Raw genomic sequence first — 57,671 nt, 5'->3', positions numbered from 1 at the left:
ACACACAGAACACACAGAACACACAGAACGCACGGACCAGTGCGAGGACCGAGGGCACGGAGACGCAGGTGGTGCGCCCTTTTGGCGCAAGCTCTTCGGGCGCTGACGCGGGCATGTTCGGCGCCGCGCCAAGCGCCGACGCGGGCGCCACGATGACGATGGGCGTGGCGGGCACCGTGCCGATGAGTCAGGGCATGACGCGCGTGTTCGGCGCACCCGGCGCGTCCGACGCGCGCGTGCTGTCCGGCACGTCCGACGCGCCCACGCTGGCCAGTCCGCGCACGCTGTGGGGCATTCCCCCGGTGCCGGAGGTCCCGCCCACGCCGCCGCTGCCCGACGAACTCTCCGCCGAACTGCCGGCGATCGTGCCCTCGGCCGCGGCGCATCAGCCGGACGCCGCGCAAGATGCCGCACAGAACACCACACAGAACGCCGCGCAGGATCCCGCGCGGAACGCGGACCCGATGCGGCGCGAATCGCGGTCGGACCTCATCGTGGGCATCGTGGTGGGCGCGTGCATCCTCGCGGCCGTGATCGCCGCGTGCCTTGGGATGTAGCGCGCGACCGCCGCACGCCTCGGAACGCAGGCGCTTCGGCCCGTAGCGGACCATCACATCCCGTTCAGACTGTCCCGGTAGACTGGGCCGCGTTTGACCGGGAAGGAATCACATGGCAAAGGCAAAGAAGAACAGGCCCTCCGCCCAGCAATCGTGGGAGCAGCCGCAGCAGCAGCCCCAGCAGCGCCAGAAGCCGCGCACGCGCGCGGAGCGTCAGGCCGCGGAGGCCGCACAGGCCCAGGCACGCGCGGAGCAGGCGGCGCGCGAACGCCGTCAGCAGACCATCCTCGGCGCCACGGTGGTGGCCGTGATCGTGGTGATCGTGGCCGTGGTGGCCGGCGTGATCTGGTGGAGGACCCGTCCGGTGGACACCGCCGCGCTCAGGAGCGACGTGGAGAAGGTGGCCGTGAAGCCCGCCAGCGCCACGGACGACTACGGATTCCTGATCTCCAAGGACGGCATCAACAAGCCCGTGGAGGGCGTGCCCACCGTGGAGTTCTACATGGACTTCATCTGCCCCGGCTGCGGCAACATGGAACGCAGCACCGGCTCCACCACCACGCAGCTGGTGCAGTCCGGGCAGATCAACCTCGAGGTGCACCCGCTCTCCTTCATGGACCGCTACTCCACGGACAACTACTCCACGCGCGCGGCCGGCGCCGTGATCAACGTGGCCGAGCAGGACCCGGAGCATCTGCTCGCCTTCATCTCCAACCTGTACGCCGAGGACTTCCAGCCGCAGGAGGGCTCCTCCTACGTGGCCACGTCCGACGAGCAGATCCAGCAGCAGGCCATCAAGGCCGGCGTGAGCGAGGAGCTGGCCAGGACGATCAGCGACGGCAAGTACAACGACTGGCTCGCCGCGGAGACGCAGGTGACCATCAACCGCCAGGATCTGGAGAACGTCTCCGGCTCGCTCAAGGGCAAGGTGTCCACGCCGATCGTCACGATCAACGGCACGTTCTGGGACTGGAACTCGATGGACAGCTCCACCACGCTGGCGCAGGGCCTGCTCAAGGCGATCGGTCTGGAGGAGTCGCAGGTGGGCACGTCCACGCTGCCCTCGATCGGCGCCGACGGCAAGGCGCTGTACCCGGCGTCCTGAGCTCCGCGCCTCTGATCTTTCGCGATACGCCTCCGCGCGACGCTTCGGAACGACCTCGGATCGGCCTCGATCGGCCTTGGATTCCCGATTGGATTCCCGACGCGACGCGCGGGGGTATATCGTTTTCAGCCAAAGCGCGCATAATGGCATCGGACTTCGGTCCGGGACCGATCAGGGAGGCGGTCGATTAGCGGATTTCCGGCCATCGGGATATGCTAGTCACTCGTTCGGCGTTCGACGCCGGCAAGCCTCCTTAGCTCAGATGGCCAGAGCGGCCGCCTTGTAAGCGGCAGGTCGTCGGTTCGATCCCGACAGGAGGCTCGGACGCGAAACGGCGCCATGTGGCGGACGCATGCGGATACATGCCGCCGCTACACTATAAATGAACACTTCTCTTGAGTAAGTTACCCAGGAGCCTTCCCCCCCAACTACGGCTTCTGGTTTGAGGCAGGGCGTTCCCCCAACCACCCCTGCCATAGGGGGCGGGACCATCCCCTTCTCTCCCGCCCCCTTTTTCTTTATCCTTCTTCGCCCTTGCCCCGCGATCCCGCTCCGCGCATCCTGCCTCGCGTATCCTGCTCCGTGCATCCTGCCCCGTGATTCTGCTCCGTGCATCCCGCTCCCGCGCCGCGCACCTCAGTAAAGCACGCCCTGTGTGCATATCTGCCGATCCTTGGCACGCGAATCGCGAGAGTTGGCAGAATTACGTTCATAGAGGCCTCTACGGCCCTCTGAAAGCGCATATCTGCCGATCCTTGCGATTGGCGTGCCAAGGATCGGCAGAATGGACGTGGCGATCACGGATGATGACGCATGAAGGCGAACGACGCACGGTAGCGCACGACGCACAGCGCACAACGACGCACAACGGCGCACGAGGGCGGACGACGCACGACGGACAGCGCACGAGGGCGCATGACGGCGCACGACGCACGACGCACGGCAGCACGCGAACCGCGCGAATTGTGGGAGTTGGTGGCATAAAGCACCGGGCCGGGACGCCGCAGGCGGACCCGTCGTTACAATCGGGCGCAGTACAGCAGTCAGGAGGGTTCATGGCACGTCGTTGGACACCGCAGCGGTTCGTGATGCGCCGCAGGATGCGCGTGGCCGCATGCGTCGCCGCGGTGATGGCGTCGAGCGTGCTGGGGTTCGGCGTGGGCGCGCGCAAGGCCGTGGCGCTGGACGTGAACGGCAACGTCACCACCGTCACCACCTACGCGATGAGCGTGGACCGTCTGCTCGCAGAGCAGGGCGTGGACGTGAAGACCCACGATCTGGTGCAGTCCGTCTCCGGCACGGACGCGCTGATGAACAACGACGTGGTGACCGTGCGCTCGGCGTTCCAGACGACGATCGTGATCGACGGCACCGAGGTGCCGTTCTGGACGGTGGCCACCAGCGCGGACCAGCTGCTCGGCTTCTTCGAGAGCAGCGAGGCGGACGCGGCCAAGGTGACCGTGGACATCAAGAACGTGTACAACCAGCTGACCGGCGGATTCGTGATCAACCAGTCCGGCCCGGTCACGGTGATCGCCGACGGCAGGACCACCGTGGCCCCGGACGGCAAGCTGCCCGCGGCGTCGATCCTCGATTCGCAGGGCATCACGCTCGGCAAGGAGGACCGCGTCAGCGTCGAAAGGAACGGCGACGAGACGATCCTGCGCGTCAAACGCGTCACGCACGGCCAGACCACCAAGACCTCCGCCATCCCCCACGGCACGCAGACCGTGATCGACAGCAATCTGGCGCCCGGACAGACCGAGGTGCGGCAGGTCGGCGAGGACGGCGAACAGCTGGAGACGTACGACGCGACGTTCGTGGACGGCGTGGTGGAGAGCGAGACGCTCGTCTCGACCACCGTCACCAAGCTGTCCATCGACACGGTGATCGCGGTGGGGCCGGACGCGCCCGCATCCGACGGCGACACGTCGAACGACGGCGGCAGCGCGGCCAACGGCGACGGCAACGCGACCGACGGTGGCGCGGCCAACGGCGGATCGAACGCCTCGAACGGCACGAACGGCGGCGCGACATCGAACACGCCATCGAACACCCCGTCCACGCAGACGCCCACGCAGGACGCCACCACGCCGGCACCGTCGAACGCCCCCTCGAACACCCCGAACACGCAGACGAGCAAGCCCACGGACAACGCCACCACGCCGAGCGATACGCCCACCACGCAGAAGCCCAGCACGCAGCCGTCCACGCCCACCAGCAAGCCGACGAACAACAACTCGGGCAACTCGAACAACTCGGGATCGAACAACTCGAACAGCGGCAGCGGCTCGAACAGCGGCAACAACAACTCCTCCGACTCGGACACCCCGCCCAGCGGCCTCTCGCGCGAGGAACTGGAGAACTGGTGGGAGCAGCACAACCGCATCCCGCAGTCGGACGCGCGCCTGTGGCACCCCACCGTGGCGCAGGCCAAGGCGTACGCGCGCGGCGCGGCGGCGCAGCGCGGATGGACCGGCGCCGAATGGGACGCGCTGGAGACGATGTGGACCAAGGAATCCGGCTGGAGATGGTCCGCGGACAACCCGTCGTCGTCCGCGTACGGCATCCCGCAGTCGCTGCCCGGCCAGAAGATGGGCTACGGCTGGCAGGACGACGGCGCGGTGCAGATCGACTGGGGCCTCAAGTACATCGCGCAGCGCTACGGCTCGCCCACCAAGGCGTGGGCCATCTGGCAGAAGCAGGGCTGGTACTGATGCCCGGGCACCCCGACGCGCACGCGAGCGCGCACGCACACACGACGCACACCACTCAGACGCACACCACGGAGAACAGCATGGAAGCAACCGCAGCCGCCGACCCGGCAACCGCAGGCCGTCTGCTCGGCGCGGCCGACATCCGCCGCATCGCCGCCGCAGCCGGCGTGAGCCCCACCAAGAAGTTCGGGCAGAACTTCGTCATCGACCCCGGTACGGTACGCCGCATCGTGCGCGAGGCGGGCATCGGCGCCGACTCCCGCGTGCTCGAGGTGGGTCCGGGCCTCGGCTCGCTCACGCTGGCGATCCTGGAGACCGGCGCCTCGATGACCGCCGTGGAGATCGACCCGCCGCTGGCCGAGCGCCTGCCGGACACCATCGCCGAATTCATGCCCGAGGCCGCCACGCCCGAGCGCTTCGGCGTGGTGCTGCACGACGCACTGACCGTCACGCCCGCGGATCTGCCGCGCTTCGCCGACGGCCGCCCGTTCCGTCTGGTGGCGAACCTGCCGTACAACGTGGCCACACCGATCGTGCTCACCCTGCTGGAGCGCTTCGCGAACCTGGACGGCTTCCTGGTGATGGTGCAGAAGGAGGTGGCCGACCGCCTCTCCGCCACGCCCGGCTCCAAGATCTACGGCGCGCCCAGCGTGAAGCTCGCCTGGTACGGCGACGCCGAGCGCGCGGGCGTGATCGGACGCAACGTGTTCTGGCCGGCGCCCAACGTGGACTCCGCGCTGGTGCGCTTCACGCGGCGCGACCGGTTCGACCCGGCGCTGCGCGAGGAGACGTTCCGCCTGATCGACGCGGCGTTCGGGCAGCGGCGCAAGACCCTGCACGCGGCGCTGAAGAAGCTCGCGACGCCCGAGGCGTTCGCGGCGGCCGGCATCGACCCCACGCGCCGCGGCGAGACGCTGGTCATCGACGACTTCGTGGCGCTGGCGCGGGCGACGCGGTTCTCGCGCGACGCGGATGCGGATGGCTCCGCCGACGCGCACCCCACTACCGACTCCGAGGCGATCGCATGACGCCCGCAACGGCCGCGGCCGTCACCGTGGACGTGCCCGCCAAGACCAACCTCGTGCTGCGCGTGGGCCGCACGCACCCCGAATGGGGTGGCCGGCACGCGCTGGACACCATCTACTGCGGCGTGGGCGTGACCGACACCGTCACCGTGACGCGCAAGACGCCCGGCGCCGGGTTCTCGTTGGACATGGCCGGCCGACATCTGGGCGACCTGGCCACCGGGTCCGCCGGCGCCGCCGACATGCGCCGCAACCACGCCGTGCGCGCCCTGTACGCGCTCGCCGAGGCCAGCGGCAACGAGCCGGACGTGGCCATCACGCTGAGCAAGCGCATCCCCGTGGGCGCGGGACTGGGCGGCGGCTCGGCCGACGCGGCCGGCACGCTGCTGGCGCTCAACGAGCTGTGGGGCCTGCGCTGGCCGATCGAACGGCTGGAGCCCGTGGCGGCTGGTCTCGGCGCGGACATGCCGTTCTGTCTGCGCGGCGGGTTCGCGCACGGCTCGGGATTCGGGCAGATCATCGAACCGTTGGACGCCGACGACGAGCAGATCGCGCGGCTGCGGGCGCGCGGCCTCACCGGGCGCATGCTCATCGGCGCCTACGCGGACGAGCTGCACACGCCGGACGTGTACCGTCGCTTCGACGAGCTGGGCGCGGACCCGGAGCACGTCAACGATCTGCAGCGCGCCGCGCTGGACCTGCATCCGCGATCCGCGCTGGCCATCGAGACCGCGCTCGCCGCGGGCGCCACGATGGCGTTCGTCTCCGGTTCCGGCCCGTCCGTGGTGGCGTGCGCGCCCGGCGACGAGGTCCGCCGCACGATCGAGCGGGACTGGCGCCAGACCGGCGCCGTGGATCGCGTCATCGCCGCCGACGCCCCCGCGCGCCCCGCGATGCGCGTCATCAGCGTCACCGGGGCCGCCGGCGTCCGCGCGATGGACGGGCGGCGGACGGCGTCGCCCTCGAGGACGACGTCCCCGGTCAGCTTGAACCGATAGAGTATGGAGAGCATAGGCGGAAGGCGGAACCATGACGATCCCCCAGGGTTATGACGAGCGAGAGGCGCGCAGGACCTTTGTGCGCAACCGGCAGAAGCTCGTGTTCTCGATCGCGATCACCACGCTGGTGGTGGCCACGGTGCTCTCGCTGCTCACGTTCTACGGCGTGATCGGATGGTCCAAGCGCAACGTCAAGTCCCTGCCGAACTACGGCGTGACCGCGCCCTGCCTGCCCGCGCAGTACAACGGCGCGGACTACGACGGCACCCGCATCGACGCCTCGCAGATCAGCGTGCGCGTGCTCAACGGCACCAACCAGCGCGGACTCGCCGGCGCCGTGCGCGACGAGCTGAAGATCCGCAAGTACAACACGGCCACGGTGGACAACCTGGGCCGCAGCATCGAGCGCACCACCATCTACTTCGGCAAGGACGCCATCCCGGAGGCCTACACGCTCGGCTCGCTGTTCACCGACGCGATCCTGCAGATGGACGCGCGCGGCAACGACGGCAGCGGCAACAAGAGCATCGACGTGGTGATCGGCTCCACGTTCAAGAACCTCAAGGACAGAGACGACCCCTCCACCACCGCGGATTCGAAGCTCGCGAACATCGAGGGCTGCGTGGCGGCCGACCAGATGACCGACGTCCCCGCCACGCTGGAGCTCACCAAGGCCTCGGACGAGCAGTCCGGCGACGGCGACGCGGCCTCCACCGCGCAGCCCAGCTCCTCCGCCCAGTAGCGCCGGCGAGGTGGCGGCTAGGCCTGCTGCTCGGCGTACCAGCGCTTGAGCTCGGCCACGGCCACGTCGTGCTCCACCGGGCCGTTATCGAGACGGTATTCGAGCATGTGCTTGTAGGCGCGGCCGACCTCGGGGCCGGGCGCGATGCCCAGCAGCTCCATGATCTCGTTGCCGTCCACGTCCGGGCGGATCGCGTCGAAGTCCTCCTTCTCCTTGAGGTCCTTGACGCGCTGCTCCATCTCATCCATGGCGGCGGCGAAGATGTGCGCCTTGCGCTTGTTCTGCGTGGTCGCGTCGGCGCGTGTGAGCCGGTTGAGACGCTCGTAGAGGTGGCCGGAGTCCTTGACGTAGCGGCGCACGGCGGAGTCGGTCCACGGCTCGTCCACGTAGCCGTGGAAGCGCAGGTGCAGGTTCACGAGCTCGCTGACGTCGTCCACGATGTGATGGTCGAAGCGCAGCGCCTTGAGCCGCTTGCGCGTGAGCTTGGCGCCCACGGCGTCGTGATGGTGGAAGCTGACCTTGCCGCCCGCCTCGAAGCGACGGGTCCTGGGCTTGCCGATGTCGTGCATGAGCGCGGCCAAGCGCAGCGTGAGGTCGGGGGCGGGCACCGGGCCGTCGGGGCCGGTCTCCAGCGCGACGGCGCGGTCGAGCACGATCATCGTGTGCTCGAAGACGTCCTTGTGGCGGTGATGCTCGTCCAGCTCCAGCTGCAGCGCGGGGATCTCGGGGAAGACGCGGTCGGCGAGACCGGACTCCACGAGCGCCTCCACGCCGGCGCGCGGACGGTCGGACAGCAGCATCTTGGTGATCTCGTCGCGCACGCGCTCGGCGGAGACGATGTCGATGCGGTCGGCCATGCGCGTGATCGCCTCGGCGGTCTCCGGCTCGATGCGGAATCCGAGCTGCGCCACGAAGCGCACGGCGCGCATCATGCGCAGCGGATCGTCGTCGAACGACTGCTCGGGGCTCACCGGCGTGCGCAGCACGCCCTTGGCGAGGTCCGACGCGCCGCCGAACGGGTCCACGAAGTCGAGCTGCGGCACGCGCAGGGCCATCGCGTTGACGGTGAAGTCACGGCGCGACAGGTCGCCTTCGAGGCTGTCGCCGTAGTTGACCTCGGGCTTGCGCGAGTCCGGCGTGTACGAATCGGAGCGGTAGGTGGTGACCTCCACCTTGACCTCGGTGCCGTCCGGGCGGCGGCGCATGGCGCCCAGCGTGCCGAACTTGCGGCCCATGTCCCAGAAGCCGTCGTGCCCCCAGCGGCGCAGGATCGGCTCGAACTGCTCGGGACGCGCGGACGAGCAGAAATCCAGATCATGGGACGCGCGGCGCAGCAGCAGATCGCGCACCGGCCCGCCCACCAAGGCGAGCTCGTACCCCTGTTCGGCGAACATTCGTCCCAATTCGATGGCCTCAGGCCAGACTTCGAAATCCACGCGCACCCTTTCACGGCCGTTTTTCTGTGCGCATACCAGCATACCGTTACCCCACCTGCACACAGGATTGAGTAAGGTGGAAGGCATGATTACGCCCGCGGACCTCGCGCGCATGATGTCGCGCGCCAACAATGCCGCGGGCAACCGTACCCAAAACCCGCTGGCCGCGCGGGCCCGCACGCATCAGGAACCGGACCGTCTGCTGTACAGCTCCAGCTCCCCGAGCCTCGCGCACGGCACGCGCGACGGCGGCGCGGGAGCGTCGGGCGACGACGGGCGCGGCGAGGACGCGGACGACGCGGCGGCGCGCGCGGACGACGGCGCATCCTTCGTCCAGCGCATCGGCGACCATTTCGCGCTCCCCGACGTCCTCGTCGACGTCGTGCGCGGCGAGGACGAGGTGGAGGACGGCGACGCGAACGCGTCCTCCGCGCAGGGATTCGTCGCCCCGGGATTCCCCACGCCGGCCATGATGCCGCCGCGCCGCTCGCAGGACACCCCCTCCACGTTCGCCTCGCTGGACGCGCAGGAGCTGCCGGTGGTGCGCGAGTATTCGGCCGGCGGCCTGATCTTCGACGAGCGCGGGCGCGTGGCGATCATCGCGCGGCATTCGCGTTCCGGACATCTGGAGTGGTGCCTGCCCAAGGGGCACATCGAGAAGGGCGAGACGCCGGAGCAGACCGCCGTGCGCGAGGTGCACGAGGAGACCGGCATCCTGGGCGAGGTGATCGAGTCGATCGCGACGATCGACTACTGGTTCACCGGCACCAGCCAGCGCGTGCACAAGCTCGTGCACCACTATGCGCTGCGGCGCGTGAGCGGGGACCTCACGGTGGACGGGGATCCGGACCACGAGGCCGAGGACGCCATCTGGGTGAACTTCGCCGATCTGGACGACGTGCTGAGCTACCCGAACGAACGCAAGATCGCATGGCTGTACGCCAGGAAAACCAAGAAACGGACATGACATTGAGACGCCCCAACCACAACCGCGGCACGCGCAGCGCCGCCCTGGCCTCGCTGCTGCGCCGCGCCGGACGCATCGGCGCCGCGTGCGCCGCGATGATCTGCACGCTGGCCGCCCCGTCCGTCGCGTTCGGCGCGTCGTCCTCGCCCGCGGTGTCCTCCTCGGCGTCGCAGAGCGGTTCGGCCTCCGCGTCGGCATCGAACACCTCGAACACCGACGCCACGGCGGGTCCCGACGCGGACTCCGCAACGGACGACGACGCGTCCGCCGGCACCGCCTGCACGAACGCCGTGTGCATCACCGCGGACGACCTCACCCCGGTCGTCACCTCCACGTCCGGCTACCACGTCACCGTCACCGTCACCAACGCCACGGCGGACGCGATCGACCCCTCCACGCTCAACGTCTCCACGAACCCGCTGTACACGTTCACCTCGCGCGTGGACATGCAGGGCTGGGCGGAAGGCGAGGCGTCCATCCCCACGCGCACCGTGCTCGGCAGCGCGCAGGTGGAGGCGCTCGCCCCCGGCGCCACCGCGCAGGCGCAGGTGGACGTGACCGCGGACAACGCCGGCCTGACCGCCATCACCACGTGGGGCCCCAAGCCGCTGCGCATCAGCCTGAGCGCCGGCACGCGCGCCGCCACGGCCACGCTCAACACCTTCCTCACGCGTTCCACGGACGGCGTCCGCAGCGCGGACACCCCGCCGCTCAACATCACCGTGGCCATGCCGCTCACCGCGGGCACGTGGCAGACCGACGACAACCTCGTCACCACGCTCACCACCACGTCCAAGGACGTGGACCCGCAGGCCGCGGCCGTGACCGACAGCCAGCAGCGCGTGGCGCAGACCGCGCTGATCACGCGGCACCCGATGCTGCAGGCCGTGGCCGACCCGCTCTACCTGAGCACGTTCGACACCGCGCCGCGCACCGCCGCCGTCATGCAGCCCGGCTACTTCGACATCACCGCGGCCGCCACGCAGCAGCAGTCCGCGCTGGAGGACGCGGGCATCGCCAGCACCGACTGGAGCGCCGCGAGCGCCGCCGGCACGGACGGCGGCGACGCGATCGCCTGGCAGGGCCAGGGCGCGTGGACCAAGGAGGCGCTCACCGCCGCCGCGCGGCAGGGCTACCGCACGGTGATCGCCGGACCGGACTTCGAGGCGTCCTCCACCGCCATCGCGCACACCGGCTCGTACGCCGTCTCCACCGACGCGGGCGACGTGACCGTGCTGGCCCCGCAGACCGCGCTCACGCGCCTCGCGCAGAACCAGGCCACGTCCGACGCCGCGCGCGCCGAGGCCACCGAGGCCGGGCAGATGGCCCGGTTCATCGCGCAGAGCGCCTTCTACCAGATGGAGCAGCCGTACGCCGACCGCGTGCTGCTGGTCACGTTCACCGCCGACGCCAGCCTGCAGCGCGTGGACCAGATGATGACCGCCATGGAGGAGGCCTCCTGGATCACGCTCACCGACCTGGACGCGATGCGCGCCGCCACGGTCTACCGCACCGGCGACGCCGCGGCCAAGGCGCTGCCGAGCGAATCCGGCGTCTCCGCGGCGGCGTCCGCGGCCTTCGCGAGGTCGCTCGACGTGGCGAGTTCCGCGCGCCGGTCCGCGCAGCGCTTCGCCGACAACGTGCTGGAGACCTCCGGCGTCCCCGCCGCCTCGGCGCAGTCCGCGCAGCGGTGGATGGAGCGCGTCGGCGCCGTGCAGCACGCCCTGATCGTGCGCGCGCTCGACGGCGCCGGCGGCAACCTCGTTCTGGCGGACAGGACGCTCGAGCTCGCCGACGCGCTCTTCGACGGCGTGCGCATATCGCCCTCCGATTCGATCAACGTGGTGAGCGAGACCGCGCAGATGCCGGTCACGGTGAGCAACAACCACGACTTCCCCGTGCGCGTGCGCGTGGATTCCAAGACCGACTCCATGCAGATCGTCACCTCGCGCGAGGTGGAGACCGTGGTGCCCGCGCACGGCGAGGCGCAGGTCACGTTCACGATCCGCGTGCTCACCTCCGGGCACGCCACCGCGCATCTGACGCTGCTCGACGCCGACGGCGAACGCTTCGGCGACGACCATCAGACGCACATCTCCAGCAAGCTGCAGATCTCCGACATGAGCGGCACCGTGATCATCGCGCTCGCCGTGGCGCTGGGCGTGCTCGGACTGTGGCGCCAGTTCCATCGCAAGAAGGATCCCGACGAATGAGTTCCATCGGACGCAACTCGATGATCATGGCCGCGGGCACGTTCGCCTCGCGCATCACCGGGCAGATCCGCCAGATCCTGCTCGCCGCGGCCGTGGGCACCACCGGCATCGCGGCCATGGCCTACCAGACCGGATCGCAGATCCCGCAGGTGGTGTTCAACCTCATCTCCGGCGGCATCTTCAACGCCGTGCTCGTGCCGCAGATCGTGCGCGCCCTCAAGCAGGAGGACGCCAAGGAGCGGCTGGACAAGCTCATCACCGCCGCCATCACGCTGCTCATCGCCGTGACGGGCGTCATGATGCTGCTCACGCCGTGGATCACGCAGCTGTACATCAACTCGAGCTGGGACGACGAGCAGCGCGCGCTGGCCAACGCGTTCACGCTGTGGTGCATGCCGCAGATCTTCTTCTACGGCCTGTACACGGTGCTGGGGCAGATCCTGGCCGCCAAGGAGCGCTTCGGCATGTACGCGTGGAGCTCGGTGGGCGCGAACGTGATCAGCTGCGCGGGCTTCGCGCTGTTCATCTGGGAGTTCGGCAACGCGGCGCGGCAGCCGGTGAGCTGGTGGACCGCGGACCGGATCGCGCTGACGGCCGGCACGTGGACGGCGGGCGTGGCGTTCCAGGCGGTGATCCTGTTCCTGCCGCTCACGCGCATCGGCCTGCACTACCGCCCGCGCTTCGGCCTGCGCGGCATCGGCCTGCGTTCCATGGGCCGCGTGGCGATGTGGAGCATGGCGCTCGTGGTGCTCAACCTGCTCATGGGCATGGTCAGCTCGCAGGTGCTCACCGGCGCCCCGGCGCGCGCCGGAGACATGCACGGCGTGGCCGGCAACGCCTCGTACCAGTACGCGTACACGCTGCAGATGCTGCCGTATTCGCTGTTCGCGGTGTCCATCGCCACGGCCATGTTCCCCAAGCTGTCGCGCGCGATCAGCGACCGCGACATCGCCGCCGCGCGCCGCGACCTGAGCTCGTCGCTGCGCTCCACCAGCCTGGTCATGATGTTCTTCACCGTGGTGCTCCTGCTGCTGCCGGCGCCGGTGACGATCGCGCTCGTGCCCACCATCAGCTACGACGAGGCGCAGCTCATCGCCGGCCCCATGGTGCCGATGGCGCTGAACCTGGTGCTCACCAGCGTGGTGCTGCTGCTGCAGCGCAGCTTCTACGCGTTCGAGGACGGCCGCAGCCCGTTCCTGTTCGCCGTGGTGCAGAACGTGGTGCAGCTGGTGCTGCTGCTCGCCGCGGTGTTCGCGTTCCCGGCGCAGTGGTGGGCCACGCTGGTGGCGTGGGCGATCACGCTGTCCAACGCGATCACGATGCCGCTCATGGTGCGCATGGCACGACGGCGCTTCGACGGGCATCTTGACGGCAGGCGCGTGATGCTGCTGCTCGTCAAGGCGGGCATCGCCGCGCTGGCGGCCTTCGGCGCCGGGTTCCTGACGCGCATGCCGCTCGACCGCCTGATGCCGCTCGACGCGCAGGGCATGGGCGGCGCGCGCCGCTGGGTGCTCGCGGTGATCACGTGCGCGGTGGTCACGGTGGTGGCGACCGCGGTGTTCGGCGGCGTGCTGTGGGCGCTGCGCTGCGAGGAGCTCACCTCCGTGACGCGCCAGCTGAGCCGCCGGCTGCCGATTCCCGGACGTCGCGCGGGGCGCGACGGCGGAAGCGGGGACGGCGATGCGCAGGGCGACGGCACGCGAGGATCCGCGCCGCGTGCGCCGCGATCGGCGCGATCGGGATCGCACTCCGAGACACCTTCCACGGCCACACCGGCCGATACAATGACACCAGCACAGCAGCGGGCCGAATCCAACGCTGCCGGGGATAGGAAAGATCAGTCATGATGACGCCATTGCCGGGCGATACGCTCATCAACCGCTATGAACTTGTCGAACTGCTGCGCCGCGAGCCTGGACTCGAGGCCTGGCGCGCCACGGACCACGCCCTGGTGCGCGACTGCCAGCTGTTCATCGTCACCGACCCGCACGCCGCCGTGGTCTCCAACACGATGGCGTCCGCGCTGGCGCTGTCCAAGAACCCGCGCTTCACCCCGGTGCTGCAGATGCACACGGTGGACGACGTGATGGTGCTCATCACCGCGCTCGACGACGGCATCTCGCTGAGCGACTACCTGCACGGCCCCGCCTCGGGCACGCTGAGCTTCGAGGCGATGCGCGTCATCGTGGGCGAAAGCGCGCTCGCGCTGCAGGACCTGCTCCATCAGGGGCTCGCCGACCGCGCCGTCTCCACCGACGTGATCCGTCTGAACCGCAAGAGCATCACCATCGCCGACGCCCCGGTCAGCCCCGCGCTGACCACGCCGCTGCTGCACGGCAGCGCCACCGCGGACGCCGCCTCCCGTTCCTACGACGACACCGACGAGCCGCTCGCCGTGCGTCAGCTCGCGGGCGTGCTCTACGGCATGCTCACGCGCACATCGTACGCCGACGACCGCGAGTTCTCCGAGCAGCGTCTGATCGACGTGGCGGACAAGCCGCACGACTTCTGGGTGATCTGCCAGCGCGGTCTCGGCTTCCCCAACCCGGACGGCTCCCCCGCCACCCCCATCAGCACGCTGGACGAGCTCATCGCGCTGCTCGGCTACTGGAAGCCGATCGACCAGCTCACCGGCGCGGACATCGTCTGGCCCTCGGTGCCCGGCGACGCCTCGATCATCCGCGCGCAGGTGGCGCCCGTGGTGCCGGACGCGCTGCTCGAACTGCCGGACAACGTGGTCAAGCACCGTCCCGACCCGAACGCCGCGGCCAAGAACCAGCCCGACTGGGGCGCGAACCTGCTGCTGTTCCCCGAGCCTACGGAGGTGGAGCTGGTGCGTCCCACCAGCAGCGCGGGCGACGATCTGCTGGCGCCGCTGCACGACGACTTCGTGGTGCCGAAGCACATGACCAACGCCACGGTTCCGGTGGACGTGTCCGCCGTGCGTCATTCGAACGCCGGCTCGCCGTCGCTCCCCCACTTCACCGCGTCGCCCGACGCCACCGACTCCGCACAGTTCCTCGATCCCGCGGACACGCATGCGCTCGGCAACCCGAGCGATATCCTCGCGGCCGGCGCGCACGGCGTCCAGCATGCGCAGGACGGCGTGGAGGGTCTCGCCGGACGCGAGGGCGCGCACACCGCCGCATCCGTGGCCGCGGCTACCGCGGCACGCGCCGAGGCCGCAGCCGGAGCCGCCGCGGGCGCCGCGGCAAAGGCGGCCGAGATCGGCACCGGAGCCGGAGCCGGGACTCTGGGCGACGTTTCCGCGCAGGCGGCCGCCGAGGCCGGTTCCAAGGCGTCGCCGTCGCTGGAGCGTCTGGTCAGCGCCGTGGAGAACCGTCAGGAGGAAGAGGCCGAGGCCCGCGGCATGCTGCACGTGGACAGCGCCCCGCCGAGCTTCATCCCCGGCGAGCGCGCCGCCAACGGACCGCGCGGCGCCGTCGACGACGCGGACGGCGGATACGGCGGATACAACGCGCAGCCGAACGCACTGGACGCGGCCGACGACGTGGTCTTCGGCCGGTTCACCACGCGTTCCGTGGTGATCGCCGTGGGCGCCGTGCTGCTGGTGGTGGCGCTGGTGCTGGCCATGGTGAACCTGTTCGGCAAGTCCGCCATCGGCATCGGCTCGTCCAGCACCCCGGGCGCATGGCCAAGCGCCACCAACGTGCCGTTCCCCGGACGCGAGACGCCCACGGCCACCACGACGTCCGCCACGGAGACGGCGGCGTCCGGTTCCGCGAGCGCATCCGCGTCCGACACCGCATCCGCATCCGGCTCGGCGTCGGCCAGCGTCACCGACGCCGTCGACCATTCCGATCGCGACGTCGAGGCCGTGCCCACGCCCGCCCCCAAGCCCACGCCGACCAACACCACGGCCTACCCGATCACCGAGCGCGGCTTCCTCAGCCGCCCGAACGGTCTGGACGGCTACGGCTGGTACATCAAGCTCGATGCGCCGCACGACGTGTGGAAGGTGGAGATCAAGCTCAAGCAGAACAACGGCCACGGCAGCGTGTACGTCAACTCCAACCGCTCGAACCCGCAGAACGGCGCCTCGATGGGCGAATGGAGCGTCGACGCCTCCGGGCAGGCCACCGTGGAGTTCGCGCAGCCGGTCAACACGCAGGAGATCGTCATCTGGGTGCCGTCCGACGGTCTGCCCACCGGCGGCCGCATCACGTTCAACGGCGTCAACGCGTACTAATCCTCTACAGCGTCGGCTACGCCGACCCTGTTTTCTTGGCTCCCCTCCCTGAGGGGAGCTGTCCGCGAAGCGGACTGAGGGGAGCACCAAGCCCCACCTGCCAGTCTCCTCATTCATATACCGCAAGCTGGTATCTACTCCCCTCAGCCGGCTATCGCCGGCAGCTCCCCTCACAGAGGGGAGCCAAACCTACTCAACCCCAAGCTCCTCTCTCTGAGGGGAGCTGTCGGCGCAGCCGACTGAGGGGAGCTTCAAGCCCCACCTCACATGTTTCACGTGAAACATCGTCCTTCCATTGTGCTCCCCTCCCTCCAGCACTAGGCTGGAAGCAAACGACGCATATCGGCGATCGGGGGATGCGATGCAATACTTCTGGACGGATCTCGACTGGATCACGCCGCCGAAGCGATTCGAGTTCCGCGACCAGCAGGGCGTTCCCCGCGTCCTCGCGGTGCGCCACGGCAACAGCCGACCGCGCTACACGCTGAACGACGACAGCCGGTCGACGATCGCGCACATTCGGCAGGGGTCGCCGATGCACTTCGAGCATTTCTACGTGGACCTGCCGGGCGACGGCATCTCGTTCGCCGTGGCCAAGCGGGCGTTCCACATCGGCGAATATCTCATCGAGGATCTGCCGTGGCTGGTGCGCTACACCCGCGATGCCCCGGCGTTCGTTCATGACTTCCAGATCACAGACACCAACGCCGTGCCGGTCGCGCATCTGCGGTTCGATCCCGCCTACCAGACGTGGGTGCTGGACATCGCCGACGAGCGCACGCGCGCGGCCGTGTTCGCCGTCGCCGTCTGCCTGGTGCGCTTCCTGCACGATGACGCGTACAACGCCGGCGTGGACTGACCGGAGGCCGAGCGATGCCGGTCATCCGGCAGTCCATTCTCTGCTCCCCTCAGTCGGCTACGCCGACAGCTCCCCTCACAGAGGGGAGCCGAGGTTTATAAGGTAGGGCTCCCCTCTGCGAGGGGAGCTGTCCGCGGAACGCGGACTGAGGGGAGCCGAGGTTCTTTCAGCCGCACACCCTCGACCCCGACAAAGCTGCCTGCGCCGCAGACGCAGTCCTTCAGGCTCCCCTCTCTGAGGGGAGCTGTCAGCGAAGCTGACTGAGGGGAGATCCACGTCCTAGCCGATGTTTCACGTGAAACATCGAATGGCATGCGTCGTACCGGAGCATTATTCCGTGAACGATATCTGCGCCCGCTTGTCAGTGCGGCACGGCTAAGCTGGGGGCATGACAGACCAGCAGACAGACCAGCAACTTCATGACGTCATCATCATCGGCTCCGGCCCGGCGGGCTACACGGCGGCCATCTACCTCGGGCGCGCGGGACATCATCCGCTCGTCGTCACCGGCGCGCTCGCCCCGGGCGGCCAGCTCGTCAACACCACCGAGGTGGAGAACTTCCCCGGCTTCCCGGACGGCGTCCTCGGCCCCGAGCTCATGGACCGCATGCGCGAGCAGGCCGAGCGGTTCGGCGCCGAGCTGCTGGCCGACGACGTGGTCAGCGTGATCGAGGCTTCCGGCGACAACACCGACAACACCGACGGCACCAACGGCACGAACGCCGAGCGTCGCTACGAGATCGAGCTGAGCAGCGGCGAATCGCTGCAGGCGCGTGCGGTGATCATCGCCACCGGATCGTCGTACCGCAAGCTGGGCGTGCCCGGCGAGCAGGAGTTCTACGGCCGCGGCGTCTCATACTGCGCCACCTGTGACGGCTTCTTCTTCCGCGACAAGCCGATCATCGTGGTCGGCGGCGGCGACTCCGCGATGGAGGAGGCGCTGTTCCTCACGCGCTTCGGCTCGTCCGTCACGCTGATCCATCGCCGTGACGCGTTCCGTGCCTCGTCCATCATGGTCGATCGCGTCAAGGCCGATCCGAAGATCACGGTGCTCACCAACACCATCGTCACCGAGATCCACGGCGAGGACGCGGACGATGCGCAGAACGCCGGCGCGCAGGCCGACGCGATCGCCACCCCCTCCCCCACCGCAGACGCCGCGCCCGCCGCTGCCGCGCCCGCCGGTGGTCTGAAGCTCTCGATCCCCGGACTGTCGTCCAACGCGCTGTCCGGTCTGACGAACGCGCTGTCGCTCTCGGCGAGTGCCCCGAAGGAGGCGCACGTCGGTTCCGTGTCGATCAGGAACACGGTGACGGGCGAGACGGGCACGCTGCCGGTGGCCGGCCTGTTCGTGGCCATCGGGCACACGCCGGCCACGGAGTTCGCCACGGACTGCGTGCGGCGCGACGACGACGGCTACATCCTGGTCGACGGCGCCTCGACGCGCACGTCCGCGCCCGGCGTCTTCGCTGCCGGCGACTGCGTGGACCGCACGTACCGTCAGGCCATCTCCGCCGCCGGCATGGGCTGCCGCGCCGCCCTCGACGCCCAGGCCTATCTCGCCGAATAGATCTTCAGGCATCAACCCTCCAAGGCGCCCCACGAAGACCGCATGCACTTCGTGGGGCGCCTTTTCGTCTTGACATGCTGTGTCAGCCCCGCGGCGGAATTTGCCCCGGTTCCCCTGAATGTCCGAACCTTCGACGCGAGCGACTCGACATGGACCGGTGGTGTCCATCATCGGTTCCCCCGTCCATTGGACTGCCGATGATGACGACGATCGTATTGCGGGAATATACTCAAAACAGCCCCTATCTCTTGCGAGATTCTGGATTGGAGGTGCGGCATGCCGGAGCTGAGTCGGTTTTTCGGGATCATCATTCGCATGATGTATCCGGACGTCCGTTCGACCGCATCAAGCCGCTTTCGTGAGGATTCGTAAAGAAAGGAGCTTGTCATGTTTGAGATGAGTGGCATCCTATACGCGGATGAGCCCGCTCGGGAGTTGGAAGTCCGGTCGGCACGCGTCACCGACGACCACATCATGCTGGTGACGTTCTCCACGGGTGAGACGCGGCTGTGCGATTTCACCGAAATGTACGACGATGTCCCCGCCTTCGCCCCGTTGCGGGACGAGAAGACGTTCGAGGACTTCCGCATCGACCGCGGGATTCTGACGTGGTGCGGCGGTGATATCGACATTGCTCCCGCGTATTTGTACGAGCACTCATACGAATACGCCGCCCACGGCGAATTGGTTTCGGCATGATGTCGTAGTGACATCGTCTGGCCGCCTTCCAGCATGAACCGGTCGTCGTAGCGGTCCGGGTTCCAGCGACGCACGATCACGTCAGTACGGCGCCGTTCGTCAGGCAAGCCGAGATAGATGCTTTCACCATGCTCAGGCACGGCGGCAGGTTCCGCGACATTCTTTGTCGATCCCCTGTTCCTGCGGCTATTGGCTATATGGCGTCGGGTTCCCGGGTTTGATCCGGGAACCCGACGCGATGAACCTCGTGGCGATGATCGGGCGTGATGCACTCCCCCGGTCACGCGCAGGCGCAGCTCAACGCACAGGTTGCAGCTCACACCCAGCAGCCGGTCACACCCAACCGTCGTCGGCGGTGGAGGAGTCAGAGGCGTGGTCGGGATTGAGCATCGCCAGGATGCGGTCCATGTCCTCCGGCGAGGAGAACGTGATCTCGATGCGGCCGTGCTTCTTGGTGCCCTTGATGGCCACCTTGGTCTCGAAGCGGTTCTCCAAGCTCTGCTGGATGGCCGATCCGCTCCACACGTTGGCGCGGCGCTTCGCGGCGGGCTTGGCCTTCTGGCGCTCGTCCATCGTCATCATCGCCACGATCTCCTCGGTGGAGCGCACGGACAGCCCCTCGCTCACGATGCGCACGGCGAGCTTGTCCATGTCCTCCTCGGAGTCGAGGCCGAGCAGCGCGCGCGCATGGCCCGCGGACAGCACACCGGCGGCGACCTTCTTCTGCACCGACGGCGGCAGCTGCAGCAGGCGCAGCGTGTTGGCGATCTGCGGACGCGACTTCGAGACGCTCTTCGAGAGCTGCTCCTGCGTCAGACCGAATTCCTTGATCATCTGCTGGTAGGCCGCGGCCTCTTCGAGCGGATTCAGCGCCACGCGATGCAGGTTCTCCAACAGGGCGTCGCGCAGCATGTCGTCGTCGGCCGTGGTCTTGACGATCGCAGGGATCGTGGTCAGACCGGCCAGCTGCGTCGCGCGCCAACGCCGCTCGCCCATGATGAGCTCGTACGGGCTGTCCATGCGCCCGGCGAAGGGATTCGACGTCTTCTGTTCCTCGGACTGCGCGGCCGATGTTTCACGTGAAACATCGATCTGATGCTTCGGACGACGACGCACCACGATCGGCTGCAGCACGCCGACCTCCTTGATGGAGTCGGACAGCTCCATCAGATCGTCCTCGTCGAAGATGGCACGCGGCTGATGCAGGTTCGGGCCGATGTCGCTGACGTTGAGTTCGGCCAGATAGCCGCCCACGACGGGCTTCAGCTGCTCCTGAGCGGCCTTTTCGGACGTCTCGGCGTCGTCATGCGCGGATTCGCCCGCGGCGGTCGTCCCGGCGACGTTCCGCGCGTCCTGCGCATCATGCGACGCGGACGCGGCGTCGGCAGACGATTCGCCGTCCGCCTGCTCCCCCGCCACCACGGCGCGCAGCGACTTCGGCGACGGCTTGAGCAGATCGTCCAGCGTCATGTCGAACGCCGACTTGATCTCCCGGTCGTGCTTCGACGGCGATGCTCCGGAGGAAGGCACGGCGTCGGCGGCACCGGAGGCATCGGAGCCGAAGAACATGTCGCTGGGGTGCGTCAGATCGCCGAGCGCGGGCACGCTCGCACGCGCACGCTTCGCCGAAGCACGCTGATGGCGCTTCGCCGAGGCCTCGGATCCGCCCGCACGCTCCCCGGTGGGTTCTCCGGCGGACGCGGATGTTTCACGTGAAACATCGTGCGTGGAACCCGTCGCCGCTGCAGCCGGCGACGCTGCGGCCGCGGTTCCGTCGACCGGACGGACGACGTCCTTCGGCTTCTCCTGCTGTTCCTGTTCGCCGGGCAGGCTCGGGAACAGCGCTCCCAGTCCCTTGCCCAGCCGTGGACGCGTAGCCATCTCAGCCCTCGTTTCTCGTGTCTTCGATCTGCTGCAGCACGCTCGCGGAACGCTCCGCCATCTCCAGCGCGGCCTCGCGGTACGCCACGGCGCCGGCGCCGTGGGGATCGTAGGCAATCACCGTCTGGTTGAAGCTGGGCGCCTCGGAGATGCGCACCGAACGCGGGATCGTGGTGTTCAGCACCAGCGCCGGATAGTGGCGCTTGACCTCGTCGTACACTTCCTTGCTCAGCAGCGTACGACGGTCGTACATCGTGATGAGGATCGTGGAAATGATGAGGTTGCGGTTGAGCGTCGACTGCGCCAGACCGATGGTATGGACCAGCTGCCCCAGTCCCTCGAGCGCGTAGTACTCGGCCTGGATGGGGATGAACACCTCATGCGCCGCGCACAGCGCGTTGAGCACCAGCAGACCCAGGCTCGGCGCGCAGTCGAAGAACACGTAGTCGTAGTGCGTGCCGCTCTGCGACAGGAACGTCTGCAGCGCCTGCTTGAGCACGGTGTTGCGGTTCTGCATGTCGGCGAGCTCGAGCTCGGCGCCGCTGAGGTCGATGGACGACGGCACGACGTGCAGCGTGGGGAAATCGGGGCACTGCACCATGATGTCCGCGATGCCGGAGCGCCCCTCGATCACGTCGTAGACCGACGGCTGCCCGGAACCGTGCGGGATGCCCAGCGCCGTGGAGGCGTTGCCCTGCGGATCCATGTCGATCACCAGCACGTGTGAGCCGGCCTTGGCCAGCGCCGCCGCGATGTTGACCGTGGACGTGGTCTTGCCCACGCCGCCCTTCTGGTTCGCCACCGCGATGAACCTGGTGCGCGCGGGGCGCGGCACGGGCTTGGCGTCCAGCGCCTTCGATCGTTCCGCGGTCGAGGCCATCTGCGCGCCCAGAGACGACTCGCCGTCGCCGAAGATGCGCCTGATGACGTCGTCGGCCGACTCGAATTCATCGTCCCCCGATGGCATTGCTGTTTGCTCCGTTGACAACGATTCCTCCTTGTTCACAATACAGTCCAGTTTCATGGGGTCACTGGACAAGCGCGGGCGTTTTCACAGTTGTGCACACAGTTGTGCATAACTGTGGATAAGTGTGGACAAATATGCTTATCCACAGCGGTCGACGACGATTGTCCACCGATGAAAAGCCTTGAAATTCAAGGTAAACCACAACAATCCACAGCGTTGTGGAAAACCTTGTGAATAACTTTTCCCATCGTGCACCACAGTGGATAACTCGCACCACATGCGCTTATCCACACCGCCGGCCATACGTCCCGACCTGCGGGTTGTCCACCGTGGATTACTGGCGTTCGGACGCCATCGCATGCGGCACGCATCGCGACAACGCAACCGCCCTCTCGCATCCTTGCTGCCAACCTCGCCACGTTTCCGCCGCCTTCAGGCATCGTGCGGGGGCATTCCACTCCCCCGCACCACCGATGCGGGCGTCGCACGGCATTCTTGCCCGGCAGCGCCCGATTGCACCGTGTCGCCTGCGTGCCGCTCCACGCCGCCCGCGGCACAAACGACGTTTCACGTGAAACATCGCCCCGCGCCGACGTCTTCGATGCAGCCGCGCCTCCGTGAGACTCCGCGGACTACCGCTTGCCGACGATCACCACATGCGTGGGCTCGAGCCCGGGCCCCACGGCCGCCTCCACCACGCGGGGATGCACTCCCCCGTACTGCCGGATGACCTTGTCCGCCTTCTCGATCTCCGCCTGCGCGCTGCGCCCCTTCAGCGCCACCAGACGCCCGCCCGGGGCCAGCAGCGGCAGCGTCCAGCCGCTGAGCTTGGTCATGGGCGCCACGGCCCGGCAGGTCACCACGCCGAACCTCTCGGCATGTCCGCCGGCATTCGCCCCACCGTGCTGAGAACCATTATCATTACGCCGAGCGCCGGAACCCCTGCGTCCGCCGCCGTTCCCCTTCCGCGGCGCCGGCATGAGCTCCTCCGCACGCGCACGGCGCACGCGCACGTTGCGCAGATCCATCTCGCGCACGCACTCCTCGAGCCATGTCACGCGGCGCTCCATCGGCTCCACGAGCGTCACCTTGCAGTCGGGCATGCACGCCGCCACCACGATCCCCGGGAAGCCGCCGCCGGAACCGATGTCGGCGATGGTGTTGCGGCCGCAGGCGCGGACCGCGTCGCGCACGAACGGCACGATGGCCGCCGAATTGAGGATGTGGCGCTCCCAGACGATCGGCACGTCGCGCGGGCCGATCAGACCGCGGGGCTCGCCCTCGGCCATGAGCTTGGCATGGAACACGGCGAGACGGTCGTAGGCCTCGCCCAGCACCTCGCGCACCACCGGGGAACCGTCCAGCAGGTCCGTCACCGGCTCCTGCGGCCGCGTCTCCGCGGGCTTGGAAACACCTGCGGCAGGCTCCGCGGCATCGCCGGCGGGCACGCGCGCGGCGGCATCGTCCATCGTCATGCGAATCGTCCGGAGGTCACTCGTCGGACTCGGCGGCGCCGCGATCGGCAGACGCGTCGTCCGCGTCTTCGGCATCGTCCGCGTCGTCGTCCACGGCGGACGCCTTCATGGAGATGGTCACGTAGCGGTGCGGCTCCTCGCCGTGGGAGCGCGACTTGAAGCCCTCCTCGCGGACCACGTCGTGCACGATCTTGCGCTCGAAGGAGTTCATCGGGTCCAGATCCACGCTCTCGCCGGTCTCGCGCACCTCGTCCATGGCGTCGAGCGCGATGTCGCGCAGATGCTGGCGCTTGCGCTTGAGGAAGCCGTCCACGTCCACGATCAGATGGGAACGCTCGCCGGTCTTCTGCTGCACGGCCAGACGGGTGAGCTGCTGCAGCGCGTCCACCACCTCGCCGTTGCGGCCGATGAGATGCTTGATGTCCGTGTCGTCGTCCGCGACGATCTGCACCACCGGACGGGCGTTGCGCACGCCCATCTCGATGTCGCCCTCGTAGTCGACGATGTCGAGCAGACCCTCGAGATAATCGGCTGCGATGTCGGCCTCTTCGTTGAGCTGGTCGATCGTCTTCGCGTCGTCCTGTGCCATCAGTGTCTCCTTACCCAAGCTGGTAACAGTATTTCAGTCTAGGCCGACTACGTTGCCGTGCGGCGTGGCGAAGCCGGCCCGACGAAACACCTGCGCGGATGAAGCGCCTACTTCCTCTTCTTCCTGCGGTTCGGCTGCTGGCGCTGGAAGCCGGTCTCGGCCTTGCGCTCGGCCTCCTCCTTGGCCTTGACCAGGGCCTCCTCCTCGAGCGAGGCCTGACCGGCCTTGGCACGGCGGGCGTTCTCGCGCTTGTGGTCGCGGATCTCCTTCTCCTCCGCGGCCGGGGAGCCCGGGGTGGGGATCTCGTAGATCTGGTACATGGAGCGCACCAGGTTGCACACGTTGTTGGTGATCCAGTACACCAGCACGGCGAACGGGAACGCGATGCCGGAGAAGATGTACATGACCGGGAAGCCGAACGCCATGGCCTTCTGCATGGTGTACATGGAGCCCTGCATGGAGGCCTTGGGCAGGTTCTTGCGCATGTTGTTGAACTGCAGGAAGAACAGCGTGAGGCACATGAGGGCGATGAAGACGCCCATGACGATCTTGCCGTGCGTGTCCGATTCGAGGAAGCGCTGCGACAGGCTCACGCCGAACGCCATGGAGCCGGCGAAGTCCTGCGCCACGTTCTGCGTGAACGCGCCGAGCGGCTCGCGCACGCCGGTGGCGATGTACGACACGGCGGACAGCGTGTACCACACGGACATGAAGGCGGGGCCCTGCACGATCGCGATGCCGCAGGAGCCCATGGGGTTGGCGCCGTTGTCCTGATAGAGCTTCATCGTCTCGCGGCTCATGGCCTCGCGGCTGGCCGGATCGGTCTTGCCCTTGTACTTGCGCTGGATCTTCATCAGCTCGGGCTGGATGGCCTGCGTCTTGCGCATGGACTTCATCGAGTGCCACCACACCGGCAGGATGATGGCGTGCACCACGAGCACCAGGAACACGATGGAGAGCACCCACGCGATGCCCGGGCCGTCCTGGAATCCGATGAGCACCAGCAGGTCGTGGAAGATCTTCATGATCCACGTCTGCAGCCATTCGATCGGGCGCAGGATGGTGTAGAAGAATCCGAAGATGCCGCTGTCAAGCGTGAAATTATTGGGATCGTACATAGGAAATGAGCCTTACTCCTTGGACTCCGGGGAATCCCACGCCGCCGGGGTCACACGAGGCTCCTCGTGGGCCTTCGACCACGTAAATCGGTAGAACAGTGAGAACCGGCGGGGGACGTCGTCGATGCCGCCGGGGTTCCACGGCCAGCACCGGGCGATGCGCAGCGCGGCCAGAACGCCGCCCCTGAGCGCGCCGAAGCGCCGGATGGCGGTGACGGCGTAGGCGGAGCAGGTGGGATAGTACCGGCATCGGGGCGGCGACAGCGGGGAGATCCACCGCTGGTATCCGCGGATGGCCGCGGTCATGATCCTGCCGGGCAGCGACGTCATCGCACGATCATCCGTCTCGTCCGTCCGCATCGGTCGTGCCGCGTCAGTCGCCGACGGGACGCGCGGCCGCCGATGCGGATGCGGCGCGGGACGTCTCGGCGCCCTCGCGCGACTGCGCGCCGATCCTGAGGAACATACGGCTGACGTCCTCCTCCAGACGCGCGTAGTCGGCATGCGCCGCGGACGGCTTGGCCCGCAGCACCACGTCGCACGAATCCGGCAGTTGGTCCTCGTAACGGGCGGCCAACTGTCGGAACCGACGCTTCACCTTGTTGCGCACGACGGCCTTGCCGACCGCCTTGGAGACCGCCAGGCCCAAACGCCGGCACGGCTCGCCATCGGCAGAGGACGGGATGCGGTAATGCGCGACGATGTCCCGGGACCCCACCTTGCGGTTGCGGTGCCGCAGCACCTCAACGAACTCCTGATGGCTCTTGAGCCGTTCCACGTTCGGTCGGACAGATTCGCGCGGATCAGGCGGACAGGGACTTGCGGCCCTTGGCGCGACGACGGTTGATGAGCGCGCGGCCGGAGCGGGTGCGCATGCGCACGCGGAAGCCGTGCTTCATGTGACGACGGCGGTTGTTCGGCTGGAATGTCCTCTTCATAGTTTGTACTCCCGGGTCTGTTTGAGCCATGCTTGAGCACGGCTTCTCTTGAAGTCAAGCTATATCAAAGTACACGCAGCGCGGGACCGAGTCAAAACGGACGGCGCCGATGCGCGGTTATCCACAGCGTTCTTCACAATCGCCGGACGCCCGGCGTGTCGTCAATCGTTGCAACGGCGCGGTTTTGCGGCTCCGAGTTATCCACAAATTACACCCATGTTATTCACAATCGAGCCGCCGCAACACGCGAGCCTGTGGATAACTGAATGTTTTCGGTGTAAACATGTCCTACTGTTTGACCGAACAGCACTCGCGCGCGCGACGCCACCGCCGACCGCGCGGGCGACACCGCGTACGCAGCGCACCGACCGAGAGGAGGGCCCATGGGCCAGGCCATGCCCGATGCGGATATGAAGCGCCTGTGGGACGTGGTCCTCCAGCTGCTCAAGCACAATGACGACCTGACCGCGAGGGACAAGGGCTGGCTCGAGGACATCCACCCCGAGGCGATGTTCGACACGACGATCATCCTGCGCGTGACGAGCAAGGCCACGCAGCGCGCCGTGATGGACGTGCTCAACGGGCCGCTGGTCGAGGCGCTCAACATGGTCACGGGCAAGGACATGTTCCCCGCCGTCAAGGTGGTGCCGCCCAGCAAGGCGCAGGCCGCGCAGGCCTCCCAGGGCGCGCAGGCGCCGCGCGCCTCCAGAGGCTCCCGCCAGACCAGGCCGGCCGCGCCCTCCGCACCCGCATCCGCCGCGCCCGAGACGCCCATGCCGTCGGACGTCGTGCCCCGCCGCGGCAGGCAGGAACGCGACCGCGCCGCCGATCCGTACGCCGTCCCGGCGAACGGCGCCCCCACGCAGCCGAGCATCGACGAACTGTCCGACTCCTACGCGAACGGCCCGATGGTCCAGCCCACGTTCGACACGCCGCCCTACCCGGGCAACGGGCGCAAGGTGGAGCGCGATCCGGGCACGCACCTCAACAAGAACGCCACGTTCGAGACCTTCGTCCCCGGCGAGTCCAACCGCTTCGCGCGCACCGTCGCGCTGGCCGTGGCGGAGGGCTCCGGCCGCGACTACAACCCGCTGTGCATCTACGGCGGCTCCGGTCTGGGCAAGACGCACCTGCTCAACGCGATCGGCAACTACGCGCTGGTCAAGGACCCGGGCCTGAAGGTCCTGTACGTCACCAGCGAGGAGTTCACCAACGAGTTCATCTCCGCGCTGCAGAACTCCGCGCGCTCGCAGGGCCAGATCGCCGAGTTCAACCGCCGCTACCGCGAGGTGGACGTGCTGCTCATCGACGACATCCAGTTCCTGAGCGGCAAGACCGAGACGATGGAGCAGTTCTTCCATACGTTCAACACGCTGTACCAGGCCAACAAGCGCATCGTCATCGCGTCCGACGTGCCGCCCAAGAACCTCAAGGGCTTCGAGGCGCGCCTGATCTCCCGCTTCGACTCGGGACTGACGGTGGACGTGCGCCCGCCGGACCTGGAGACGCGCATCGCGATCCTGCGCATGATCGCCACCCGCAACAACGTCACCGTCCCCGGCGACGTGCTCGACCTCATCGCCGAGCGCTTCACCGAGAACATCCGCGAGCTCGAGGGCGCCCTGACGCGCGTGACGGCCGTGGCGAGCCTGAACAACCAGCCCGTCAGCCGCGCGCTGGCCGAGCAGACGCTGCAGGACTTCTTCACCACGGACGTGGAGATCAAGCCCACGGACATCATCACGCAGGTGGCCAAGTACTTCCGGCTCACGTTCGACGACCTCGTGGGGCGCTCGCGCACCAAGAACATCGCCAACGCGCGCCAGATCGCCATGTATCTGGCCCGAGAGATGACCAGCATGTCGCTGTTCGACATCGGCCAGGTCTTCGGCGGACGCGACCACACCACCGTGCTGCACGCCTGCACGCGCATCAGCGACGAGATGCAGGAGAAGCGCGAGATCTACAACTACGTGATGGAGCTGACCATCCGGCTCAAGCAGCATCCGAACAACTGACGCGGGCGTCCGCGCGGCACTGCGCGGTTGTGCACCGCGCGCGTGCGCAACGCGTCTTTCCCGTGTCCGCGACGGCGTCGGCATGTCCACCGTGGACAAGTGCGACGTGCGCGGAGAGGCCCGGGCATCGAAAAAGTTATCCACAGAGTTGTGCACGAATGTGGGTAAACCCGGGGCATAACCCGTTGAAAACGCCGAAACGCCGCGTTGACGAGTTGTGCACATGCGAGGCCGTTTTGTGGACAAACGAAAGGGGCTTCGACGCCTGTGGATAACCCGGCGAGTTGTCCACATGAGCGTCCTCGCGTTGTCCACAGTGGATGCGGGTGTTGATAACCGGGATTCCAAGGAAAATCCGGGTTATCCACCATATCCACCGCTCTTATGATGACGATGAATTACTTCTTGGAAACTCATAGCCATCATCGTCACCGCCTCGGAGGCCACGGGCCGCAGGGCCGTGCGCCGGCTAGAATGAAACCCAGATCACGTCAACGCCGAGCAAGGGGCACCATGAAAGTCGAAATCAATTCCGCGGCACTGGCCGACGCCGTAGCCTGGACCACCCGCGTCATCCCCGCACGTCCCGCCACGCCCATCCTCGCGGGCCTCAAGCTGGAGGCCATCGACGGCACGCTGCAGCTGAGCGCCTTCGACTACGAGGTCTCCGCGCGCCACCACATCGAGGCCGGCGTGGACGAGGCCGGCTCCGCGCTGGTGACCGGCAAGCTGCTGGCGGACATCACGAAGAGCCTGCCCGCGGAGAAGACCTATCTGTCCACCGAAGGCTCCAAGATGACCATCACCTCCGGCAAGTCCACGTTCACGCTGCAGCTCATGCCGGACGCCGAGTACCCGGACCTTCCCGTGGTCCCCGCCAAGCTCGGGCAGGTGGACGCGCCCACCTTCGTGCAGGCCGTCAACCAGGCGTCCGTGGCCGTGACCCGCGAGGAGAGCCGCCCCGTGCTGGCCGGCGTGAAGATCTCCTTCGAGGGCGACAAGGTCGTCATGACCGCCACCGACCGCTTCCGCCTCTCGCGCGCCAGCTTCACCTGGACGCCGCAGAACCCCAACGTCAGCACCGTCACGCTGGTGCGCGGCACGCTGCTCAAGGACGTCGCCCGTTCGCTGGACACGTCGCAGAACGTGGTCGTGGACTACGACGAGTCCAACGCCACGCTGCTCGGCTTCGAGAACGCCGGCCGCGTCTCCACCTCGCAGCTCATCGACGGCGAGTTCCCCGCCGTGGACCGCCTCTTCGCGGACGACTACCCGATCCAGGCCGTCATCGACCGCCAGCAGCTCATCGGCGCCATCAAGCGCGTGGCCATCGTCGCCGAGCGCAACGCGCCCATCCGCATGGCGTTCTCCGGCCAGGAGCTCACGCTCTCCGCCGGCGCTGCGGACGAGTCGCAGGCCATCGAGACGATCGACATGGACATGGACGGCGACGACATCACCGTGGCGTTCAACCCCTCCTACCTCATCGAGGGTCTGAGCGCCATCACCGAGCCGTTCGTGCGCATGAAGATGACCACCGCCGTGAAGGCCGTGGAGTTCAACGGGCAGCAGGAGCAGGACTCCGACGAGTCGCTCGACTACCGCTACCTGCTGGTGCCGATGCGCTTCACCGCCTGACGCGGCCCGACGGAATCGCAGCCGGCGTGCACATCTCCCGTTTGGCGCTCGACCGCTACCGGTCCTGGGACTCCTGCGTGCTCGACTTCGGGCCGGGGGTGACGATCCTGCAGGGCCGCAACGGCCTGGGCAAGACGAATCTGGTGGAGGCCGTCGAGGTGCTGGCCACCGGCGGCAGCCACCGCGCGTCGTCGTCGCTGCCGCTGGTGAAGCGCGGCGAACGCAGCGCCGTCATCCGCGCGAACGTGGAGGACGATGGACGCACCACCACCTACGAGCTGACCGTGTCCGCCCGCGGCGCCAACCGCGCGCGCATCAACGGCGGACGCAGCGTGTACATGCGCGACATCCTGGGCCGCATCCCCTGCGTGACGTTCTCCCCCGAGGACCAGCGGCTCGTGTCCGGGGACCCGGCGGCGAGGCGCGGCTTCCTCAACCAGGCCGGCGCCCTGCTCGACCGCACGTACTGGGACGTCGCGCAGCGGTTCGCGCACGTCGCGCAGCAGCGCGGCGCCCTGCTCCGGCAGATCGCGCAGGCCGGGCGCAACGGCACGCCGATGGACGCGGCGCTGAGCGGACTGGAGATCTGGACCGGACAGTTCATCGAGGCCGGCGTGGCCCTGACGCGCGCCCGCAAGGCGCTGACGGACCGGCTCTCCGGGCCGTTCGCGGACATCTACGCGCGGCTTTCCAACAACGGCGGCGAGGCGCGGCTCGAGTACGCGCCCAGCTTCGCGGAGGTGCTGGAGCTGGATGCGCCGGAGATGGAGATCAGCCGGCACTTCCAGCGCATCTACCCGGGCGAGGCGGCGCGCGGCGTGAACCTCATCGGCCCGCAGCGCGACGACGTCTCGGTGCTGCTCGACGGCGTGCCGGCGCGCGAATACGCCTCGAACGGCGAGATGTGGACGATGGCGCTGGCCCTGCGGATGGCGCTGTTCCGCGCCGTGGCCGAGCAGGGCACGCGTCCGGTGGTGATCCTCGACGACGTGTTCGCGCAGCTCGACGAATCGCGCCGCGCGCAGATCCTCGACTTCGCCGCCGACCAGGACCAGGTGCTCATCACCGTGGCCGCGGCGAGCGACATCCCCGAGGCGTCCGGGGCCGCGGTGATCGACGTGGCGTCGCTGCTGCCGGACACGCAGGAAGGTGCGGTGCAGAGAGACACGGCACAGGAAGGCGCGGCGCGATGAACCCGCCGATCGCCGAGACGCTCAATCTGGACCAGCGCAAGCTGCCCGCCGAGGTGTTCGAGCGCTTCACCCACCGCCAGTTCACGCGCCGGGCGCGCGCCGAACGCGCCGAGAAGGCGTGGGAGAGCTTCGGCAAGCCCGGGCGCGATCCGAGCCGGCTCGGCTCCGTGGCCGACGTGCTGGCCATCCAGGGCAACTGGGGTCCGCACCTCAAGCTCGCGCAGCTCGAATACCACTGGGACGAGGTGGTGGGGCCCGGCATCGCCGCGCACTCGCGTCCCGCGGGCTACGCCGACGGCGTGCTCACCATCCGCACCGAGTCGACGGTGTGGGCCACGCAGCTGACGTACCTCATCCCGCAGCTGAGGTCCAGGATCGCCGAACGGCTCGTGGGCCTGCCCGTGGAGCGGGTGCAGGTCACCGGTCCGCGCGCCTCCACGTTCGGCGGCGGACGCTACGCGCGCAGAAAGTACTGAGGCGGTGCAGCGGGGCGCAAGTCCCCTACCGCTGGTACCCTATCCAAAGATGGGTAGAAGCCCGTAAACGCCCCTAGAAGGCGTTCTACGGTGGCAATGACCGCGGTGGAGTCCTCGCAACGGAGCCGACCGCGCATGAAAGGAACTCTTCATTGGAAGAACTCAATACGGAGGGAACGCCGGAGCGTGAATCCGGCGCATCCGACAATCTCGAAGACGCCCAGCTCGATGACTCGCTCTCGCCCGAGCACTACGACGCCTCCGATCTGAAGGTGCTCGAGGGCCTCGAGGCGGTGCGCATCCGCCCGGGCATGTACATCGGCTCCACCGGCCCGCGCGGCCTGCATCACCTGGTGTACGAGATCGTCGACAACTCCGTCGACGAGGCGCTGGCCGGCTACGCAAGCCACATCGAGGTGACGATCCTGCCGGGCAACGGCATCCGCGTCGTGGACGACGGCCGCGGCATCCCCGTCGACGAAGTGCCGGGCGAGGGCGTCTCCGGCGTGGAGACGGTCATGACGAAGCTGCACGCCGGCGGCAAGTTCGGCGGCGGCGGATACGCGGTCTCCGGCGGCCTGCACGGCGTGGGCATCTCCGTGGTGAACGCGCTGTCCACGCGCGTGGACATCGAGGTGCGCCGCCAGGGCTTCCACTGGACGCAGACCTACATCAACCAGAAGCCGACCGCGCGTCTGGCCAAGGGCGAGCCGATGGCCGAGGGCGAGTCCACCGGTACCTCGGTGACGTTCTGGGCCGATTCGGCGATCTTCGAGACCACCACGTACGACTTCGAGACGCTGCGCAGCCGCTTCCAGCAGATGGCGTTCCTCAACAAGGGCCTCAAGATCACGCTGACCGACGAGCGCCAGCTCGACGAGGCCGGCGACGAGGTGGCCGGCGACGGCGACAACGTGGCCGAGGAGCTGCACCAGACCGTCACCTACCAGTACGCCAACGGCATCAAGGACTACGTGGCGTATCTGGTGAAGTCGCGCAAGGCCGTGCCGGTCGAGGAGGACGTGATCGACTTCGAGGCCGAGGACCTCAAGCTCGGCATCTCCGCGGAGATCGCGATGCAGTGGACCACCGCCTACTCCGAGGCCGTGCACACCTTCGCCAACACCATCTCCACCACCGAGGGCGGCACGCACGAGGAGGGCTTCCGCGCGGCGCTCACCGGCATGATCAACCGCTACGCGCGCGAGAAGAACATCCTCAAGGACAAGGACGAGAACCTCTCCGGCGACGACGTGCGCGAAGGCCTCACCGCCGTGGTGTCCGTGAAGCTCACCACCCCGCAGTTCGAGGGCCAGACCAAGACGAAGCTCGGCAACTCCGAAGCCAAGACGTTCGTGCAGCGCGTGATGACCGAGAAGCTCGGCGACTGGTTCGACGCGCATCCGAACGAGGCGAAGATGATCATCCAGAAGGCCATCGAGGCCTCCCGGGCGCGCATCGCCGCCAAGAAGGCGCGCGAGAACACGCGCCGCAAGTCGATCTTCGAATCCGCCGGCATGCCGGACAAGCTCAAGGACTGCCAGTCGAACAACCCGGCCGAGTGCGAGCTGTTCATCGTGGAGGGCGACTCCGCAGGCGGCTCCGCCATCCAGGGCCGCAACCCGATCACGCAGGCCATCCTGCCGCTCAGGGGCAAGATCCTCAACACCGAGCGCGCCAGCCTGGACCGCATGATGAAGTCCGACACCATCGAGTCGCTCATCACCGCGGTGGGCGGCGGCTACGGCGAGGACTTCGACCTGGACAAGGTGCGCTACCACAAGGTCATCATCATGGCCGACGCCGACGTGGACGGCGCGCACATCGCCACGCTGAACCTGACGCTGTTCTTCCGCTACATGCGCCCCATGATCACCGCCGGGTACGTGTACGTGGCCATGCCGCCGCTGTACCGCCTCAAGTGGACCAAGGGCCCGCACGACTTCGTGTACACGGACACCGAGCGCGACCGCAAGCTCGCCGAAGGCAAGGCCGCGGGGCGTCAGCTGCCCAAGGGCGAAGGCATCCAGCGCTACAAGGGTCTGGGCGAGATGACGTACCAGGAGCTGTGGGAGACCACCATGGACCCGGACCACCGCATTCTCAAGCAGATCCACATCGAGGACGCGGCGCAGGCCGACGAGACGTTCTCGATGCTCATGGGCGACGAGGTGGAGCCGCGCCGCCTGTTCATCCAGCGCAACGCCAAGGATGCGCGCTTCATCGACGCGTGATCTCTATCTCTTCTCAGGCTCCCCTCGCTGAGGGGAGCTGTCAGCGAAGCTGACTGAGGGGAGGACCCCGTCACGGAGTCGACTCCCCTCAGTCTCCCTGCGGTCGACAGCTCCCCTCCGCGAGGGGAGCCGAAATCAGACAAAAGGAAAACCAAGTGGCAGACGAAACCAACAACAACGACGGGCAGAACGTCAACGACGAGTTCGCCGACCAGCCCACGCCCGACGGCTCCAGCGAGCCGCTGAGCCCGCAGGAGGCGGACAAGACCGACTACGGCCTGCTCAAGGGCACGGCCGTCGTGCAGCGCGACCTGCAGCAGGAGATGCGCGACTCGTACCTCGCGTACGCGATGAGCGTGATCGTGGACCGCGCCCTGCCGGACGTGCGCGACGGCCTGAAGCCCGTGCACCGCCGCGTGGTGTACGCGATGTACGACGGCGGGTACCGCCCCGACCGCGGCTACAACAAGTGCGCCCGCGTGGTGGGCGAGGTCATGGGCAAGTACCACCCGCACGGCGACGCCGCGATCTACGACACCCTGGTGCGCATGGCCCAGTCGTGGTCGATGCGCTACATGCTCGTGGACGGCCAGGGCAACTTCGGCTCCCCCGGCGACGACCCCGCCGCCGCCATGCGTTACACCGAGTGCCGCATGGCGCCGCTCGCCATGGAGATGGTGCGCGACATCGACAAGGAGACCGTCGACTTCATCCCCAACTACGACGGCAAGACGCAGGAGCCGACCGTGCTGCCCGCGCGCTTCCCGAACCTGCTGGTCAACGGCTCGTCCGGCATCGCCGTGGGCATGGCCACCAACATCCCGCCGCACAACATGCGCGAGGTGGCCGACGGCGTGCACTGGGCGCTGGAGCACCCGGACGCGAGCCGCGAGGAGCTGCTCGAGGCGCTCCTGCAGCGCATCAAGGGCCCGGACTTCCCCACCGGCGCCACGATCCTCGGCCACAAGGGCATCGAGCAGGCGTACCGCACCGGCCGCGGCCTGATCACCATGCGCGCGGTGGTGAACACCGAGGAGATCAACGGGCGCATGTGCCTCGTGGTCACCGAGCTGCCGTACCAGGTCAACCCCGACCGTCTGGTGGTCTCCATCCGCGAGGCCGTGCGCGACGGCAAGATCCAGGGCATCGCCGACATGCGCGACGAGACGTCCGGCCGCACCGGCCAACGCCTCGTGCTCGTGCTCAAGCGCGACGCCGTGCCGAAGGTCGTGCTCAACAACCTGTACAAGCATTCGCAGCTGCAGCAGACGTTCGGCGCGAACATGCTCGCCCTCGTGGACGGCGTGCCGCGCACGCTGAGCCTCGACGCGTTCATCCGCCACTGGGTGAGGCACCAGCTCGACGTGATCGCACGCCGCACCGCGTACCTCAAGCGCGAGGCCGAGGAGCGCGACCACATCCTGCAGGGCTATCTCAAGGCCCTCGACATGATCGACGAGGTCATCGCCCTCATCCGCGCCTCGCGCGACGCCGACGCCGCCCGCGCGGGCCTGATGGACCTGCTCGACGTGGACGACGTGCAGGCCGACGCGATCCTCGCGATGCAGCTGCGCCGCCTCGCGGCCCTCGAACGCCAGAAGATCCTCGACGAGCACGAGGAGCTGCAGCGCCGCATCGCCGACTACGCGGACATCCTCGCCAAGCCGGAGCGCCAGCGCAGGATCATCGGCGACGAGCTCGACGAGATCGTGGCCAAGTACGGCGACGACCGCCGCACGAAGATCCTGCCGTTCAGCGGCGAGATGAACGTGGAGGACCTCATCGCCGAGGAGAACGTGGTGGTGACCGTCACGCACTCCGGCTTCATCAAGCGCACCAAGGCCGACGAGTACCGCGCCCAGCACCGCGGCGGCAAGGGCATCAAGGGCGCCAAGCTGCGCGAGGACGACGTGGTGGACCACTTCTTCCTCACGTCCACGCACAACTGGCTGCTGTTCTTCACCAACAAGGGCCGCGTGTACCGCATCAAGGCCTACGAGCTGCCGGAGGGGTCGCGCGACTCCAAGGGCCAGCACGTGGCGAACCTGCTGCAGTTCGCGCCCGACGAGACCATCCAGACCGTGCTGTCCATCCCGAACTACGACGTGGCCGAATACCTCGTGCTCGCCACGCGCTCCGGCAAGGTCAAGAAGACGCGCCTCGCGGAATACGACTCCCCGCGCCAGGGCGGCCTGATCGCCGTGCGCCTGCTGGAGAGCGAGGACGGCACGTGGACCGACGAGCTCGTGGGCGCCGCGCTGTGCAACTCCAGCGACGACATCATCCTGGTCTCCAGGCTCGGCATGAGCCTCAAGTTCCGCGCCGACGACGACCAGCTGCGCCCGATGGGCCGCCAGACCGCCGGCGTGCAGGGCATGAAGTTCCGCGACGGCGACGAGCTGCTCGCCATGGACGTGGTGCCGGACAACAGCGACAAGGACCTGCTCGTGGTGACCGACGAGGGCTTCGCCAAGCGCACCGCCATCGAGGAGTACCGCCTGCAGGGCCGCAACGGCTTCGGCGTCAAGGCCGTGCAGCTGACCGACGAGCGCGGCACGCTCGTGGGCGCGCTGGTGGTGTCCGAGGACGACCAGGTGATGGCCATCATGAAGTCCGGCAAGGTGATCCGCTCCGACGTGGCCGAGGTCAACCGCACCGGACGCACCACGCAGGGCGTCACGCTCGCCAAGCCGGACAAGGGCGATGCGATCATCTCCATCGCGCGCAACGAGGAGACCGACGACGAGGAGACGGACGGCGAGGCGACCGAATCCGCCACCGAGTCCGCGCCCGCCGAGGACGCTACGTCACGATCCGGTGAAGCCTCGGATGCCGCATCCGAGGCGGTGCAGGAGTAGTGATAGCCTGCCCTAAGAACCCGCGATGGACCCTACGATCCGGGGCATCCCTAAGGAGAAGTCATGAGCGATAACCTCAACGAGCCGGCCGAGCACGCCGCCGCGCACGAGGGCCGCGAGGCCCGTTCCGCGGCCTCCCATCGCATGGCGTACGGCGCCTCCGAGCCCGTGTCTGCCGCGGCGTCCCCCGCCGCGCCCGCGCAGGCCCGCGCCCGCCGCGTGCCGCGCGCCCGCCGCATGAAGCTCTCGCTCACGCACGTGGACCCGTGGAGCGTGGCCAAGGTGTCGTTCCTGCTGGCCATCGCCGGCGCGATCATCCAGATCGTCGCGGTGGCGCTCATCTGGGGACTGCTCAACGTGATCGGCCTGTTCGACAGCGTCAACGACATGGTGTCGAACACGGGCCTGAGCGGACTGGACCTCAACAACATCCTGTCGCTGCCCACCGTGCTGTCCGCCACCACGATCCTCTCGATCTTCGAGGTGGTGCTCATCATGGTGCTCGCCACCATCGGCGCGTTCCTGTACAACGTGGTGTGCGCCCTGGTGGGCGGCATCCACGTCACCCTGGGCGACGACTGAGCCGACGACGGGCGATGACGAACGACGAGGGCGGAGGACGACCCCGCCCGTGAAGGCCGCCGGTTCCGGAACATCCCGGGATCGGCGGCCTTCGGCGTACTCGGGCGGCGTACTCGGGCGGAAACCCGACACCGCGCGGCGGAACGTCGGAGGCGCCGGAAGGCCTGCGGACCGACAATCGGAAGCGGGCGGCAGGGAATCGGACGCCGGGAAGGAGCGACCATGACGGGTGAGCGTGCGAACGCGGACGTGAACGACGGAGCGGACGGGGACGCGGTCGTCGCGGGCGAGACGGTCGCGGCCGGCAGGACCGGCAAGACGGGATCGGGAGCGGCGCCGGCGTCGGATGCCGCCGCGGACACGACGCCCCGCACGGAGGCCACGGGCGCGGCCGCGGACGTCGGCGAGGACGCCGGGACCCCTTCAGCAGCCGAGACCAGTGGAACCGCCGCGGACGCGGGACGGGACGGGGACGCCCGCGCACGCCGCCACGCGCGCATGGAGGCGTGGCGCGACGACGACATCCTCGCAGGCTACCAGCGCGCCACCGTGCACCTGGGACCCGACGGCGAGGGCCCGGACGCCGTCGCCACGTTCGTGCGCAAGGACCCCGAACGCCTCACCCTCGCCGAACGCCTGCGCCGCCTGCGCTTCCGCGCGGCAGGCAAGCCGCTGGCCATCATGTACCTGCACGGCTGGAACGACTACTTCTACCGCCGCCACGCCTCCGAATACTGGGAGTCGATGGGCGTGGCCTTCTACGCCGTGGACCTGCGGCGCTACGGGCGCAGCTACCGGCCCGGGGAGACCGCCGGATACGTGGAGGACCTGCACGAGTATTTCGCGGAGCTCGACGCGCTGCGCGACGTCATCGTGCGCGAGATGGGCGAGCACGTGCGCATCCTCGGCATCGGACACTCGGAGGGCGGGCTCGTCATGTCGCTGTGGGCGGCGCACGAGCACCCGCACCACGTGCGCTCGCTCGCGCTCAACTCGCCGTGGCTGGAGCTGCAGGGCAACACGGCGTTCCGCATCGTCACCACGCCCGTGCTCAAGGGGTTCCTGCTCGCCGGCGGCAAGACGCCGCTGCCGCTCAACGACCCCGGCTTCTACGGGCGCACCATCGAGAAGGCCACCGGCGGCGAATGGGACTACCCCTCCTCCGCGGCGGCGTCCGGCGCGCACTTCCAGCCGCGCGCGGGCTGGATGCAGGCGATCTTCAACGGGCAGGCCGAGGTGGCCGCCGGACTGGACATCCAGGTGCCGGTGCTGGTGTGCACGTCCGACAGCTCGATGATCATGCAGGGCTCGTGGGACGAGCGCATGCGCGAAAGCGACGTGGTGCTCGACGTGACCGCCATACGGCAGGCGGCGCTGCGGCTCGGCGATCTGGTGTCGATCGCGCGGATCCGCGGCGGCATCCACGACCTGACCATGAGCCGGCCGGCCGCGCGCCGGCGCTACTTCGGCATCGTCACCGCGTGGGCCAACGAGACCGCGTGGCGCACGTTCTTCCCGGCGCGGCTGGTCGAGCGGGCGCTGGGGCGGCTGTAGGGCGATCCGTCAGCCGCGCGAGTCGCCGCCGTAGCGTCGGATCGTCGCGCCGATGCGGTCGTTGCGCGTGCCTTCGATGATGACCGGCAGGTACGGGCGGGCGCGGTCCACGATCTCCAGCAGGCGGGCCACGGGCGCGACGCCGTCGCCGATCTGGCAGGGTGCGATCTCCGCGGCGGTGACGGTCGCGCCGGTCGTGCCAGGGACCACTGTGAAGTCCTTGAGATGGAACGCGACGATGCGCTCGCCGAAGCGCCGGAACGCCTCGCGCGTCACCGCGACCTCGCGTTCGGCGGGATCGGCCGGATCGTCGGCGCCGTCGCCGGCCGCGTCGCCCACGGCGTGCCCGGCAGGGTCGAGGATGACGCCGAGGAACGGCGAATCCACCGCATCGAGCAGACGCTCGACGCTCTCCAGATCGTGCAGCGCATGATGCGGGCACGGCTCCAGCCCCACGATCGCGCCGAAGCGCTCGCCCACGTCCGCCAGCCTGCGCATAAGGTCCGCGAATGAGCGCCACGACTCCGGCGAATCGGCTTCGCCCGCGCCGAGCCGCCCGGGATGCGTGCCCACCACCGGCGCGCCGAAGTACCGCGCGTGCCGCAGATACGACTCGAACCGGGCGACCGCGGCCTCGCGCTCGGCGCCGGACCTGTCCATCGGATTGACGTAGCAGCCCAGCACCGCCACGGAGACGCCACGCGCGGCCAGCGCCGCGCGGCAGTACTCCCCCATGCCGGGGTTGATCGCCGCCGCCCCGGAGGGCATGTGCGGGAACGATTTGCCGAGCGCCAGCTGCGTGCAGCGCGCGCCCTGCGCGGCAAGGCCTGCTGCGAGGGAGTCGAAGTCCGTGGCCGTGGTGATGTCGTGCCCGCGGGCGCCGAAGTTGATGGTCATTTTCCGAGAATACCGCCGTTTGCGCCGTGCGCGCCGTACGCGCGGGTCACAAGATTTTGGGACCGTCATCTTGTGCGTCGGCGGCTTCACAGAATCGAACATGGCAATCGTTGATGTTGCGCCATTATGCCGGGAAAACATCACAGCGGCCGTGTTCGGTTGGGGTCACAAGATGACGGTGCCGAAATCTTGTGCGACGGCTGCGGCGCCGCTAGAGGGCGCACACGGTCAGGTAGACGGCCACCACGTGGCACACGTAGCCCACCACCGTGCCCGCGTGGAACACCTCGTGGTAGCCGAACCAGCCGGGGACCGGGTTCGGGGCGCGCCGCGCGAAGCACACCGCGCCGGCGATGTACGCCGCGCCTCCCGTGGCGACGAGGATCGTCGTCGCCGGGCCGATCGCCGGGGCGGTCCACATCATCGGCAGCAGCGTGACCGGGGCGAGGCCCAGCACGATGTAGATCATCGTGAAGATCCAGTCGTGGTCCCGGTACCAGATCACGTGCGCCACCGAGCCGACGAGCGCCGCCGACCAGATCACGGCGAGGTACGGCCGGCGGACGCGCTCGTCCAGCGCGAAGAGGAACGGGGTGTTGGTGCCGGCGATGATGAGGAAGATGTTGCAGTAGTCGATCTGGCACAGCACGCCGTTCATGCGCGGCCCCCAATGGCCGATGTGCAGCAGCGCGCTGTTGCCGAACAGCAGCATCGCCGTGGCGCCGTACACCGCGCAGGCGGCCTTGACGGCGCCCCACGGGGCCACGCAGATCAGCACGATCGATGCGGCCACGGCCAGCGGGAACGTGACGAGGTGCATCACGCCGCGCAGGCGGGGCTTGGCGATCCAGTCGCGCGTGGCCAGATCGGGGTGGCGTGCGAGCAGACGCCGGCGGCGGACCTCGCGGCGCTGCGCGCGGTACGCCTCGCGGGCGGCCGCGGCGCGGTCCTGCGCGGCTCTGACCCGTTCCTGCACCTCATGCTCGTGCCGGAACCTGTTCGCGTTCGTCATCACCGTGCTCATGCCGCCCATCCTACGCCACCGTAACCTACGGTTCCGTAACTTTTTGCCGAAGGTGAGCTGGGAATGGCGGGGCGGGCGGCGGGTGGTGACTCGAGTGGCGGGGCGGGAATCGCGTCGCTGGGATAATGGCACGGAGACGATATTCGGTTCGCGGGACGACGGCTCTCCCGTCCCACGAACCGGTGAGGAGGCCCGCATGGAGGAACTGAGCGCGCAGTCGCTGCTCACGCTGTGGCAGATCGGGCGGTCCGGGTCGTTCTCGGCCGCGGCGCGGACGCTCGGATGGTCGCAGCCGGCCATCAGCCAGCAGATCACGCGTCTGGAGAAGCAGACCGGGATGACGCTGGTGCGGCGCACGTCGCACGGCGTGGAGCTCACGGACGCCGGCGCGATGCTGGCGCGCCACGGCGGCATGATCGCCGAGCGCCTCGGCCGCGCCTCCCACGAGCTCGAGGACCTCCGCCGCCGCAGGCTCTCCCGCCTGCGCGTGCTCGCCCCGCCGTCGATCTGCTCCACCATCGTGGCGCGCGCCATGGTGGGGCTGGGGCGCGACGGGGACATCGAGGTGAACGTGGACCAGGCCGAGCCGCCCGAGGCCGTGGAGCGCGTGCGGTCCGGCAAGGCCGATCTGGCGGTGGTCTTCGAGCATCGCAGCCTGCCGCACTCGCTGCCGCTGGACGAGGGGCTCGCGTGGGAGCCGCTGGGCGACGATCCGCTGCTGCTGCTCGTGCGCCGGGCCGATGCGGGCCGGACTGATGCGTGCCGTGCGGACGTGCGCGACGGGGCGGTCCCGGCCGGTGCGGCGGCTCCGGCGGCTCCGGCGGCTCCGGCGGATCTGGCCGACTGGGCCGACGCCGCGTGGATCGCCGGCTGCGACACCTGCAAGGCGAACCTGCTGGCCATGGCGTCGGCCGCCGGGTTCACGCCGGACATCCGCCACGCCACCGACGACTACTGGACCACGCAGACCCTGGTGGAGATGGGCGTGGGCGTCTCGATCGTGCCCGCGCTCGACACCGTGAACCAGCTGCGGCCGAGCCTCGCCGCGCTGCCGCTCGCCGACCCGCGGGCGGTGCGCGTGATCGGCGTGCTCACGCGCGCGGGCGACGATCGTCCAGCCGTCGCGGCGTTCCGCGCCTCGCTGGCGCGCACGGCCGCGCGCGTGCTGCGGGCGCCGGCGGCGGACTGAGACGGCGAGGGCGGGGGCCGGGCCGGCCATAAGCAAATCGACGAGCGCTGTGCGCGGCATGCGCAGCCGCGGCATTGCGGGCGCCGCGGCCGGCCGGGCATCATGACGGCATGAGCAGCGCAACGATGATCCCCACCCTGTCCCACGAGTTCGATTCGGGCGCCGCCGCCGCGTCGGCAGCCGTCGCCGCGGCGGCGCCCGGCCACGGCGTCGGCGTACGTCCCGCGTCCGGCTTCGATGCCGACGCCATCGACCGCATGGGCATCGCCGACCTCGAGGCCGTCGGCTCGGACAAGTGGACCCGCTACCCCGGTTGCATCGGCGCGTTCATCGCCGAAATGGACTTCGGCCTCGCCCCCGCCATCCAGCAGGCCATCCGCGACGCCGCCGACCGCTGCGCGCTCGGCTACATCCCCGAGCCGTGGAAGCGCCGCGTCGCGCGCGCCTGCGCCGCCTGGCAGCGCGACCGCTACGGCTGGGACGTCGACCCGTCGCGCATCCGCGTGGCGCCGGACATCCTGGAGATCCTCGAAGTGTTTCTGCGCGAGGTGGTGGGCGCCGGCCACGCCATCGTGGTGCCCACGCCCGCCTACATGCCGTTCCTCAGCGTGCCGCGGCTGTACGGCGTCAACGTGATCGAGGTGCCGATGCTGCGCGTCGACGGCGACGTGCACGCCGGCACGCACGCGCCCGGCGGCGAGTCCGGCTGGGCGTTCGACTTCGACGCCATCGAACGCGCGTTCGCCGAGCCGTCCACGCGCGGCTTCATGCTGTGCAACCCGCACAACCCCATCGGCAAGGTGCTCACCGCGGACGAGATGCGGCGCATCTCCGAGCTGGCCGCGCGCCATGGCGTGCGCGTCTTCTCCGACGAGATCCACGCGCCGTTCGTCTACGAGGGGCATCGTCACGTGCCGTTCGCCACGATCTCCGAGCTGGCCGCGCGCCAGTCGTGGACCGCCACCAGCGCCTCCAAGTCGTTCAACATTCCCGGCACCAAGTGCGCGCAGGTGATCCTCACCAACGACGACGACCTGGACCTGTGGATGCGCCGCGCCGAGTGGAGCGAGCACCAGACCGCCACGATCGGCGCCATCGCCACCACGGCCGCCTACGAGCAGGGCGGCGCATGGTACGAGGACATGCTGGGCTACGTGCGGCGCAACGAGCGGCTGCTCGACGAGTGGATGCGCGGCCTGCTGCACAAGGTGGGCTACGTGCCGCCGCAGGGCACGTACATCGCGTGGCTGGACTTCACGCCGCTGGGACTGGACGACCCGGCCGGGTACTTCTACAAGAAGGCGCACGTGGCGCTGACCGACGGGCGCGAATGCGGTCGCGCGGGCGCCGGATGCGTGCGCATGAACTTCGCGATGCCCACGCCGCTGCTCGCCGAATGCCTCACGCGCATGGCCGACGCGCTCGCCGCCGACGGGCTGATCTGAGCCTCGAGTCCCCGTTCACCTTCCTCCGCTACGCTGGTCATGGGCGTGCGGCCGCAAGGAGGGGGAGACGCGATGAATGCAACGAATCCGCGGCACGATGCAGATCGTGCGGGTCGGACCTACCGCATCGGCGTGGTGGACAACGACGCGATGACCCTCATGGCCCTGCGCGGCCTGCTGGAGAGCCGTCTGGAGCCGCACGGCATCGCGGTGGCGTGGGCCGTGCGATCCGGCGACGAGGCCGTGGAGCGGTGCGTGGACGCGGCGCCGCGGGAGCGTCCCGATCTGGTGCTGGCGGACATGGGCATGGACGACGTGGACGGCGCCGCGGTGTGCCGCAGGATCCGCGCGTTCTCCGACCGGATCGTGCTGCTGGGCATGACGTCGTACTCGCTCAACCGATACCGCGGCATGGCCCGCGCGGCCGGCGCGCAGGCGCTGCTCGACAAGGCCGACTTCGCCGCGATGGCGGACGTCCTGCGCGCGTGGGCGTCCGGCCGGCCGCATGTGGAATCCGGGTTCATGACGCCCGGCGAGGCGCATCGCGCGCTGTGCGGATCGGGCGGACGGCACGTGGGCGAAGGCGACGCCGTACCCGGCGGCGAGGGCCTCACCGCCAAGGAGATCGAGGTCATGGACCGCTGCATCCAGGGCTATACGGCGCGCGAGGTGGCGCAGCAGCTGGGACTGACGGAGTCCACGGTGAAGACGCACATCCGGCACGCCATCGCGAAGCTAGGCGTGCGCAACAAGCTGCAGGCCGTGCAGCGGTGGACCGCATTGCGCGGCGCAAGGCCGGCGGACGGTGCAGGGCCGACGGACGGTGCCGGGCCGGCGGGCATCGCCGGGGACCGATCGTGAACGGCATCGGCGCCCGCGCCTCCCGTCTGTCGGCGGCCGCCGCGCGGCGCCTCGCCCGCTGGTCGGCCCACCCGTACCTGACGCTGATCATCGCCGCCGCCGTGACGCTCACGCTGGTCGACGGCCTCGCCAACCGCGGCATGTCGGACCTTGTGGCGCCCATGACCGCGCTCATCGCCCTGCTGGTGGCGGAGACCTACTGGTGGCCCGCGTCCTCCGCGCTCGCCATCGTCGTGACGTCCATGGCGGTGGTGGTGGCGCCGCGCGTGGTGCTGCCCATCCCCGTGTGGGCGCTGTGGTACGCGTACGGCATGCTCGCCTACCGCCGCCGTTACGCCACGCTCGCCGTCACGCTGCTGCTTGGCATCGCGGGCACCGTGACCGGCGTGCTGCTGGACCGCTACCCGCTGTGGAACATGTCCAGCATCGTCTCGCTGGACGGGTCGTTCGTGCTGGCCGCGATCGTGGGGGTCACGGCGGCCGAGCGACACAAGGTGGAGCAGGCGCGGCGACTGGCCGAGGAGAACGCGCGGATGCGGCGCGACATCGAACTCGGCAGCCGCATCCACGATTCGGTGACGCAGGGGCTCACGGTGATCGCGCTGACCGGCGAGCGGCTGCGCGGGGAGCTGGCCGGCGACGGCGGGCGCGACGCGGAGACGCGTGAGGCCGCGCTGCGCGACGTCGGGACGATCGTGGCCGCGGCCGAGACGACGCTCACGCAGGCGCGTGCGGTGATCGACGCGCTGGGCGGTTCGACGGTCGGCGATGGCGCGGCGGTGTATGCGGGCGAAGCAACCGCGGCTGCTTCGGATTCCGCGGTTCGCGGCCGTCTCGCCGCGCTGCGCGAGACCGCGCGCGACGGCGACGAGCGGCTGCACGCGCTGGGGTTCGCCGGCTGCACGACCGTAGGCCCGGCGCATGGTCGAGGCGGTGCCGCGGACGATGCCGGGCGCATCGATGCCGCCGCGGACCGTCGTCTTGCCGCGATGCCGTCCGGTGCATGGCGGGAACTCGGCGATCTGCTCGGCCAGCTCGTCACCAACGTCATCGTGCACGCCGATCCGTTTGGCGGCGACTACGCCATCGACGTGACGATCGACGCGGATGCGGTGACGCTCACGCAGTCCAACGCCATCCGGCCGGATGTTCCGGATGCCGCGGCTGTTTCGGATGCCTCGGATGCCGAGGACGGACCAGCCTTGTCGCTCGCGCCGTCCGTGCCGCGCCCGCCGCTGCCGCATTCAGGACGCGGCCTCGCGCTGCACCGACGGCGGCTCGAAGCGCTCGGCGGCGGCCTGCGCGCCAGCGCCGAGGACGGCGCGTGGATCCTCGTCGCGCGCATTCCGCTGGAGGAACGGGCCGACGCTGCCGCGACCGTCGGCGTGAACGATTCCGCAGCCGATTCTGTGGCCGCTTCCGCGGCCTCCCCCGCAGGGCGGCGGTCGCGATGACGGCTGCAACATCCAAGACCTCGGCATCGACGTACAGTTGGCGGCGCTCGAGTGTCCTCGCGTTCGCGGCGCTCGCCATCGTCGCCTGCGTGTGCGCGGTCGCCGGCACGGTCTCGCTCCACGTGGCCGGCACTCCTGCGTGGTGTGCGTGGGCGGGCCGTGCCATGCCGCCCGTCCTGCTGTGGCTGACGGCCGCGGCCTCGGACATGGAACGCCCGCGTGGTCGCCGGGACGCGGTGCACGGGTCGCGGCGCGCGGATCGCGCGGGGCTCCCACGGTATCTGTGTGACCGTCTGCGCGACCGTCCGAGCGGCCGTCCGCATATTGGCTCGTGCGCCGGCTCGTACGGCGGCCCACATATCGCCTTGTACGCAGCCCTGTACGCCGCCGGCCTCGCCGTGGCCGTGCTGCAGACCGTGTTCCCGGTGCTGACGGTGGACGGCAACGTCCTTCCCGCGCTGCTCGGCACGGCCGTCGTCATCGCGGCCCTGCGGCGCGGGAACCGTCGCGCTCGCCGGTGCGGCGTCGCGGCGTACGCGCTGTGGCAGTTCGCCGGCGCCGCGGCCGTGGCGCAGCTGCCGAGCCCCGCACCCGTTCCGCATGCCGTCCTGCGCGCCGCCCTGGGGTTGGTGCCGGGCGGCGGCTACGGGCTGGGCTTCGTGGCGCTGGGCGTGGCGTTCTGGCTGTGCCGAGACTCGCGCATGCATCTGACGGTCACGTTCGCGCTGGGCACGCTGATCGACATGATGATCCACGACGGCACGTACGGCGCGCTGCTGCTCGGATGGCCGGCCTCGATGATGGGCTGGCTGGGCACGGAGGATCAGGCGTCGGAGACGCTGTACCGGGCGCTGTTCGCCGACCCACTGATGCAGTCGCCCGTGGGCGTCGCGCCGGGGCCGTTCGGCTGGAGCATCGCATGGACGATGATCCTCGCGCTGCCGTTCCTGCTGGCGCTCGGCCGGTTCGATCGGTTCGATCATTCGGACCGTACCGCATCCTCGGACCGCGCCGACCGCATCGGACGCATCGAACACCGGGACCGCATCGAACACCCATACCGCGCCGACCGCCGCTGAGCCGCTGACGTCGCCCACGCCTTCCCACTGTCGCGCCGCGTCGCTGCCGGCGATGGTCCAGCCCATCGTCGAAAAGACGATGCACCCTCCCGCCGCGATACGTTGACTGTGCGGATCCTCATCCGCGAACGGTCGGGCGGGGCGTGGAGTCCCTGCGCAGAAACGGAAACGGGGGAATCGAAATGGGAACTGACTTAGGAACCGGCACGGGCCTTGCCGGGCTGCAACATCGGCTTGGCGCATCGCGACGTTTCGGCGTGAACGCCTTCACGCTCAAGACCCTTGCCTGCGTCTTCATGGTCATGGACCATGTGGGCGCGTTCCTCCCCGGCGCGCCGGAATGGCTGCGCTGGGCGGGACGCCCGGCCATGCCGATCTTCGTGTTCCTCATCGGCTGGAGCGTCGAATACACGCGCAATCGGCGCGCGCTGCTCGTCCGGTTGTACGCGTTCGGCGTCATCATGAGCGTCGTCCAGTCGGCGCTGCATCTTGACGCCAACATCTTCCCGACGCTGTTCCACATCGCGCTCGTCGCCACGCTGCTGCGCGAGCCGGACGCACGTCGCCGCACGCGCAACGTCGCACTGTACTGCGCGTACCAGATCGGCATGTTCGCCGCGATCTACGGCAGCCTCTCCACGCTGATCGACGCCTTCCCCGCCCTGGTCGACCGGCTGCCGTGGGGCTTCCAGTACCCGCTGCTGGCGCTCACCGGGTGCGCGATCGGCTGGGACTACGGCGTGTTCGTCATCCTCATGGGCGTGGCGTTCTGGGCGTGCCGCGGGTCGAAGGCGCGGCTGGCCGTGGCGTTCGTGGCGTTCGACGCGGTCTGGATGTTCTTCAACAACACGCACTACGGCCTGTCCGCGTTCTACCGCGGCGCCCGCGTGCTGGGCGCGAGCCCGGATATGCTGACGGGATTCTATGCGCTGATGTGGCGGCTGTTCGGGTTCGCTCCCATGGGGCTGGGTCACACGCTGGCGGAGTACCCGCAGTGGGCGATGATCCTCGCGCTGCCGCTGATGCTGCTGTACGACGGGCGGCGTGGTCCGGGCGGGCCTTCCGGCGCCGTGGGGCGGCGCGCGGCCAAATGGTTCTTCTACGTGTTCTATCCGGCGCACGTCGTGGCGCTGGTGCTCGTCGGGCAGGCGATGGCGTGACGCGCGGTCTGCGTGGCGGACGACGCGTCACGCGGTTGCGGATGTTCGTGCGGACGTTACGCGGCCCGATGGCGTCCGCACGCACACCCATTGGCGGCATGGGATGTGCGTGCGGACGTTTCGGGGCTCAATGATGTCCGTTGTCACATCCGTTGTCGTTTCGGGGTGTGCCAACGGACGGAATCGCCGCATGAAATGTCCGTGGGCACATCCGACGACGAGATCGGATGTGCCCACGGACGAAATGCCGCCTTGGAGACGGCCGTTCAGACGCCGGAGTGCCTCACAGCACGCCCTGGGCGACCATCGCGTCGGCCACCTTGACGAAGCCGGCGATGTTTGCGCCCGCCATCAGGTCGCCCTCCTCGCCGTACTCCTTGGCCGCGGCCAGCGAGTTGGCGACGATGGACTCCATGATCGACTTGAGCTTGGCGTCGGTCTCCTCGAACGTCCAGCTCAGACGGTACGAGTTCTGGCTCATCTCCAGACCGGAGACCGCCACGCCGCCCGCGTTCGCGGCCTTGGCCGGGCCGTACAGCAGGCCGTTCTTCTGGTACACCTCGATGGCCTCCGGCGTGGACGGCATGTTCGCGCCCTCGCACACCACCTTGCAGCCGTTCTTCACCAGCGCCTCGGCGGACTCGCCGTCGATCTCGTTCTGCGTGGCGCACGGCAGCGCGATGTCGCACGGCACGGTCCACACGCCCTTGCAGCCCTCGTGGTACTCGGCGCCCGGCACGCGCTCGGCGTACTCCTTGATGCGGCCGCGGTGGCCCAGCTTGATGTCCTTGACGACGTCCAGCTTGATGCCGTCCGGATCGTACACGTAGCCGTTGGAATCGGACGCGGTGACGACCTTCGCGCCCAGCGCCTGCGCCTTCTCGGTGGCGAAGATCGCCACGTTGCCGGAGCCGGAGATCACCACGGTCTTGCCCTCGAACGAATCGCCCTTGAGCACGCGCAGCGCCTCGGCGGTGTAGTAGCACAGGCCGTAGCCGGTGGCCTCGGTGCGGGCGAGCGAGCCGCCGAACTCCAGGCCCTTGCCGGTGAGCACGCCGGAGTACTCGTCGCGGATGCGCTTGTACTGGCCGAACAGGTAGCCGATCTCGCGCGCGCCCACGTTGATGTCGCCGGCGGGAACGTCGGTGAACTGGCCGATGTGGCGACACAGCTCGGTCATGAACGCCTGGCAGAAGCGCATCACCTCGGCGTCGGACTTGCCCTTCGGGTCGAAGTCGGAACCGCCCTTGCCGCCGCCCATCGGCAGCGTGGTCAGCGAGTTCTTGAGGATCTGCTCGAAGCCGAGGAACTTGATGACGCCCTCGTTCACGGTGGGGTGGAAGCGCAGGCCGCCCTTGTACGGGCCGATCGCGGAGTTGAACTGCACGCGGTAGCCGCGGTTCACCTGCACCTTGCCGGAATCGTCCACCCAGGCCACGCGGAACTTGATCACGCGCTCGGGCTCCACGAGGCGCTCCAGCACGCCGTTCGCCTCGTACTCCGGGTGCTTCTCGACCACGGGCTGGAGGCTCTCCAGAACCTCGCGCACCGCCTGCAGGAACTCGGGCTGGTCGCCGTCGCGCTTCTCGACCTGCGCGTAGACCTTCTTGACGTACTCGTCAGTGAGCATGTTTCTCCCTTGCGTTGGGGTAATGAGACAGTCTCTTTCATGGAGACGCCCTCATTGTACGTGGCGAATCCGGGGAGCGGAAGGGCGGATTCCGTAGGGCGGGACCGCGGCCGGCGAGTTGGGAGCACGTCCCACATAGTGGGCAAATCGTGGGAGCGCTCACATAGTAGAAGCCTCTGCCGCCGCGGCGCGCGACGGACTACGCTCGCGGATAGACGCCGGTTGCCCAGGGGACGGCCGACGGCACGGAACCGTGCGCGCTGCGATCCGCCGCATCGATCGACGGTCCGAGGAAGGCGCGCGGGACCCGCGACAACGTCATCGGCCTAGGGGATCTCTAGGCGACCTAGGAAAGGGGTCATCATGGCAATCGGTCCGGTGAAGGTCGGCATCGTCGGTCTGGGGCACGTCGGAGCGCACGTGGGCAACAGCCTCGTGCTGCAGGGCGTGGCCGACGAGATCTACCTGTGCGACGTCAACCCGAAGAAGCTCGCCGCGGAGACGCAGGATCTCAACGATTCCTCCGTGTTCGCGCCCCACCGCGTGCGCGTGGTCAACTGCGGCGCCGACTACGAGAAGCTCGCCCAGTGCGACGTCATCGTCAACGCCGTGGGCCACGTCACGCTCTCCGCCGTGAGCCGCGACGGCGAGCTGTACGCCACCACGCACATGGTCCGCACGTTCGTGGGCCGCATCGCCGCCGCCGGGTTCAAGGGCTTCTGGGTGAACGTCACCAACCCGAACGACGTGGTGGTGCGCGAGATCCACCGCCTGTCCGGCCTGCCGGCCTCGCACGTCATGGGCACCGGCACGTGCCTCGACTCCGCACGCCTCAAGGACGCCATCGCGCTGGCCACCAACGTCTCCCCCGAATCGATCAACGCGTACATGATCGGCGAGCACGGCTTCAGCGAGATCGCCGCATGGTCCAACGTGTCGTTCGCCGGCAAGCCGCTCGCCGAGCTGGCCGCCGCCGAGCCGGAGCGCTACGGCTTCGACAAGGCCAAGCTGTTCGAGCAGGCGCTGCGCGGCGGCTACTGGTCGTACGCCGGCAAGCACTGCACCGAATACGCCATCGCCAACTCGGCCGTGCGCATCACGCGCGCCATCGTGCACGACGAGCACGTGGTGCTGCCGGTCTCCGCGTACCTGGACGGCCAGTACGGCCAGTCCGGCTTCTTCATCGGCGTGCCCGCGATGATCAGCGCGCAGGGCGTCGAGGCGGTGTACGAGCTGGACCTCACCGACGAGGAGCGCGAGGGCTTCCTCAACTCCTGCAGGAAGGTGCAGGACAACTACGCCAAGCTTCCCGGATTCCCGGCGGAGGACGCGCGCAAGGTGCCGGTGGTCATCCCGCCGGATCCCGAGCACGACGACGTCTACGCCAAGGGCGGCTACGTGGTGATCCACGACGGCGACGAGGTCTACCCGGACGCCGAGGAGAGCGCCGAGGCGGCCAAGTGAGGCGCTGGTAGTCGCTGACCCGTGGCTTCGCGAAGCGGCCTCGTTCCGGTGGCCGGGCGTGCTCGATGCGCGTCCGTCCGCCGGAACGAGGCCGTTTGCGTATCCGTGTGGCTCGGCGTGGACGGCGGGCCGGCCGTGGCCATTCCGCGGAATCGCGGCGTCCGGTGCCCACGGACGGCCGCCGGAGGGCACCACGGCGGAAAATCCGCGGAGCGTATGCCGGGGACACGCGGGGATATGCGGGGATGTGCGTGATGTGTCGGGATATCTGCGTAGTCAGGGGTACTTTTCTCGGATTGCGCGGAGATATCTGCAGAGTCAGGGTGCCTCGCGGGCGGCACCGGCGTGCGGGCGCGGCGCGAAGCGTTGCAATGAAGCCATTCCGTTGAGGGCGGTATGCGCGATGTCGCCTGCAAGGCACCCTGACTCTGCAGATATCTGCCGACACGAGGCGAAAAGTACCCCTGACTCCGCAGATACCCTCGCCCACCGGCCTCCGAAAGGCCTGCCGGACGGTGCACAACTGGGCAACGGCGTGGATAACCGCCGCCGCAGCGCCCGATCCACCTCTTTTGGCGACCTTCGCCCGGGCAAAACCGTCCCGCGCGGTGGGCAGACGTGTGGATAAGCTCGATGCACGACTGATGGAGGCGGTATGGAGAAGATCATCGAGCCGATCGTGTTCCTGTGCATCATTCTGATCGGCTACGCGTTCAAGCGTATCGGCTGGTTCCGGACGGATGACTACCGGGTGATGCAGAAGATCGTGTTCAACCTGCTGCTGCCCGCGGCCGTGATCGTCTCCTTCATGGACAACCCGCACGACATGAACCTGCTGTGGGTGACGCTGTTCGGCTTCTGCTGCTCGGTCATCCCGATCCTCACCATCTACTTCGCCACGCGCAGGGCCCCGCTCGGCGACCGCGCGTTCGCGATGCTCAACGGCTCCGGCTTCAACATCGGATGCTTCGCCATGCCGGTGGTGCAGGCGCTCATGGGCCCCACCGCGGCCGTGGCGGTGGTGATGTTCGACATCGGCAACTCGGTGATGATGTCCGCCGGCATGAACGCCGTGACCACGCAGCTGCTGCACATCGACGACACGCATCCGCTCAGTCCGGAGGAGCAGGCCCGTCCGCTGGGCCCGCGCACCCCGCGCAAGATCCTGGACCGCGACGCCCGCCGTCTGCAGCGCCGCGCCAACCTGCGCCGCATCGCCCGCAACTTCTACTCGTCCGCCGCGTTCATGACGTACATGCTCATGCTCGTGGTGATGCTCACCGGCTTCGCCATGCCCGAATGGGTGGGCACCGCGCTGCATCCGCTGTCGAACGCCAACGCGTTCTGCTCGATGATGATGGTGGGCATGCTCATGGACGTGCCGCGCAGCCGCGACGACCTGCGCCGCCTCGCCACGGTGTTCGGCTGGCGCTGGCTGTTCGCGGTGGTCTTCGCCGTGGCCGCGTGGTTCATCCTGCCGGTGGATCCGGCCGTGCGCAAGGCCGTGATCTTCGCATGCTTCGCGCCCGTGGGCGTCTTCTCCACGCTGTTCACGGACCGCGTGCTGGGCAACGCGCGTCTGGCGGGTCTTTCGCTGGCCTTCATGGCGATCGTGGGTCTGATCGCGATGACCGCCATCAACATCCTGCTGGTGGTGTGACGTGGCGGATGTGGTGCGCAGGCACATGACGGTCACCGGCCGCGTGCAGGGCGTCGGCTACCGGTACGCGGTGGTCATGGCCGCGCGGCGGCTCGGCGTGAGCGGCTGGGTGCGCAACCGCTACGACGGCACTGTGGAGTGCGAGGCGCAGGGCACGCCCGACCGGCTGGACGCGCTGGAGGCGCGGATGCGCGTCGGGTCGCAGTGGAGCCGCGTGGCGGACATCGTGACGGAGGACGTGCCGCCGCTCGACGGCCCGCAGCCGCCGTTCGCCGTGCGGCGATGACGCCTGCGACGCCCCGTCGCGGATGGTCGATTCCCCCGGAAACGCAATGAGCCCCCGTCCGCGCGTGATGCGCGGACGGGGGCTCGGCGTATCTCCGGTCAGTCTCCGGTCAGAGCGGAGCCGCTCGGATCAGTTCGCGGCCGGCAGCGACTTCCAGTCCATGTCGGCGTTGTCGACGAGGTAGTAGACGTCGTCGTCGGTGGGGGCCGGCTTCATCTTGACGGTGTTGTCGGGGCCCCAGCCGGTGTACGGCAGGAACGGGTTGCTGCCGTTGATCGGATCGTAGTTGACCGAGGTGGAGTCGTACTGCGACTTGTCGCGCGCCACGATGAACGGGCGCGTGGTGTCCACGGCGGGCTTGCCGTCGGCGGCCTTGAGCGCCGCGTCGTCGAAGTAGCCGTTCGACTTGAGCTGGTCCAGGTCGGCGCCGACGGGCACCACCAGATAGAAGTCATCCATCTGGTAGGTGGCGCCGGAGGCCTGCATGGAGTAGTCGGAGACGGACTGCATCTGGCCGTTGACGCACAGCATGCCGATGGCGTCGCTGGATTCCGGCGTGCTGCCGCACATGTAGCCCATGAGATCCGCCTGCGGGAACAGTTCGAACGCGCCGGTGCTGCCGTTGATGAGGTAGTCGGCGTTCTGGCTGCTGCAGAACGGCTGCTGGGCCGCGTCGCAGGCCACCATCATGGTGCCGGATTCGCCGTTGTAGTTCTGGTCCTTGTACGGGCTGGTGCTGCCCTCGGTCTGGTAGAGGAACGGCTTCTCGGCCTGCGCGTTGGCCGTGCTGGATTCGAACGCGAGGCAGCTGCCGGACTTGTTGCAGTAGCGGCCGGCCAGCGTGTAGGGCGATCCCCAGGTGTTGGTGCCGTAGAAGTCCTGGACGTCCAGCGCGCTCTTCGCGTCGTCGCCGCCGATGCCGCGGTACAGCGTCACGGTCTTGGAACCGGAGACCGCGGTGCCGGGCGCCGGATCGGCCCCGGAGACCTTGCCGATGTAGTCCTTGCGCGCCAGACGATCCGCCACGTTCACCGTGAAGCCCTTGGACTCCAGCTCGGACTTGACCGTGTCCACGTCCTTGCCGAGCACGTCGAACGGGATGCCGTCGCCCTTGGTGGCCACGCCGATGAAGATGCCGTCGGTCTTCTGGTCGTCGGGCAGCGGCTGGCCGTCGGCCGGGGACGTGACCACCACGGAGCCTTCGGGCGTGGTGCTGTCGTCGGCCACGACCACCTTCTTGGCGGTGACGGGCACGCCCATGTCCTTGAGCACGGCCTGGGCGTCGGCGGCGGTCTTGCCCACGGTGCCCTCCGGCACGCCGGGGCCGAGCGACGACTTCACGGTGACGGTCTGGTCCTTCTGCACGCGGTCGCCGGGCTGCATGCCCTCGAGGCCCGCGTACTCGCCCTTGGGCTTGGCGGAGTAGACCTGCTTGATCTGCGTGGCGATGCCCTTGTCGTTGAGCTGCTTGGCCACCACGTCGGCGGTGAGCGCCTGGCCCGCGGCGGGCTGGAAGTCGGACGGGTTCGGCACGATCTTGCCGCCCCAGATACCGGCACGCCACGTGAGGAACGCGCCGAGGCCGCAGCCGCCGGCGATCAGCGCCACTACGAGCGTGATCACCACGGGCTTGACCCAGCCGCGGTGCGGCTTGGTCGCCGTGGCGGCGGCGACGTTGGCGGCGACTGCCACGTCCGGCGTCACGGGCGCGGGGGCGGGCGTCTCGGCGACGGGCGCCGGTTCGGGTGACGGTGCCGGAGCCGGGGCCGCGGGTTGGGCAACGGGTGCAGCGTCGACCGGCTGATCGGCCGGCTGCTGCACGGCCGGCATGGGTTCGGGAGCCGGAGTCGGCGCGGGCGTCTGCGCGACCGGAACGGCGTCCGGCTGGGCGACGGATGCAGTGGGTGTTGGCTGCGCAACCGGTGCCGGCGTCGCGACCGGAGTCGCAGGGGCCGCAGGCGCAGCGGTCGCCGCCGGAGCGGTCGCCGCCGGCTCATCGGCCTGCAGCGGCGCGCCGCAGCCGACGCAGAACTTGCCGCCGTCCTCGTTCTTGGTACCGCAATGGATGCAGAACATGATGGTTTCTCTCTTCTAGATGCTTCTCTGCTTCTGGATGCTTCTGGATGCCGGATACTGGATACTGGATTCCGCCGGTCGGAGGCCGGCGATCAGTCGGTCGTGTCGACCTTCACGTCGAGCTGCTCGTTGTCCAGCGAGAACGTGCCGGTGAGCGTCACGTACGTCCACGCCTTGCCGTCGGTCCACGTGGTCTCGCCGGCCCACTGGTACTGGTAGCTGCCCTCGATCTCGAACTGGCTGGTGGAGAACGTGCCGCTGTCCAGATCCACGTCGTCCAGCGCGATCTTGGTCTTGAGCGTGCGCGTCATCGAGGGGCCGAGCGTGGCGGTGGTGTCGGTCATGTCCAGCGCGTACCCGCAGCCGCTCGGCGGCTTGATGTCCGTGGACGCGATGCACGGCTGCACGGTCTTGTTCACCGCGTCGAGCAGCGCGCTGCGGAGCTTGTCCGTCTCCTTGGGCAGCAGGTAGGCGGCGTCGTCCGGGTTGGTGAGCGTCACGCTCTGCGCGGTGACGTACGACGACGGCGCGATGCCGAACTCGTAGACGCCCGGATACACGCTGAGCTGGTACTTCCGCATGTTCTGGTAGTCCACGGACGAATCGTAGTTCTTGGAGTTCGTGGGGTCGCTGGTCACGGGATCGCCGTTGCCCAGCGTGCTCAGATCGAGGCTCACGCCGTTGACGGTGATGTGGTGCATCGACTGCGGCAGCGCCACGGTGAGATGCTCGAGCATGGGCGTGGTGATCTTCCACGAGTCGAACACCAGCCACTGCTTGCCGCCGGAGGACACGGTGACGGGCATGCTCTGCCTGGCGCCGTTCACGGTGTAGCTCACGGTGGCGGTGTACGTGTTGTTCGCGCCCTTGACGGGGTCGCTCACGGAGACGTCGTGGATGCGTTTGGCCTGATCCTTGGCCACATCCGAAACGAGCAGCGCGCGCTGGGCGTTGTCGATGCCCGGATCCCCCAGTTCGTTCGCCTTGGCGTAGTCGCCGGAGGAGACCGCGTTGACGTACTCCTTGAGCGGACCCGAAGGCGAGAACACCGTGGCCCTGAGCGTGAAGTACGCGGTGACGAGACCGGCCGTGAGCACCACGAGGATGCACAGCAGCGCGATGAGGCCGCGGTGCGACTTCCGGCGCGTGGCCGTGGCCGCGGCGGGGGCCGGCGCCGCGACGTGCGCGACGGGTGCGGGCTGCGGTGCGGGAGCGGATACGGGTGCGGGCGCGGGGGCCGGCGCGTAGACGGGCGTGCCCGGGGTCACCGGCGTGAACGACGGGGCCGGAGCGGCCGATGCGGAGCCCACGACGGGCGTGCGCGGCTGCGGCGCAGGTATCGGCTCGACCGGGTCCGCCACGGACATCAGGTCGGGCAGCGGGGCCGGCGCGGGGGCCGGGGCCGGTTCCGGCACATAGAGCGGTGCGGTCGCGGGTTCCGAAGTGGGTTCCGGAGCGGGCTCAGGTTCCGCCGAGGGCAGCGGCACGGTCTGCGAGATCCGTTCGACCTGCGTGTCCTGTTCGGGCTGCTCGGCGGATTGCGCGGGCTGCTCGGGTGTGGCCGGCAGCGGCGCATCCGGCGTGATCAGCGGCACCTGCAGGTCCGGGATCTCGGGGACCTCGGGCATCGCGGACGTCGGAGCGTCCGCGATGGGATCCTGCTGCGACGGCAGCGCCACGGTCGGCTGGTCCGCCACGTCGTCATGCCGATCGACGACGGGGTCCGCGGATACGGACGGCATCGCCGTCGTCGCTTCGGACGGCGATGCCTCGGTGGGCGCCGGTTCCGGCTGGACGGCCGGTTCCGGCTCCTCGGGGGCGGGCGCATGCTCTGCGATCGGAGCCGCGGGCGTCTGCGGCTCGACCTCGATCGGGGCACCGCATTCGGTGCAGAATCTGACGCCCTCGTCGAGCCTGGCGCCGCAGTTCGTGCAGAACATACGCTCTCCCTGCCTCAGTCGCTACGGATTCAGGACAGGTTCAGCACGTCGCTGACCGCGGAGCCGGCGATGGCGCCGGACAGCATCAGCGCGACGATCAGGATCACGAAGCACACCACGATGGCGCCGAGCCACAGCCAGAAGCTGTCCGCGTTGCGGTGGCACTCGCCCTTGGCGATCAGCGCGCCCGGCAGCACCAGCAGCGTCAGCAGATAGGCGAGGTAGAACAGCACCAGAGCAACCCAGCTGCCGCCCACCAGGGAGAGCAGGATGAGCGCCACGTAGAGCACGCAGAACGGGACCATGCGCTGGGCGTACATGTCGTGCACCTCGAAGAACGACTTCGGATCACCGAGGATCTTGCGGCCGATGAACGTCATGAGCACGGCGGCGTACGTGAGGACCAGGAAGGCGATCCACGCCTTGAACCAGACGGCGGCCGAGGGAGCCGGCGCCGAGTAGGACGTCGTGGAGCCGGTGAACATGGAGGCCAGGCCGCTGGCGTAGTTGGTGGCCGTGTGGACGGCCTTGGCGGCCCACGTGTAGATGAGCAGCGACGTCACCAGCGAGGTGACGACCGTCACCACGAACGACCACCACACCTGCGTCCTGTAGGTGGACGCCGGGCGCTTGAGCGAGGCCAGCAGCCACTGGCCGAACGCCTTGGCGGCCTCGTTGGAGGGGCTGGGCTGCGCGGGGGCGACCGGCGCGCCGGGGGCGGGCGCGTAGCCCTGCTGCGGGGCGTACGCCGGCTGCGGCTGGCCCTGCTGCGGCGCGTATCCAGGCTGCGGCGCGGCCGCGTATGCGGGCTGGGCCGGCTGCGGCTGCTGCGGGGCGACGTATGCCGGCTGGGCGGCCTGCGGGGCCGGCTGCGGGACGTAGCCGGC

General features: G+C 68.8%; 44 protein-coding genes and 1 tRNA gene. 30 read left to right on the top strand and 15 right to left on the bottom strand.

The window, feature by feature from the left end:
- The first annotated feature begins 669 nt into the window (after positions 1-669).
- The 6 genes from G1C96_RS08245 (at position 670) to G1C96_RS08220 (ending at position 7,144) form a co-directional block, all read left to right on the top strand.
- A complete protein-coding gene (locus G1C96_RS08245; protein WP_169276110.1) occupies positions 670-1,662 on the top strand; it encodes a DsbA family protein in 993 nt (330 codons plus the stop codon).
- 247 nt (positions 1,663-1,909) lie between these two features.
- Positions 1,910-1,983 (top strand) — tRNA-Thr (locus G1C96_RS08240).
- Between the two features lie 734 nt (positions 1,984-2,717).
- Positions 2,718-4,379 carry an aggregation-promoting factor C-terminal-like domain-containing protein gene (locus G1C96_RS08235; RefSeq protein ID WP_169276109.1) on the top strand — a complete coding sequence of 554 codons (1,662 nt, stop codon included), beginning with the start codon at positions 2,718-2,720 and terminating at the stop codon, positions 4,377-4,379.
- Between the two features lie 80 nt (positions 4,380-4,459).
- Positions 4,460-5,407 carry a 16S rRNA (adenine(1518)-N(6)/adenine(1519)-N(6))-dimethyltransferase RsmA gene (rsmA, locus tag G1C96_RS08230; protein ID WP_169276108.1) on the top strand — a complete coding sequence of 316 codons (948 nt, stop codon included), beginning with the start codon at positions 4,460-4,462 and terminating at the stop codon, positions 5,405-5,407.
- The gene (locus G1C96_RS08225) at positions 5,404-6,402 is read left to right on the top strand and encodes a 4-(cytidine 5'-diphospho)-2-C-methyl-D-erythritol kinase (RefSeq protein ID WP_169276107.1); all 999 of its coding nucleotides are present in this window, start codon (positions 5,404-5,406) and stop codon (positions 6,400-6,402) included. The genes rsmA and G1C96_RS08225 overlap by 4 nt, the downstream gene beginning before the upstream one ends.
- A gap of 31 nt (positions 6,403-6,433) precedes the next feature.
- A complete protein-coding gene (locus G1C96_RS08220; RefSeq protein ID WP_169276106.1) occupies positions 6,434-7,144 on the top strand; it encodes a LytR C-terminal domain-containing protein in 711 nt (236 codons plus the stop codon).
- 17 nt (positions 7,145-7,161) lie between these two features.
- On the opposite strand, the gene G1C96_RS08215 is transcribed toward G1C96_RS08220, so the two are convergent.
- The gene (locus G1C96_RS08215) at positions 7,162-8,580 is read right to left on the bottom strand and encodes a CCA tRNA nucleotidyltransferase (RefSeq protein WP_169276105.1); all 1,419 of its coding nucleotides are present in this window, start codon (positions 8,578-8,580) and stop codon (positions 7,162-7,164) included.
- A gap of 85 nt (positions 8,581-8,665) precedes the next feature.
- Here G1C96_RS08215 and G1C96_RS10385 point away from each other — a divergent pair, with 85 nt between their 5' ends.
- The 7 genes from G1C96_RS10385 (at position 8,666) to G1C96_RS08180 (ending at position 19,098) form a co-directional block, all read left to right on the top strand.
- Complete coding sequence (locus G1C96_RS10385) at positions 8,666-9,547, top strand: NUDIX hydrolase (protein ID WP_277347691.1); 882 nt, start codon at positions 8,666-8,668, stop codon at positions 9,545-9,547.
- Positions 9,544-11,760 (top strand): DUF6049 family protein, encoded by a 2,217-nt coding sequence (locus tag G1C96_RS08205; protein WP_169276104.1) that lies wholly within the window; start codon positions 9,544-9,546, stop codon positions 11,758-11,760. Before G1C96_RS10385 ends, G1C96_RS08205 begins: the two co-directional genes overlap by 4 nt.
- On the top strand, positions 11,757-13,607 hold the full coding sequence (murJ, locus tag G1C96_RS08200; RefSeq protein WP_169276103.1) for a murein biosynthesis integral membrane protein MurJ: 1,851 nt from the start codon (positions 11,757-11,759) through the stop codon (positions 13,605-13,607). The genes G1C96_RS08205 and murJ overlap by 4 nt, the downstream gene beginning before the upstream one ends.
- The gene (locus G1C96_RS08195; protein WP_169276102.1) at positions 13,604-15,970 is read left to right on the top strand and encodes a protein kinase family protein; all 2,367 of its coding nucleotides are present in this window, start codon (positions 13,604-13,606) and stop codon (positions 15,968-15,970) included. Before murJ ends, G1C96_RS08195 begins: the two co-directional genes overlap by 4 nt.
- A 361-nt stretch (positions 15,971-16,331) precedes the next feature.
- On the top strand, positions 16,332-16,829 hold the full coding sequence (locus G1C96_RS08190) for a hypothetical protein (protein WP_169276101.1): 498 nt from the start codon (positions 16,332-16,334) through the stop codon (positions 16,827-16,829).
- 388 nt (positions 16,830-17,217) lie between these two features.
- The gene (locus G1C96_RS08185; protein WP_169276100.1) at positions 17,218-18,399 is read left to right on the top strand and encodes an NAD(P)/FAD-dependent oxidoreductase; all 1,182 of its coding nucleotides are present in this window, start codon (positions 17,218-17,220) and stop codon (positions 18,397-18,399) included.
- Positions 18,400-18,786: 387 nt separating this feature from the next.
- Positions 18,787-19,098, top strand: a complete 312-nt coding sequence (locus tag G1C96_RS08180; RefSeq protein ID WP_169276099.1) for a DUF2442 domain-containing protein — start codon at positions 18,787-18,789, stop codon at positions 19,096-19,098.
- Positions 19,099-19,431: 333 nt separating this feature from the next.
- Here the strand turns inward: G1C96_RS08180 and G1C96_RS08175 are convergent, their stop codons facing one another.
- The 8 genes from G1C96_RS08175 to rpmH all read right to left on the bottom strand — a co-directional run bounded on the left by G1C96_RS08175 (position 19,432) and on the right by rpmH (position 26,066).
- Entirely contained in the window at positions 19,432-20,979 is a 1,548-nt protein-coding gene (locus tag G1C96_RS08175) for a ParB/RepB/Spo0J family partition protein (protein ID WP_169276098.1), read from the bottom strand.
- A 1-nt stretch (position 20,980) separates the two neighbouring features.
- Positions 20,981-21,946 carry a ParA family protein gene (locus G1C96_RS08170; RefSeq protein ID WP_169276097.1) on the bottom strand — a complete coding sequence of 322 codons (966 nt, stop codon included), beginning with the start codon at positions 21,944-21,946 and terminating at the stop codon, positions 20,981-20,983.
- A 632-nt stretch (positions 21,947-22,578) separates the two neighbouring features.
- Positions 22,579-23,322: a 16S rRNA (guanine(527)-N(7))-methyltransferase RsmG gene (locus G1C96_RS08165; RefSeq protein ID WP_335341942.1), complete on the bottom strand. Its 744-nt coding sequence runs from the start codon at positions 23,320-23,322 to the stop codon at positions 22,579-22,581.
- 115 nt (positions 23,323-23,437) lie between these two features.
- Positions 23,438-24,010, bottom strand: coding sequence for a Jag family protein (locus tag G1C96_RS08160; RefSeq protein ID WP_169276096.1), 573 nt, complete (start codon positions 24,008-24,010; stop codon positions 23,438-23,440).
- 107 nt (positions 24,011-24,117) lie between these two features.
- On the bottom strand, positions 24,118-25,128 hold the full coding sequence (gene yidC / locus G1C96_RS08155) for a membrane protein insertase YidC (protein ID WP_169276095.1): 1,011 nt from the start codon (positions 25,126-25,128) through the stop codon (positions 24,118-24,120).
- 12 nt (positions 25,129-25,140) lie between these two features.
- The gene (yidD, locus tag G1C96_RS08150) at positions 25,141-25,458 is read right to left on the bottom strand and encodes a membrane protein insertion efficiency factor YidD (RefSeq protein ID WP_205832100.1); all 318 of its coding nucleotides are present in this window, start codon (positions 25,456-25,458) and stop codon (positions 25,141-25,143) included.
- Between the two features lie 43 nt (positions 25,459-25,501).
- On the bottom strand, positions 25,502-25,906 hold the full coding sequence (gene rnpA / locus G1C96_RS08145; RefSeq protein ID WP_169276093.1) for a ribonuclease P protein component: 405 nt from the start codon (positions 25,904-25,906) through the stop codon (positions 25,502-25,504).
- Positions 25,907-25,931: 25 nt separating this feature from the next.
- The gene (gene rpmH / locus G1C96_RS08140) at positions 25,932-26,066 is read right to left on the bottom strand and encodes a 50S ribosomal protein L34 (RefSeq protein ID WP_003827866.1); all 135 of its coding nucleotides are present in this window, start codon (positions 26,064-26,066) and stop codon (positions 25,932-25,934) included.
- A gap of 383 nt (positions 26,067-26,449) precedes the next feature.
- Between rpmH and dnaA the strand changes: the two genes are divergently transcribed.
- From dnaA to G1C96_RS08100, 8 genes are all read left to right on the top strand, one after another.
- Positions 26,450-28,084, top strand: a complete 1,635-nt coding sequence (dnaA, locus tag G1C96_RS08135) for a chromosomal replication initiator protein DnaA (protein ID WP_169276092.1) — start codon at positions 26,450-26,452, stop codon at positions 28,082-28,084.
- Positions 28,085-28,597: 513 nt separating this feature from the next.
- On the top strand, positions 28,598-29,722 hold the full coding sequence (gene dnaN / locus G1C96_RS08130) for a DNA polymerase III subunit beta (RefSeq protein ID WP_169276091.1): 1,125 nt from the start codon (positions 28,598-28,600) through the stop codon (positions 29,720-29,722).
- A gap of 26 nt (positions 29,723-29,748) precedes the next feature.
- Complete coding sequence (gene recF / locus G1C96_RS08125) at positions 29,749-30,915, top strand: DNA replication/repair protein RecF (protein WP_169276090.1); 1,167 nt, start codon at positions 29,749-29,751, stop codon at positions 30,913-30,915.
- Positions 30,912-31,391: a DciA family protein gene (locus G1C96_RS08120; RefSeq protein WP_169276089.1), complete on the top strand. Its 480-nt coding sequence runs from the start codon at positions 30,912-30,914 to the stop codon at positions 31,389-31,391. Before recF ends, G1C96_RS08120 begins: the two co-directional genes overlap by 4 nt.
- A gap of 152 nt (positions 31,392-31,543) precedes the next feature.
- Entirely contained in the window at positions 31,544-33,625 is a 2,082-nt protein-coding gene (gene gyrB, locus G1C96_RS08115) for a DNA topoisomerase (ATP-hydrolyzing) subunit B (RefSeq protein ID WP_169276088.1), read from the top strand.
- A gap of 155 nt (positions 33,626-33,780) precedes the next feature.
- Positions 33,781-36,483 carry a DNA gyrase subunit A gene (gyrA, locus tag G1C96_RS08110; protein ID WP_169276087.1) on the top strand — a complete coding sequence of 901 codons (2,703 nt, stop codon included), beginning with the start codon at positions 33,781-33,783 and terminating at the stop codon, positions 36,481-36,483.
- 63 nt (positions 36,484-36,546) lie between these two features.
- On the top strand, positions 36,547-37,065 hold the full coding sequence (locus G1C96_RS08105; protein ID WP_169276086.1) for a DUF3566 domain-containing protein: 519 nt from the start codon (positions 36,547-36,549) through the stop codon (positions 37,063-37,065).
- Between the two features lie 222 nt (positions 37,066-37,287).
- On the top strand, positions 37,288-38,619 hold the full coding sequence (locus G1C96_RS08100) for an alpha/beta hydrolase (RefSeq protein WP_240945171.1): 1,332 nt from the start codon (positions 37,288-37,290) through the stop codon (positions 38,617-38,619).
- A gap of 9 nt (positions 38,620-38,628) precedes the next feature.
- Here the strand turns inward: G1C96_RS08100 and G1C96_RS08095 are convergent, their stop codons facing one another.
- Both G1C96_RS08095 and trhA read right to left on the bottom strand, forming a co-directional pair.
- On the bottom strand, positions 38,629-39,516 hold the full coding sequence (locus tag G1C96_RS08095; protein WP_169276085.1) for a sugar phosphate isomerase/epimerase family protein: 888 nt from the start codon (positions 39,514-39,516) through the stop codon (positions 38,629-38,631).
- A gap of 211 nt (positions 39,517-39,727) precedes the next feature.
- On the bottom strand, positions 39,728-40,540 hold the full coding sequence (gene trhA, locus G1C96_RS08090; protein ID WP_417852182.1) for a PAQR family membrane homeostasis protein TrhA: 813 nt from the start codon (positions 40,538-40,540) through the stop codon (positions 39,728-39,730).
- Between the two features lie 196 nt (positions 40,541-40,736).
- Here trhA and G1C96_RS08085 point away from each other — a divergent pair, with 196 nt between their 5' ends.
- From G1C96_RS08085 to G1C96_RS08060, 6 genes are all read left to right on the top strand, one after another.
- Positions 40,737-41,729 carry a LysR family transcriptional regulator gene (locus G1C96_RS08085; RefSeq protein ID WP_169276083.1) on the top strand — a complete coding sequence of 331 codons (993 nt, stop codon included), beginning with the start codon at positions 40,737-40,739 and terminating at the stop codon, positions 41,727-41,729.
- Between the two features lie 110 nt (positions 41,730-41,839).
- On the top strand, positions 41,840-43,174 hold the full coding sequence (locus G1C96_RS08080; protein WP_240945170.1) for a MalY/PatB family protein: 1,335 nt from the start codon (positions 41,840-41,842) through the stop codon (positions 43,172-43,174).
- Positions 43,175-43,246: 72 nt separating this feature from the next.
- A complete protein-coding gene (locus G1C96_RS08075) occupies positions 43,247-44,035 on the top strand; it encodes a response regulator transcription factor (RefSeq protein ID WP_169276082.1) in 789 nt (262 codons plus the stop codon).
- Positions 44,032-45,489 carry a sensor histidine kinase gene (locus G1C96_RS08070; protein WP_169276081.1) on the top strand — a complete coding sequence of 486 codons (1,458 nt, stop codon included), beginning with the start codon at positions 44,032-44,034 and terminating at the stop codon, positions 45,487-45,489. Before G1C96_RS08075 ends, G1C96_RS08070 begins: the two co-directional genes overlap by 4 nt.
- Complete coding sequence (locus tag G1C96_RS08065; RefSeq protein WP_169276080.1) at positions 45,486-46,568, top strand: hypothetical protein; 1,083 nt, start codon at positions 45,486-45,488, stop codon at positions 46,566-46,568. The genes G1C96_RS08070 and G1C96_RS08065 overlap by 4 nt, the downstream gene beginning before the upstream one ends.
- Positions 46,569-46,825: 257 nt before the next feature.
- Positions 46,826-47,728, top strand: coding sequence for a TraX family protein (locus G1C96_RS08060; protein ID WP_169276079.1), 903 nt, complete (start codon positions 46,826-46,828; stop codon positions 47,726-47,728).
- A 283-nt stretch (positions 47,729-48,011) separates the two neighbouring features.
- On the opposite strand, the gene gdhA is transcribed toward G1C96_RS08060, so the two are convergent.
- The gene (gene gdhA, locus G1C96_RS08055; protein WP_169276078.1) at positions 48,012-49,358 is read right to left on the bottom strand and encodes an NADP-specific glutamate dehydrogenase; all 1,347 of its coding nucleotides are present in this window, start codon (positions 49,356-49,358) and stop codon (positions 48,012-48,014) included.
- A 363-nt stretch (positions 49,359-49,721) separates the two neighbouring features.
- Between gdhA and G1C96_RS08050 the strand changes: the two genes are divergently transcribed.
- The 3 genes from G1C96_RS08050 (at position 49,722) to G1C96_RS08040 (ending at position 52,768) form a co-directional block, all read left to right on the top strand.
- On the top strand, positions 49,722-50,822 hold the full coding sequence (locus G1C96_RS08050; RefSeq protein WP_169276077.1) for an L-lactate dehydrogenase: 1,101 nt from the start codon (positions 49,722-49,724) through the stop codon (positions 50,820-50,822).
- A gap of 655 nt (positions 50,823-51,477) precedes the next feature.
- A complete protein-coding gene (locus G1C96_RS08045; protein WP_169276076.1) occupies positions 51,478-52,482 on the top strand; it encodes an AEC family transporter in 1,005 nt (334 codons plus the stop codon).
- Between the two features lies 1 nt (position 52,483).
- The gene (locus G1C96_RS08040; protein WP_335341941.1) at positions 52,484-52,768 is read left to right on the top strand and encodes an acylphosphatase; all 285 of its coding nucleotides are present in this window, start codon (positions 52,484-52,486) and stop codon (positions 52,766-52,768) included.
- 129 nt (positions 52,769-52,897) lie between these two features.
- Here the strand turns inward: G1C96_RS08040 and G1C96_RS08035 are convergent, their stop codons facing one another.
- The 3 genes from G1C96_RS08035 to G1C96_RS08025 form a co-directional block, all read right to left on the bottom strand.
- Complete coding sequence (locus G1C96_RS08035; RefSeq protein WP_169276075.1) at positions 52,898-54,844, bottom strand: PASTA domain-containing protein; 1,947 nt, start codon at positions 54,842-54,844, stop codon at positions 52,898-52,900.
- 92 nt (positions 54,845-54,936) lie between these two features.
- Positions 54,937-56,784 (bottom strand): zinc ribbon domain-containing protein, encoded by a 1,848-nt coding sequence (locus G1C96_RS08030; protein WP_169276074.1) that lies wholly within the window; start codon positions 56,782-56,784, stop codon positions 54,937-54,939.
- Between the two features lie 29 nt (positions 56,785-56,813).
- Positions 56,814-57,671, bottom strand: an 858-nt coding sequence (locus G1C96_RS08025) for a DUF6574 domain-containing protein (RefSeq protein ID WP_169276073.1), incomplete at its 5' end; no start/stop codon positions are given.

This window comes from Bifidobacterium moraviense (genome assembly GCF_012932365.1).
Classification (GTDB): Bacteria; Actinomycetota; Actinomycetes; order Actinomycetales; family Bifidobacteriaceae; genus Bifidobacterium; species Bifidobacterium moraviense.
The sequence above is the reverse complement of the archived record's forward strand: the minus strand, read 5'-3'. Positions and strand labels throughout refer to the sequence as shown.

What these genes read in the sequence shown, in the direction of transcription:
- G1C96_RS08245 (WP_169276110.1), top strand. Translation starts at nt 670, where the DNA reads ATGGCAAAGGCAAAGAAGAACAGGCCCTCCGCCCAGCAATCGTGGGAG.
- G1C96_RS08235 (WP_169276109.1), top strand. Translation starts at nt 2,718, where the DNA reads ATGGCACGTCGTTGGACACCGCAGCGGTTCGTGATGCGCCGCAGGATG.
- rsmA (WP_169276108.1), top strand. Translation starts at nt 4,460, where the DNA reads ATGGAAGCAACCGCAGCCGCCGACCCGGCAACCGCAGGCCGTCTGCTC.
- G1C96_RS08225 (WP_169276107.1), top strand. Translation starts at nt 5,404, where the DNA reads ATGACGCCCGCAACGGCCGCGGCCGTCACCGTGGACGTGCCCGCCAAG.
- G1C96_RS08220 (WP_169276106.1), top strand. Translation starts at nt 6,434, where the DNA reads ATGACGATCCCCCAGGGTTATGACGAGCGAGAGGCGCGCAGGACCTTT.
- G1C96_RS10385 (WP_277347691.1), top strand. Translation starts at nt 8,666, where the DNA reads ATGATTACGCCCGCGGACCTCGCGCGCATGATGTCGCGCGCCAACAAT.
- G1C96_RS08205 (WP_169276104.1), top strand. Translation starts at nt 9,544, where the DNA reads ATGACATTGAGACGCCCCAACCACAACCGCGGCACGCGCAGCGCCGCC.
- murJ (WP_169276103.1), top strand. Translation starts at nt 11,757, where the DNA reads ATGAGTTCCATCGGACGCAACTCGATGATCATGGCCGCGGGCACGTTC.
- G1C96_RS08195 (WP_169276102.1), top strand. Translation starts at nt 13,604, where the DNA reads ATGATGACGCCATTGCCGGGCGATACGCTCATCAACCGCTATGAACTT.
- G1C96_RS08190 (WP_169276101.1), top strand. Translation starts at nt 16,332, where the DNA reads ATGCAATACTTCTGGACGGATCTCGACTGGATCACGCCGCCGAAGCGA.
- G1C96_RS08185 (WP_169276100.1), top strand. Translation starts at nt 17,218, where the DNA reads ATGACAGACCAGCAGACAGACCAGCAACTTCATGACGTCATCATCATC.
- G1C96_RS08180 (WP_169276099.1), top strand. Translation starts at nt 18,787, where the DNA reads ATGTTTGAGATGAGTGGCATCCTATACGCGGATGAGCCCGCTCGGGAG.
- G1C96_RS08175 (WP_169276098.1), bottom strand. Translation starts at nt 20,979, where the DNA reads ATGGCTACGCGTCCACGGCTGGGCAAGGGACTGGGAGCGCTGTTCCCG.
- G1C96_RS08170 (WP_169276097.1), bottom strand. Translation starts at nt 21,946, where the DNA reads ATGCCATCGGGGGACGATGAATTCGAGTCGGCCGACGACGTCATCAGG.
- G1C96_RS08160 (WP_169276096.1), bottom strand. Translation starts at nt 24,010, where the DNA reads ATGGCACAGGACGACGCGAAGACGATCGACCAGCTCAACGAAGAGGCC.
- yidC (WP_169276095.1), bottom strand. Translation starts at nt 25,128, where the DNA reads ATGTACGATCCCAATAATTTCACGCTTGACAGCGGCATCTTCGGATTC.
- yidD (WP_205832100.1), bottom strand. Translation starts at nt 25,458, where the DNA reads ATGACGTCGCTGCCCGGCAGGATCATGACCGCGGCCATCCGCGGATAC.
- rpmH (WP_003827866.1), bottom strand. Translation starts at nt 26,066, where the DNA reads ATGAAGAGGACATTCCAGCCGAACAACCGCCGTCGTCACATGAAGCAC.
- dnaA (WP_169276092.1), top strand. Translation starts at nt 26,450, where the DNA reads ATGGGCCAGGCCATGCCCGATGCGGATATGAAGCGCCTGTGGGACGTG.
- dnaN (WP_169276091.1), top strand. Translation starts at nt 28,598, where the DNA reads ATGAAAGTCGAAATCAATTCCGCGGCACTGGCCGACGCCGTAGCCTGG.
- G1C96_RS08120 (WP_169276089.1), top strand. Translation starts at nt 30,912, where the DNA reads ATGAACCCGCCGATCGCCGAGACGCTCAATCTGGACCAGCGCAAGCTG.
- G1C96_RS08105 (WP_169276086.1), top strand. Translation starts at nt 36,547, where the DNA reads ATGAGCGATAACCTCAACGAGCCGGCCGAGCACGCCGCCGCGCACGAG.
- G1C96_RS08100 (WP_240945171.1), top strand. Translation starts at nt 37,288, where the DNA reads ATGACGGGTGAGCGTGCGAACGCGGACGTGAACGACGGAGCGGACGGG.
- G1C96_RS08095 (WP_169276085.1), bottom strand. Translation starts at nt 39,516, where the DNA reads ATGACCATCAACTTCGGCGCCCGCGGGCACGACATCACCACGGCCACG.
- trhA (WP_417852182.1), bottom strand. Translation starts at nt 40,540, where the DNA reads ATGAGCACGGTGATGACGAACGCGAACAGGTTCCGGCACGAGCATGAG.
- G1C96_RS08085 (WP_169276083.1), top strand. Translation starts at nt 40,737, where the DNA reads ATGGAGGAACTGAGCGCGCAGTCGCTGCTCACGCTGTGGCAGATCGGG.
- G1C96_RS08080 (WP_240945170.1), top strand. Translation starts at nt 41,840, where the DNA reads ATGAGCAGCGCAACGATGATCCCCACCCTGTCCCACGAGTTCGATTCG.
- G1C96_RS08075 (WP_169276082.1), top strand. Translation starts at nt 43,247, where the DNA reads ATGAATGCAACGAATCCGCGGCACGATGCAGATCGTGCGGGTCGGACC.
- G1C96_RS08065 (WP_169276080.1), top strand. Translation starts at nt 45,486, where the DNA reads ATGACGGCTGCAACATCCAAGACCTCGGCATCGACGTACAGTTGGCGG.
- gdhA (WP_169276078.1), bottom strand. Translation starts at nt 49,358, where the DNA reads ATGCTCACTGACGAGTACGTCAAGAAGGTCTACGCGCAGGTCGAGAAG.
- G1C96_RS08050 (WP_169276077.1), top strand. Translation starts at nt 49,722, where the DNA reads ATGGCAATCGGTCCGGTGAAGGTCGGCATCGTCGGTCTGGGGCACGTC.
- G1C96_RS08045 (WP_169276076.1), top strand. Translation starts at nt 51,478, where the DNA reads ATGGAGAAGATCATCGAGCCGATCGTGTTCCTGTGCATCATTCTGATC.
- G1C96_RS08035 (WP_169276075.1), bottom strand. Translation starts at nt 54,844, where the DNA reads ATGTTCTGCATCCATTGCGGTACCAAGAACGAGGACGGCGGCAAGTTC.
- G1C96_RS08030 (WP_169276074.1), bottom strand. Translation starts at nt 56,784, where the DNA reads ATGTTCTGCACGAACTGCGGCGCCAGGCTCGACGAGGGCGTCAGATTC.